The following is a 57,671-nucleotide window of genomic DNA, read 5'->3' on the forward strand; positions in this document are numbered from 1 at the left end:
GTCCGACCGGGCGCTACCCGAGCGACCGTCAAAAAGCGAAGCGCTTCGATCTCCCTGAGGCGAATTCACGCAAAGGCGCAAATTCCCCGGCCGGCTCCTGTGCCACCACTAGCGGTACGTGGGAGCGAGATTGAGACGTAGCTTACAGCACCGCCTGAAGCTGCGTTGGAACTGCAACGACCTCTTCCCGATGGTTCGCTCATGATTGTCGCACGGGGTGAGAAGGAAGACGGCGCGGGAAGGTGAGCCCGAACATCCGCCTACTGACGCGGCGGCGGGGCCGTCCCAACGGGTGGGCTGGCGGTGGATTGAATCGGCGACGCCGCCTTGGTCGGCGATGCTGGCTGTGCAAGCAAAAGAAAAACAAAGACGGACGCAAGTATAGCGCCGCCAAGGACGTAAAACGCCGTTAGCCGGCGATTTGAATTCATTTTCATGCCAAGAACGGTGACAGTGCCGCTTGCCTCGGAGATAGTCTTACCAAGTCCAATCTCTGGAATGATATCAGCGTATCGCTTCTCGATTTTTGCGGAATGGTCCACTGCGCCCTTCAGCAGCATGTGGTACCAATAGCGGTCCATGAGGAAGAATCCGCCCCATGCAAAGATCGCAGCGCCAACAAGCCCAAGCCCGGCTGGTATCGTGTGACCGAAAATCGTTGTTTGCAGACCCTGCTGGTATGTGAAGCTCATCGCGGCGAGCAAAGCGCCGACGACCGTGATTGCAAAATTTCGGATACGCATCTCAAGGTCATTGAAGTGCTGGTGCACATCAACACACTTCTTCCAAAGCTCAATCGCGTTCTTGCTCTCTTGCTCTGCGCTAATCTGCATGGGCGTTGGCGGGAAAGCAACGAAATCACAATACATGAAAATTTCAGCGAATGAATCCTTGAGCACGGCTGTTGGTGAGAAGTCGTGCCCCTTCGCCGTGATCTCCCGTTCGCGCTGTACGTCGGCTTCCGTCCAATGCGAAACACGCTGCAAAAGCTTGTACTCCGGCCTCCGCTGGCTCTCTCCGTACTGCGCATGAACGTCGAGCACGCCGACATCGCGCGCCATTGCCACGTCTTTGAACAGACTGTCGCCGATATAAGCGCATCGCTCTGTTTTCGCGCCGATGGCTTTGATGATGTCGATGAGCACGCCGGGATTAGGCTTCAACTCGCCCTTCGGCGTGTGACGGATTTCGGTAACCTGTAGCTGATAGAAGTCGTCGGGATGGCGGCGAAGCTTCTCCAGCGCCACGCCAGCGGGCACATCGTGATCCTCGGGCGAAAAGAGCACGTCGATTACGCCATCGAGGCCGAAGCGCTTGAGGCGATAAGCGCTGTAAAACGCCATGGACTCAGTGTAGGCAACAATCTTGGTGCCCTTCTTCTTCAAGTCCCAGAGGCTGGGAAAAACGCTCGGATAAAGCTTCAGGTTCTGATCGCGACCTAATCGTGACCTGTCGAGCGCTTCTTTGAACGTGTCGCGGATGTCGCCGCTCGCTCGCACATCCTTGAGGCAATCGATCTCTTCGATGAGGAAGGTGTATTCGGACGTGCGGTGCTGTTGGTGCACCTTGCGGATATCAGCCTCGACTTCGTCGACAGGCTTTCCACTCGCCTTGATGATCTCGTCATAGACCGGGCGGAACGAAGCGTACCAAACCGCAAACCAGTCAAAAATGGTGTTGTCCAGGTCGAGAATGACCGTGTCGATAACCTTCCTCGCCATTTCCACCTCAAAATCCCCTGGAAGGGTGGTGTCTTACCATCCTGCCGCGCCTGCTCAAGAAACCCCACTAAAATCGCGCTCTAAGGCTTCCCCTTGACTCTCCGGCACATATAGAACAAATGTAGAACATTCGAGTTCTTTTGTCTAGGAGTACCCAAGGATCGGCCCGGCCAGCCCGCCCACTGCTGACTACGTCGCTGGCTGGGACAGCCGCGAACCCAAACAGCCAATCGCCAAGCCGCGCGACATGTATGTGCCCGACCTTCACATCGATACGCTGTAGGTGAAGGTGCGCAACTTTAAATAATGATCGCCTTGCGCGACTCCCCCGCGTGGTGACGGACGGATTGTCTCGACGACGGTAATGACGATCGTTCAAGCAGCAAGTCGTGTCGGCGTGTATTCAAGGGTCGCAGCTCGAACATCCGTCGCGGTCGGCGCATTAAGGCCTCTCTGCTTGATCCAGTCACTGACCCACCGAAGGCGGTTTGTGGACCACGGATCGAGGACCGATAAGGATCGGGCTTTCATCCGTACCCCGACCATCGCCTCCACGGCGGCCCCCAGCATCTGTGGCACGTGCTCGTCATTCAATCGTTCCCGGACGATCTTCTTGTCTCCCGCAACGTTGGCAAGAATCGCCGACACAAACCCGTTACCTTCAAACGCATCCTCGCGCGGCTCGAACGGCCCGATGAGCAGCTCAAGATTATCCATCATTCCTTTGGTCACGTAGGGAAACGGAATGACAGGCCCGGCCTGGTCGAACGCGCGCGTGTGATAGGTCAAGAGCAAACCGTTCAACGTGCGGAAGATATCGAGGAAATTCGGCAAGCCATTGATGTTGCCGCGCCGCACGTGCTTGTGCAGCTTCTCCCATTGATGACGCTCGACGAAATTCCATATCGCGTCACGAAGATCCGCGGCGGACGTCCCAGACGGCACGTTCAACCAGTTTGCGGGCGTGTCGGGCTGGAACGGATCGCGCGGCTTCCACCGCGGTTGGCCTTGCCTATGGGAAGACGTCTCTCCGTCCTGGAAACGGATGCTGCAATGGTCGAAGAACTCAATAGCCTCCCTGACGCTGCCAAGGCTGTCCACATACGGCACAAGGTTTTCACCTGTCTCAGCTATGGTCTGGAGCGGGTTCCGCCCGCCACCATGGGCCGATCTTTCCCGTAGCAGTTGATGAAGCTGGACGAGGGCCATGGGGTTGCACAAGACCTCCGTTCCGTCCTGCTTTGTGGCTTTGACTTCACAAATAGCCGCCGCCCGGATTTGCGCAAGCTGGCTTTCACTTAGCGCGATGCTGGCCTTTCCGTCGGAACGCAGGATGGGGAATGAAAGTGCGGGATGCGTTTCGTTAAAGTTTCGAATTCGTACGGCGGTGTCGCGAAAGGCTTTGGCTCCATCAAACGTACATTCCAGTACGCCCTGCTCGGAAAGGATCGCGGAGTTTAGCCGAACTTCGTAAGCAAGGTGCTCGTTGTCATGGTCCTGCTCGGTTCCGGCTTCGAAGTTTGTGGGCGCCACCTCTTCGAACATGATTTGATCGTCATCGAACAACGCATCAACATTCTCTTTGGACCGAAACCAGATCGCCGCCTCGCTATTCAATCCATCGAACGCGGCTAAGGTGGCATTTGGGCTGCCCGTGAGCCAGAACGTGGCTTGCCGTGTCTCGAAGGCAAAGGCTTTTGCATGCAGGCGCCTGCCTGGCTTGGGCGTTGCCGCCAGCAAGCGGCTTTTCTTGCCAGATGCAAAAAGCTTGGCCAGCTTCTTTCCCGCTAGCGTCGCATAGTTTTGCTGCGCAACGACCGTCAACGCGGCGTCCGGCCAGTTTCGGCGCAATCGCTTGAGCAGATCGATGTCTTGATCATAGAAAGGAGAAACGACCGCGATCTTCTTCACCGCCTGCGCCCCAAGCCGGATCGCCATTTGATTCCAGAGCGGACCATCATGCGAGTGCAAGAGCTCGACATCACCTTTCGGGAGCTGGGCATCGCCGCGGAGCCAAGGGAAATGATCCTCCGCCGGCTGGAAGAATTGCTCATCAAGCACTGCACGAAGATGTGGAGCAGCGTGCGCGTACGATTTCATCGCATCGTAGATTTGCCGAAGGACGCTTTGGGCGTCGCGATCATCTTGCTCGGCGTGATCAGCCCGCGCCGTGAATGTAGAGCAAAGCTCCATGTTGTAGGCAATTCCACCCGTCGTGCAGTTATTGCTTCCAACGAGTCCATCGGCACGTTTGTCGCCGAGCGCGAGATAAAGCTTGGGATGGAAGACACCGCCTTTACGGTCTACGGGAATGACGAGATAGCGCCGATTGAATCCTGCGACCAGAAGGCCGCCCTGAAGCAATTCCTGATACCGCCCACGATCCATGAAGATGATGAGGCGCTCGGCGGATGCGAACGCCTTTCTCCCCAGCATCCGCCTTTCAAAAAACTGCGGATCAAATTCGTACGTGGCGATGAACGCAAAGGTGCTCGTGCACTTATCGAAGAATTCAAGCAGGTCGAGCGGTTTCATGGACCCTGCTCGCTCAAGAGTTCCGCAGCAAGCCACGCGTCGCCGTCATCCGTACGGGAGTAACCGCTTTCGTCGTCCCAAGAGACGAGGCCAAGATCGGTGAGGATTTGCAGGGCGCTTCGAAGGCGTACATTGAGCGCCCGGGGGTCGGTATAATCGGTATTGGTTCCAATGACGGTAACACCGTCGACATGGAAAAGCGGGGCGTTGCCGCCGAAGCCACGTTCGTAGCTCATGGTTTGATGCTGGCGGACGACGAAGCGCCAGATCACCCGATCCAGGACTTCGCGGTTGGAGCGGTCGATCCACGAACCACCAAATTCGCCATGCAGCATATCAAGGACGCCGGGCAAAGCGATGTCGGCATAGGGGTCCTTGACGTGCCGGGTATACCAGTTGTGAAAAGGCCCTGCGACCGCGGCCGGATAGCGAAGCAGGGTCTGATAGAAGAGCATCGCCGCAATGGCTATGCCCGCACTGTCGTTGGCCTCACCGCCGATCAGATGCTCTTCGAGGTTACGTTCGGAAAACGGGGATATGATCGGCAATGCCAACTTGATGTCCCCGGCCCCTTGCCCGGATTTCAGCAAGGCAACGCCTGCAAACGCTAGCATGTCGCGCGGGGTCAGGTCGAAAAACTCACCCGGCAGATTATGCCCGAACAGTTCTGTGAAGCGAGCCGAGATGGCAGGCGATGAAAACTGATTAAGCAGGTCGATGCGTGCGATCCCACCTGGTCGGTCTCGCAGGATTCGTCCGAGCGCCACTAGAAACGATTGGAGTGCCACGGCAAGATAGCTGTGGGAATGATAGGCCCGCCACCGCTCGGCAATATCGTTCAGTTCTTTAGGAAAAGTGACCGCGATGGGTTCTGGCGTCTCCTCCCCAACGAGGATTTCGCCGAAATAACAAATGTCGCTGAAGATCGCATTGTCGAAGGATACATCCAAAGCCTGCGCGCGGCCAATGCATTCGAGCACCAGAAGCAACGACATTCGGCGTCGCCGGTGACTGCCCGTCGCCCGGAATCCATCGAGGGCAAAAAACATACACCGCAAAACGTCACGGTCGAATACCGCCTTCCCTTCGATTTCGCAGAGGCCGGCCCGCGAGCCGAATTGCTTCAAGACGTCGGAATCAACGAACTTTTTCTGCGCCCAGCCCTCGGTCACGTATTTGGTGCGGCGAACCGATTGCGAGAATGCGTGAGCTAGGCGCTTCCCCAAGGACGAGAGCTCGGCGACTTCAATAGCCTGCACCGATTCATCCAGTTCGTCTGTATCGACCGTTGCGTCCTCTTCGACCTCGTCGCTCTCTGTCTTGAAGATACCGAGATTGATCAAGGAGCCCTTGTACGCCGCGCCGAACTGGCCTTCGGCGGCTTTCAGGTGCCGCCACGCGAGTAGGTCATAGGATTTCCTTTTGCTTTTTGCCAAGGTCGATGCCGGGTCCGAGCCGCCAAGCGCCCCGCCCTCGCATGCTCTTCCGTCGTGGTGCAACACGGCTCCCAGCACCATGGCGCGTTCTCTGGCAAGGACGCCCGGGACACGCCCGCGGTCCTTCGATGTTCCCTGCTCGCTTTCCCGGTAATCTTCGAAAGCCCACGGGAAGAACGAATAATACCGGGCGCGCGGCGTGATCGACGTGATGCAGTGCAACAGTTCATTCGCGAGCCTGGCCGATACGCGCAGATTCAGGCCCAGCGGGTCGGCAGCGCTGGCGGAAGGCAACTCCTTATTCCAGCGGATGAGCTGGATAACATCAGACGGCTTGGTGATCTGGTACACGTACCACCCCATATCGGCAAAATAGATTTATCAAATCAGCCCCCAAGTGTAGCTGGGCTATCGTCTAACCTAAACTGCGGCTTTCCCATCATCCGGGATGCAAGCGTGATAGCAAACCACGCATCCTTGCTGAGTATGTCGCTTGTGAATCGGCCCGTGGCAATTGAGCGTCGGTCCAAATTGCGATCGTCATCGACATTTCGGAAATGGGTCAACGGATTGCGTAAGGCGGCGAGCTCCTTGAGTTCGTCGATATCATCATTGCTGAGCATCCCGGCGGCCTGGCAGCGACGAAGCGTCTCGGAAAACTCGATCTTGCTGGGAAGGTTCTTCAAGAGCCCCCCATGCAAAAATGCAGCGAAGAGATTCTCAATGAGGCTTTGGCACAAAAGGACCGTCGCCACATAATTTCCGTGCACAAACGAGGACCGCGCCTCGACCCACGCATTGTATGTGACTTGCCCTCCGAAAAGCATCGTTCGGTGCCCGTGCACGTCTCCCAAATCGTTGAGAAAGCGAAAGCGTTGCACTTTGCCGAGAAGATCGTTGTGCAGATCTTCGAGCAAGAACCGCATCAGCGAGATATCGCTCACACTGGAGAGAAGGTCACCCTGAGCGTGATCTTCATCCATGGTATCTCCTATCCCGATTGGAGGTCGCCGCTAAGAGGCTGTAAAAATGTCTAGGAGCGCCTCAACAAGCACGGTAACTGGCGCGACCGCGTCTCCTTCGATCAGAAACCCACATTCAAGATTTTTCTCGCGCGAGCGATAAAGGAAGTTTGCTGATCCGACATAGGCCGCCGCACCGTCGGCAAGCACGACTTTGGCGTGAAATGTTTCAACATAGGCTTGGCCGTTTGGAAGGACGCCGGTAAGTGCATAGTCATAAACGTGGGTCGCCAAACGCTGGAGCCGCTCTCCCCCGAGCCCGCATGAGGTAAGCTGATCGATTCCACGAAGGACCAAGACTTTGCTGGGCGCGTCCGTGGCATCGAACAGATCGGCAGCCCAAGCTGCGCCCGACGCATCAATATAGGGCGTGATAATGACAAGCCGTTCCCGCGCGCGGCGCGCGAGATGGAGAAACGCGTCTTTGGTGTCTGTGAGCGTCGTGAACGATGCACCGGCCATTCGCTGGAGCTGATCGCCTATCCGGCTCGGCTCTGGCGGCAACGTCACCACAAAGCGCGCACGGGCCGACGGTGCAATAAGAGAGTCAGTCATGTAAGAGCACCGGGTCAAAAAAGCCGATGAGTGGTGGACTCCCTTGAGGTTCCCAGTTTGGGGCGGGCCCGCCTTTTAAGGCCGACCGCGACAGAAGTTGGTTGCCACCGAGGCACGTGACCTCGGATACCATGATGCAGGCCGGGCATGCCCCGCCCCGCGTGTCACAGAGCGAGCCCGACCCACATCGCAAGAGCCGTTGATCGAGTAGCCGGTAGAGAAAGTCGTGGGCATGGTTGCGCCACATCGCCGAGATATTCCCGAGGTCTGGCGTCATGCCTTTGCGATACACCACAAAGGCGAGATCGGCTGGGAAGAGATGTTCGCCGAGCCCGTCGCGGTCTAATCCGGAAATGTCAGCAAGCGCGTGCATGACCTGGTGCGCCAAGCTGTGAAGGAGAAGATAGACAAAAGCCGTGAGAGAGCGAGGCGCTTGCCCCCGCCCCTCCCGTTCCTTGAATTCGTCGAGGAACGGACCAAAGTCGGAATAATGTTCGAGATAGATCGCACCAAGTGTCTTGTCCGCCTCGGCATCTGCCTCCTGCATTCCATTGGCCGCAAGCCAGCGCTTTACCCGACGTTCATCGACTTTGAAGTACAGGGCTTCGTTGCGCTGCTGCGTCACATAGATTGGCCGGCGACCGTTTGGCAGCTCGGGAAAGGCATTTAGCCTCACCGGCATCGGGACGCTTCGTCCGTTGAACTCGCGATAGTAGATGGGAGTCGAAGAAACGCGCGTAAAGCCAAAACTGAACTCGCAAATCGGCAAGCCCCGGATCAGCACGATTTGGTCGAGGCCAGTCCGCCGCAGGAGGTTTCCCGTTGTGTTTTGATACTGAGCCAGACGGACCGGATCACCGACGGCATCGCAAATCAGGCGATCAGGCTCCATAACATCGATGGATTCATGCTGCGTCCGGCGTTCATGGATGTGCTCCGCGACGAAACGGTCGTGCTCAATGGTCAGCCGGATGGGGTCAAACCGACGAGCCCAATTGCCCCGCTGAACCACAGCCGCCGCAAGAGCCGCGCTTTGCACGTGCCCGCGTTCGACAACGTGCGAAGCGAACCACGCCTCGCGAATTACGTCGGCTTCACGCCGTAGGCCATCAGCACGATCCGTTTGTCCGCGCGCTACCGCCCGCTCGGCCATTTCACAATGATCGTTGTAGTCATCCCACTCGGCGGCACGGCCAGCGTCAGCCAGCGCCGCCCGAATGTCATCGTCTGAGGGCGAGGCGAAGGGGATACGATGGATTTCTGCCAAGCGCTGCAACAGATCGGGTTGGCGTTGGGGAAGCAAAAGTTCGACGACGCGGCGATCCCGGAACTCGATGAAGGTGCCCTTTTGGGGATAGAACGCCGAGTTCGCCCGGTAGGAAACCGGCAGCATATTGACTTCAATGCGTTCGAAATTCCTCCCGGTATTCGCCCGCTCACGTTCCAGGATTTCAAGCGTCAACGGGTCCGGCTGCTTCAAATCGCGCGGCGATTTGCAGCTGTCGCAGATGAAGCGCCAGTCCGAAAAGACGGGAGCCTGGTTGCTTAGCGTGAATTCTTGCCCGCCGCACGTACATGTCGTGAGCCGCGTCACGTAGCGGCGATTAGCATCATAATTGTTGCGGTATGGGCTTAAGGGTTCAAGGTGCCCGGACCAATGCACATAGACGACATCGACTTGAGTCCATCGCGCTTCATGATCACCGCAGCGGGCAGGCAACGGATGGCGCGCTTGGTCGGCGATCGTGTCGTACTGGCGGATACGCCCGCAGACCCCGCACCGGTAGACGAGCGGATACGGGATGTAGCCCATCGTGCCCGGGTCACAGAGCTGGAAGATGCGTCCCCAATCCCGGTCGACGATCTGAGAATTACGGTCGTAGAAAACATCGTCGAGGATGAGTTCAATCGGAACGGTCGCCGGCGCTCTCAAGCCATCACCACGCGCAAACCATGTCGAGGCGATCTCCTTCATCCCGTCGAAGATCAGGAGACGTGTGGCGTCGGAAACCTGCGCGTCGCCGCGGTCGATGGGCACCGATCGGCAAATTCCCTTTGCTCCTTCCCACGTGAACAGCACGCCCGGGGCGTAGGTCGTCGCAAGTTGCGTACGTGAACGGAACATCACCGGTGGGCGTTGCCGGCGTTCGGCCTCGGTATCGTCCTGATGCGGGCGGGCTCCCGCCGCCCGGCGCCGGTTGCGCCAGTTTCCCCGACGATTTCCCTGATTTGTGTCGTCGTTTGTCATCAGGGTGCCCTCGCCTGCGCGTCAACGTCGGTCTCGGCAACGCTTCCCCGCTGTTGACGGATGGCACGCATAACCCGGACTAAGTCATCTTGATCGATCGTACGGCGCCCTTGCGTTACGCGGGCATCGAACCCCGCAGCGGCAATCATGCCGGCCTCATCGACATCGCGCAACGAAGTCATTGGCGGTTTGAACGGAGCGGCAGAGTCTTCCCAATATTCGTAAAGACGGAGTGTGGTGTCGAAATTCCGGACACTGGCAGTGAAGCGGGAGACTTCTTGCTCCACGAGTGAGCGGTACAGCTCGGCGTAGATCGGCCTACCAAGTCCCTCTGACCCACGGCCTTGGAAACCGATAGCGCGCAAAACGAAGTCGCCAAGCTCTGCCGCGAACCCAGCCGGGTCTCGGCGAATGAGGGCTCGGATGGGGCTGATTGTCTCGAAGCAATCGGTCCCTGCTTTGGCCGAATCCGCTGCCCGGACGAAGGATTCGTTCTCCCGCATAACGGCCCATGTCTGGACCAGCGACGCCAACACGCGCCGAATTGCGTTTTCAGCCCATCGCTCGACGGCGGGAGGCGCAATCATACGCTCAAGGAAGCGATGGAAGATGTCGTGGGTTTCGACGACATAGCGGTCGCGCCTGCTTTGCGGAGTGGGAACAAGCATGACGAAGCCGACATGCGTTCGGCCAACGCGGCTCGATGCCTGGATGTATTCAGCGATGTCGGACGGAAGGCCCGCAAAGAACATGCTGTTGAAGCGATCGACGTCAACGCCATGGCTTATCGCAGAGGTCGCCACGATGCTCCGAAGCTGACCTGCAAGGGGCGGATAGGGCGCGCCGGAATGGCCAGCTTCAGCCTCCACCATGATTTCCTGAATTTCCTTCATATCGATGCCGCCCGAGATCAGGCGGCTCACGAACCCATCGAGCGTTTGATGACGTGTGCGATGACGCAGGCGTACAGCAGAGTCGAGGGCGTCCATGACCTGGTCGCCACCCTTCTTGTTGGTGACGTAAGCCAACGCTATGCGGTGAAGATCGATCAGCGCGAAAATTTCGTTCGCGCGCCCGTCCTGCATCGCGCGTTGGATTGCATCGCGCCGCCAACCGCTTCCTTCGTCGGCCCCTTGCTGGTCAGCCAGCGCGTTCGCTGTGGCGGCCCGGGTTGCAGGCTCAAGCAAGCCTTGCCAAACGTCCGTGATGATCGAATGAAACGCGCTCAGGACCGCGACCGCGGTTATGGTGTGCGTGGCATCGTTGGTCATGAGCGAAACGAATAGTCGCATCCATGGCGACGTGCGTTCCGGGGCCTCGTAGAGAGGCAAGCGGCGCTCCAGATCGACGCGCGCCGGATTTTCGCGAGGCGCCGGAGCGGGTTCAGCAAAAAACGATCGATAGATATCTGGACCCGGACAGGGAAATCGCAGCGGAGCCCGTTGATAAAGCACCTCAAGTTGCCGCTCCGGATTAGAAATCGTGGCCGTGGCGGCAATGATTTTGGGAGTGCGCGGACCTCCTGCCCTGCCCCCGGCCCAGATGCGGGAAACATGCAACCTGTCCCCAGCGAGTTGCGCGATCTCAGCAAAGACCCCGTCGAGCAAGCTGTCAAAAAGACCGCTAAACGTTCCAAGGCTCTCCTCAAGAAGGTGTGCTTCGTCCTGAATAATCAGCGAGGGAAATGGATCGAAAAACACTGCTCGCCCGTGATCGAATGCGGGAACCACCGGTTCATATCCGTCACCCGAGAGCCATGCAGCAATATCGCCTTCGTTCGGAGGCGACGCGAGGTGACCTGTTGTGCCAATACCGCGTGCCAAGCCGAACATGCCGATGAGCTGACGGATGGTCGTTGTGCGCTGCCCAAGCATCGCGAGCTTATCGATCGTTCCCAGTACGATCGAAGGCGCCCGTGCATAGATTGTGTCGTCCGTTAGCAGGAAGGGCAGCGGCGTTCGACTCGCATGGGCACGGTTGAAGGAGCACCGATCATTGAAACAGACAATACCGAGCCGACGTGCCGTTGGTCCCTCGGCTTCGAAGCGCCGCAGGCCGGTCGCAGCACCGCAGCATGGACATTGAGGCACCTTGTTATAGGCGGCGCGGAATTCGCGGTAGCGTTCGGCCGCACGACGCGCATCGGCGTCGGTCCCGTCAGCGCCCTCCTCTAGGTTTCGGTCGTCTGGATGGTCGGCATCGTCCGCCCGGGGCACGATAGCCGGAACGTAGGAATAGCGATTTGGCGTATTGTTACCGCCGACCCAAAATCCGATTTCAAACGGCCAGCCACCGACGCGTCGATCGATACGAACGAGTTCGGCAGCCGTTACAAGGCGCAACAGCCGTTGTCCTTGTTGAAGGGTTAGCAAGCGCAGCGGATAGCGGATCATCGCGGTGACGCCGCGCGTCTTACCCCGCAGGCGATCGAGGAACATGGAGAAGATCAAGGTTCCGTAGAATGCCTCTGATTTTCCACCGCCGGTCGGGAAGTAAAGCAGACTTGCTGCCGCTTCGTCCAAGAGAGGATCAAACCAGTCGCGATATTCTTCCATGCGTGACGCGAAGGTCGGCACATGGGCAAGGATGAAGGCGAGTTGGAAAAGTCTCCACCCCCGTTGGGGATCGCCGCGATCACGATTGAGGAAGCTTTGATTGGTCAGAAGCCAAGCACGGTAGGGCGCAGCGCGGAGCTCCAAAGACGCCCGTTGCTGCTCACTCGCTTGCGCCAACGCTCGGTAAGCCTCTTGCGATTGGCTCAGCAATCGAATGCCGCGCTCGATGTAGCCTGCTTCGCGCCGTTGATCACCCAAATCGCGCTGTAAGCGTTGGCTTTCCATGTCGGCTTCTGCTGGATTTAAACCCTCGCGGACGGCTCCCCTTAGCCTTGCCTCTTCGTTACCGATCCAGTCGAGGTAAGCCTGCGGAATAGAGAGGAGATCAAGGACGGCACGCGCTTCCGAGGCTAACTCGGCGAAAGCCACGGGAGCATCGGGCGCCCGCGGCACAATCCGTGGCTGGACGAACCGGGGCGACCATGTCGTCCGCAGCGTGAGAAGGTCTTCGGCCTGCCGACTTGACACGCCGCAATTCAAACCGATTGCGGCATAGTGCATAAAATGCCTGAACCGATAGGATGGCTCGACGCGATCAAGGCGCAAGGCCCGATGCACATCCGCGGGAAGCGTTACGGCCAGCTCCGTCCTGAAAATGACCTCGCAGTGCGTAAACGCGTCTCGCCGTGAAAGCTCTGGCGACCCATTGTCGAGCATGATGCGCACGGCTACCCGCGTGGCATCAACAAAGTCCGGCGTCCGGTCGAGCTGAAGAGCCACGCCGGCAATCGCCGGTAGTAAATCAGGCAGCGACGGAGGCGTTTGCGCAACGCGCTGCCTGTATCCAGTCCAGGCAGCTTCCGAAATCACGTCTTGGGGCTGAACGCGTACGTCGCGCCAAACCTGCTGTAATCCTTCTGCCGAATTGAGCCACACGGCGACTTGCTGGAGCGCACTGTCGCGCATCGCTGCGGAGTATTCGGCAATACGGGTGGCAAGCTCTGATCCCTCGGCATCGATCTGCCAGATGAACGGCGCAAAGGTGAGGTCTATTCTTCGCCATTTGGCAGGAGCGTGGACAGGTTCTAAAAGGCCGAACGGCACCGAACGCCCGCGCTGCAGCAACCGCCCGATACGAAGCTGTGCAGCATGGTCGTCTTGACCATCCGCAGCGGCTTGCTCGTCGGCCTGCGGCTGAGGCTGAGGCTGAGGATTCGCTCCTTCGTCTCCGTCCTGTGCATTTGGATTCAGGAGCTGGTCATCGCCTCGTTGAAACTCGATGCCCTGCTCATGATACGCCTGACGGCGGACCTCTTCGAGGATGGCTTGCCGCTGCTGGCGAACGCGCTGGCGCTGCTCCGGATTGAGGTTGGGCCAGTCGGGCGTTGCCACGCGGGCGGCGGCAAACCGCTCGCCGCGAAGCTGACGGAACCTCGCATCGACGGCCGCCTGAACAGCGGCTCGCAGCTTAAAATCAACGTCAAGGCTCAAGGCTTCGTCGGCGAGCTCAGCCCAGTCGGGTAGGACGCGGACGTACACCGAGAACGAGGGAGTGATCGTCGATTGGCCCGCTGCATTCGCCGCAACATGGAAATCCATACCAGAAGCGGCGATCCGAATGTCGGTGGTCTCGTCGTCCTGGCCAGTCGGGTCGAAACGCGGCAGCAATTGCCCGGACACAATCGAACGGCGCGGTGTCCTGCCAAAAAGAACACGCCCTTCGGCATCGCTGCCTGAGACCCGCGCGATTGTCATGTTGACGAGCGCGTTGCAAACGCCTTCCTTGAGCTCTTGCGAAACCGCCGATAGTTGCGCTGCACTAAGCCCGTTCACCTTGACCTCGCTCTTCGGTTTTCTCCTGAACCACGCCCACAAAATCTTCAGCCGCCGCTTTTAGCCTGCGGATATCCCGCACGCGTTCCGGATTGCTGGACTGGGCCGCATAGTTGTCGATCAAGATTGTTCTGTACGCGTCGTGGAAACTGATCGCTGCACGCAAGCGGCTTGTGCGCTGGGCGATGACGGCCCACGTCCAAAACCGCGCCGCGATGGACTCGGTTACGCCCAATGCCTGCATGAAAGCCATAAAGGTCGGTCGTTCTCGCGGCGCATGCGGCACCACGTCGTGCAACGGAACTTCAAGTTGACCGCGCAAATTGATCCAATAGCTCGCGCGCTGCACGGTCACGGCAGGGATATTCATAGCCGCGACGAGCACCGCAAGCTTGGCGGCATCAGACACTCCGCTCAGCCGCGAAAAGCGCTCCAAAACGAGCTGATGATAGTCTCGTATCTCTTCGGCTGCCCGCACCGTGATGTTGAGTAACGGCCGGGCCATTTCAAGGAACGCGTCGCCGATGACGCAGATGCGGTCTCCTGCCTCAACGTCTTTAGCCTCGCTCTCCGTGAAAATGGGTACCGCTCGGGATCGATCAAGGAGAATCAGCTTTGTGCCAGGGCGCGCAATGACGATTTGGTCGCCCGAAAGCCTGAACCGGATAGTCGGCTGATTAGGACGTACAGCGCCAGCAAGGTTGACGACACTGCTCGCGGGAAATTCGACATCCTCTCCTTCGTAAACGGCAGAGGTTTCCATGGCACCGGAGGCCCGATGCACAGCGGCACCAGCCTTCTCTGCAAATCCCGAGACCCGCTTGTGGATTGCGGACAGTTGCGGGTATGCCAATAGCCGACCGGCATCGCGTGCAGCGCTGGCGAGCGTGTCGCTGTCAGCGAGGATAATTAGGCTTTCCGGCAGCCATGGGCGCGCTAAGAGGGATAGTATTTGGCCCCGCGTGGGTGCGACGCAGATGAGTGTCTTGATTTGATTGCGCTCGGGGGACGATAACTTCGCTAGGTCATTCAAGGTTTCCTTGTCGAGAAGGAGAAGCATGTTCTTCTCGATGCGGGCTCCGATCTGTTCACCGATTTCTGCATCCTTGCGAAGAACGTAGGAGGCAAAATCGCTCAGCATGTCATTGCGAAAGAGAAGTGCCGTTCGTGAACTTGCGCGCACGAACTTCTTGACAACGTCTTGCAGCAGCGGCGCCATCGGCGTTAAGAGCGCGGTATTGCCCCAGACGCGTTCAACATTCCTGCAAAGTTCCGAGCGCGTCGCATTGTTATGCTGTGCCCATGTCGCGACGCTGGCTTTAAGTTCTGCAATAGCGCTACCAACCCGGTATGAAGCCAAGAGGTCAGCCGCGGCCAGGCTTCCTGCCTCTCGTTCAATATACGCGGAGAAATCACTCCGCGAGCCCGGCAAGGACGCGCAACGTCGGAGGATGCCGCCAAGACGGTACAACAGCTCGCTGGCAAGTCCATCACCAAGATCCTTCGCTGCGCGGGCCTCGGCGCGAATGCTCTTCAACAGGCTCTCAACATCTCCAGAAAAACCAATCGCATCCTGTCGTAAAACCCCGGAATACGTGGCCGGAGGCGGGGACGCTGCGACAATCAGGTCCGAGGCTTGCCCGAAAATTATGTCGGACGACACAGGCTTTGATCGGCCCTTGCCTGCGGCCTCGCCGCGCAAGGTTTGAAACCGCAGTCTATCAAAAGTCCAAAGGTCATCCGTGAGCGCCAGCACGGCAACGCCGCCAACGTGGCGTTCAAGTTCGGCAAGGAAGGATTGGACCCGGCTCTCCCAGTCGCGCCCTAACCGATTACGCCCTGTCTGAGAGAGATCGAGCAATACAATATCAAGCTTTCTCCGTAGCGCCTTTAGCGAGGCAGGAACGTTGTCGGCGCCTCTCATGCCAAAGAGATAAAATCGTGCGGTTGCCGGATCGTCGGCCTGGCCTGATCGGCTGATATCGCGCAAGTCAGTCTTAGATTTCACTCGCCAGAGAAGAGGTTTTCTACCATCGCTTCCCGAGCAAGGACCGGAAGGAAGCAATTCGTCCAGGCAGGGGTGTTGAAATTCGTCGTAGGTGTTTCCGTCCAGTGCTTTGCCGGTCAGTGTTTTTGTGCGCGCAACCGCCTTGTGGTAATCGGCCAGCGCTGGGTCTTCCCCTTGGCGTGTTGTCCTAACTTGATGCTGGGTGTGCAAGCGGCCTACCGCTTCCTTGTCCACGTATATCCTTCGAAGGGAACGGTGGACGCTAGTGGCATAGGGGTAGATGAGGGCCCGCATTCCTAACGGTGGACCTCGCGCATCGAGCGCATCGTGCTTGATCAATGGCGTCGCCGCGTTGTCCGCAAGCGTCATGAAAGCGACGATGGCCGCCGGGCTGGCTTCGAACTCGGGCCAACACAAGATTGGCTCGCGCGCCTTCTCCTCTATGCAGCGCAGCGCGATTTCGACTAGGCGTTGGTATGGCTCGCTAATTGAAAGCCGTACTGTCTCACCGGCGCGGGAGAACGGGATACCTACAAGAGCCGTGCGATATGCGGCTGACGACCGTACGGGCCGCGCGGCAATAGCTGCGCGCTCAGCCTCGGATTTGGCCGCTTGTTCTGCCAACTGGCGCGAGCGAGCCTCAAGCTGTTGTTTGCGTGCCGAAGCAGCCTGCTCCGCGCGCTCACGATGTGACGGATGCGGCACATGCGGATCGCGTTTCGGATCAAAGCGGCCGTTCTTCATGCGGTGAGCTTCTTTTTTGCAAGAAATCCTCGTGCATAGGCTCGCTCGACGGCCGCCTCGCTCAAGCCAAGTGCCTCAACCGCCTCTGCAAGAGCTTCCGGCGCGGGCAAATCCAAACTGCGAAGCAAATTCGCGGAAACGCTCGCGGTACCAGAAAGCTGACGATAGCGTGTGTCGACCGCAGCCGAATTCAGAAGAAAGCATAGTGCGTTGAGCGCCGCGACGTTCGGGCCCGTTATAACAAGCGTGTGGTTCTCGGTGACGAAGCCACCCCACTTCTGGATAACGCTCGGCGAAACGCGGGCTGCGACGAGGCGACGCGATTGGGCGCTATTAGTTGTTCTTTGAAGGACGATGGCATTCGTCCTCACGATTCCCGAGGACTCCTCGTCGAAACGTACGAAGTCGATGCCGTTGCCCCGTTTCGCCTTGGGAAAACAGAATGCGCCCGACCGAATGTTGCGCGCCCACACCAATGGCATGTCGAGCTTGGCACTTCGCCTCTTCGACATGCGTTCAAGTTCGCGATTCCAAACGAAGTAGCCGACGCGCAAAAATGCGCCATAGTCGGCGAGCGTTGCGCCGCCAATTGCCAATCCGGGCTGCTTGCCTGTCGACATCCAGGCCTCTTCGGAATTGGCAGGCAACGTTGTCGCAAATGTCGATTTGAACGGTCCGAAGCCGGTTACGTTGCCAAAGGAGACGGCGCGGGCTGAGCGGTGTTTGGTGCCAGCACGAGCGACCACGATTGACACGTCCTGTGTAACGTCAACGAACACATCGTTGCGCGTCGTAACAGAACCGAGGGTCAGTATTTCTCCCTTGTCACGCATGTAGCCGCGCAATTTTCCATAGAGCGGTCCGGCCATGAAACTGGATGGAAGAACGAGAGCGACCAAACCACCGGGCTTAGCCAGACGAAAGCAGCGCTCAGCGAACAGAGCATACTTATTGATATGCCCAGGATGACACACGTCCCTCCACGCGTCGCCGCGCAACGCGTCCGCCGAGATCCGTCCGTAAGGCGGATTTGCAATGACCAGATTGTAGGTTGTCGCGTGCCGAGCTCTTAGCGCGTCGCGAACCTCCACCACCGACCCAGTAGCAATGACGCCGTCGGCGCGGTCGGCAATGAGTGCCTCCGAGAGCCGCGCGAGCCCCCGGTCAATCTCAATCCCATGTAACCGGCGTAAAATATCTTTTGGTGACGCTCCAAGCTCACGCATTTCGCCGGCCAGCGTAGACAGAAACGCGGCGCCCCCGGCCGCTGGATCAATCGCCGTGTGCCGGAGCGGATCGAACCCTTGCTCGCGGACGAGCCGGATGAGCGCTTTCGAAAGATTGGGCGGCGTAAAATATGCTGCCTGCGCACGCCGCACGGCAGGCGAGAGCAGCAATGTATAAAAAGTACCGACCCAATAGTGTTTCTGGTCGATGCCGAGTCTTGCCAGACGCGAAGCAAACTCGGACAGCAATTCCTCATCTGGCTCACCTTCCAGCAAGCCGAGGCAAATCCGAACGCGCCTGAGCGGTGTTAGATCGTTCGTACGAATAATTTCCAGCGCGCCCTTTCGAGCCAATACGAGCAGCTCTCGGGCGTGAATGATTCTTCTTTCGACCCCCACGCCTCCCCCTGACGTGCCTAACAGCAGCGCTTAGACCAACGGCCCCATATTAGAGGTGGTAGGCATGCTACCGTGCAATTTGGCCCAACGGAAGAAGAGTCAACTGCCGCGGGCCAAAAACTTTAGGATTACCCGGTATTTAGGTCCCCGTGTCTGCGTTTTGTCGCAGGACAACAGCCAGAACGCCGCGCCGAGCGGGCAATATCCCGAGACGAACGGCGAGACCCGTAGAAACTAGAAAACGAGTCCTAGAGAGCAGGCTCGGGACTGCGGCAACCAGTATCTTGGCAACCCAGCCCAAAACACTTCGTTTCGAAACCGACGGCATCGCTAGTGCCGGATGGCAGCAACCTTGCTTCGAACAAATTTGGTTCATCCCGCAAAGTGTCGACAATGGCAAAGTGAGAACCCGCCGTGAATTTTCGGCAATGAAACGTAACCGCGCCTCGCGTTGTTCGCGAAAGAGGCAACTATAGCTACTGACACCGCCAGTGGACGATCAATATGCAGAAACAGGCAAATCTCACACTGCTTGAGCGCACCGAGCGCGCGTTAGTCATACTAGCCTATTTCATCGAACTCGACGGTGATGTGCATCTCCCCATGTTCGAAAAGTTCGAGGCTGAATTTGCTGAATTGAAACAAGCTGAGACGGCGCGCAGTCGTGCGCGGCGCCTGCTGAACCACTACAGCCGTGACGGTGGAGTGAACGCGATCGACTGCAGAAACTTGAGTTTCAACTCTAGTGGCGGACCATAACCGTATCTCGGCTTACCGGATTCCTGTCCGATCAGAGTTAACGCGGACCCTAGTCGAGTGCCGGACAATGTCCCGCTTGTCCAATGTGGCGAACTCCAGTGGGACGCGGCGAACAAAATGCCAAACGCCGTTCCGCCGAGTGAGGGAGTCAGGCATGACCCACCTCACTGTGGACGAAATGTTGGACGTTTTGTTGGACGCTTTTTGAGTCAGTTGGCGGCTCCAGTCTGGAAATCTCCAGACGAGCCTACCGTCCACTTTGCCCGGATAGCCGGAAATATTTGGTAACTTCAAGTTTTTGCCTCCGTATGGAGGCTCGCAGGGATCGCCGGATGCTCTTAAAGATTGGCGGAGGGGATGAGCATGTGTGGCGCTCCCTAGGGGAATCGAACCCCTGTTTCAGCCATGAGAGGACGACGGCAAACCCACGCTGTAGGTTTTGGAACGTTGCATCCAAGTGGAAAGCGGCTCTCAGTGTTTGAAGTTTGATGCGGGAAGCTCATCCGGCGTGGTGTTAGCCCTCGTGCAGGAGCCGGTGGTGAAAGGCTAAGCTCCGCTGCGATGTGTTCTCAAGGGCTTAAAACTGGCTTGCTGGGATAGGATTTGAACCTATGACCTTCAGGTTATGACCCTGACGATTGCCGAAAGGGTTATTCAACATGCTGGCCCGCGCGCCAGGCCATCTCCCAGAAGTCTGCCTCGAGCCGGGTGGCTTCCTTGAAGATCGCAATCAGCTCTGCCTCGCGGGCCGGCGTGGTGTAGAGATCGGCGAGATGCTCTAGGTGCAACCGCGCTTTAGCCGCGACCTCCTGGTACGGCACACCGGCGTACTCGGCGATCCAAACGCGATAGGAGTTCGTCGCGGCGTGCGCATTGGGGCGCGAGGCGAGCCGCGTTGCGATCTCCGCGTACCCGATCACGCAGGGGGCAAGCGCCACCTTGAGTGCCAGCAAATCGCCGCGCATTCCGGCGTCGAGCACGTAGCGTGTATAGGCCAGCATCTCGGCCGCCGGAGGGGCTTGTTCAAGGTCGCTCGGAGACAGCCCCCATCCGGCACAGAGCTTCACATGCAGGTTCATCTCGACATCAAGGATGGCCGAGAGGCCGGCCGCTGCTTCACGCATGTCGGCAAGTTTGGGCGACTTGTAGACCGAGAGCGCGTAGGCGCGAGCAAACTCGATGAGGAACAGGTAATCCTGAGCGAGGTAGTGACGAAACGCCGCTTCGGGGAGCGAATTGTCTGCCAATCCGTTCGTGAAGGGATGCTCGGTGTAGGCCCGCCACTCAGCGGATGCTTCTGTCTTTAGACGCTCGAAGAAACTCACGATCTTTTTCGCCTGGCTTGCTTTTTTTGACCGTCGGCTCGCTACCGGTATCGCGTTGCAAACCGGGTGAGCACTGACCTGCTGCGATCAGCTGGTAATTCGCTTGCCGTCGGTCGACGGGACTGACGTGCGCTCTCACCCTATCACCGGCGCGAATAGCGCAAGGACTCGAGCGCAATTCATCAAGTTAAGTGAAGTCGCAGACCGTACTCGAACCTGTGGTTCCGTCATTACGAATGATTGGTTGTCGACGCAGACCGCGTTTCCGTCGCCGTGGTAGCTACGCGGTAGCTAATGGCTTTTGGCATCGAGCGAAGGTTAAGATAAGTTATTGATTTTGCTGGTACAGTTGGGTGGGCTCGAACCACCGACCTCCTGTTCCACAGACAGGCGCTCTAACCAACTGAGCTACAACTGCATCGCGACGCGCGGCCCCGCGCGATGCGGGGGCGGCGATTTCGGGCGGAAACTAGGTGCAACGCCGGTTTTTGGCAAGGCCGTAACGCACCCTATTTGCACCTCGGATGGACGCGTTTCGTCGCCAATCTAAAAGAAAAGCCCGGGCCGCGCGGCCCGGGCCTCGATGGGTGTTCTCGCAGGCGGCCGATCAGGCGGCCGGCTTGTAATACTTCGAGGCGTTGGCCTTGATCGGCTCGGCGGCCTCGGAGGCGACCTTCTGGCCGAGCTCGGCGAGCTCCTTGGCCTGGGCGGTGTAGGTCTCGAACTGCTTGCGGGTGTGCTGGGTCCACAGCTCCATCACCTCGGCCGGCGACTTCACGCCGAACAGCTCCTGGGCGAAGTCGAGCGAGGAGGTGGTGTTGGCCTTGAAGAACTCGATCAGCTTGGCAGAGTACTCGCTGGCGCCGCGGTTGAACGAGGAGAACACGGCCTCGACGGTCGAGTTGTGGGTCTCGGCGGCGTCCTTGAACTTGGCGTAGCTGTCGCGAGCCTGCGACACGCCCTTCTCGGCGAACGCGCGCATCTGCTCGGGAACCTCGAACGGGACGATCGAGGCGGAAAATGGATCGGACGGGTTGGTCATGACGTGCATCCTTCGCAACGGGTAAATCGATGTGACCGCTCGCGACGCCCGGGACCTGGAAAGACCGGGACGTTAGAGGTTGGTCACGCTGCCTTGGTTCACGGGGGTGCCCTTCGTCGGGCCTGCCTAATAGATACCCATATCATGTCAATTTTGTGCAACGCAACGTGAAATCGCTGCAATGCCGCAACCTTTGACCGTACTCATGGGCCGCCGGCGCCGCGCCGCCGGTTGTGTCGGACTTCCTTGAGGTTGTGCCCGAGGCCGCCCGCGGACGGCCTCGGTTCTCGGTCGGTTCCCGATCGGTTCTTCGGAATCAGTTTTTGGGCTTCACCGCGTCCATCGCCGCGCGGCTGATGATCTGGCCCATCTCGCTCGCCTGCTCGGTCAGCGCCCGCATCTGGCCCTGCACATAGTCGCCGTGCAGCTTCATGATCTCGGTTAGATCCCTGGCCTTGAGCAGCGATTGTGCATAGTCGAGCGAGACCTGCACGTTCTTCTCGGCATAAGTGAGCGCCCTGGCGGAGATGTCCTTGGCGCTGGCGCGCACATCGGCGTTGCGCTCCTCGATCCGCCCCGCGGCGGCCTGGGTCGAGGCGACGAATTGTTCAAACGCCTTGCGCGCCTGGTCGAAGCTCGATTGCGCCATCGACCGCATGTGCTCTGGGATCTCCTTGGGAATCTCGAAATGATCACGCCCGTTGTCGCTCATGGTCGCGCTCCTTGATGGGTTTCCTTTGGCTGGTGCCCGCGGCTGGGTTGTCGGCAGCCGCGATGTGCCGCAGCGCAGTAAAAGCGGCGCCTTCGGTTCCGCACGCCTGTTGCAGCGGCTCATCGACACAACGCAAAGACGCTGTGGATCGTTCAGCCAAGTTAACGTTATCCCACCATAGACGTGGGCAGATCGCCCTCGGCCGTGGACCTGCCGTGGCGCGCTTGCGATACTAACGATCTGTTAAGGCTGCCATCCCCGGCCGTCAGCAGGGATGAAAGCCCAACCCATGCGGTCAAGTCTTGCGTAATGAATGACGCGGAATTCCAGATCCAGGCGCTCGGCGATTTAAGGCTCGCCGATCATGCGGCGAGCGCCCTGCCCGCATGGCTGTGGTCGGCCGACGGCGCGCGGATCCTGTGGGCCAATCCGGCCGGCGCGCAGGTATTCGGCGCCGCTGACAGCGCCGAACTCGCCAGGCGCAGCTTCGGTCCGGCCGACCCGCACCGCCGCCAGGTTGCCCGGCTCGGCCACGGCCTCCCTGCCAATGGCGCCGTGCGGCTGGAGCGGCTGCGCGGCTTTGGCGCGGCCCCCGGCGGGCTTGCGACCTGCGGCTGCGTGCGGATCGATCTGCCCGACGGCAGCCATGGCACGCTGGTCGGCGCCGTCAGCGCGATCGGCCGCATCATGCCGTTCGCCGAGCGGCTGCAACGGCTGGTCGCCGGGCTCGACCGGCCGGCCGCCGCGTTTGGCGCCGACGGTCTTCTGATCGCGAGCAACGAGGCGGCGCGGCCGCTGCCCGGCCTGCATGATCTCACCGAAGCCGGCCTCGCGGCAATGCGCACCGAGGCGCTGAAGGACGGCCGCTCCGCGGCCAGCGTCCCGCTCGGCCGCGTCGTGCTGCACCGGATCGGCCGCGGAGCCGATCGCGCGCTGATCGCGCTGATCAAGCCGGCGGTCAACGCCGCGCAGCCAAAGCCGGACGCAATCGCGCAACCGGCCGCAGCAGAGGAAGCGGTCGCGGCGGCGCCAGCCGCCTCCGAAAGTGTCACGGCACCAGTCGAGCCGCCGCCACCACCTGCGATCGAACCGGTCGTGCATGAAGCAGCATCGCAGCCGGCGGCCGATGCCCCCTCCTTCACGCTGTTCGATGCGCTCGACCCGGAGACCCCCGCAGCCGAGCCGATCGCGAATGCGCCGCAATCAGAACCGGTGGAGCCGGCGCCTGAGCCCGCGACAGCAGAACAGGCGCACGCCGAGCCCACACCCGCACATCTCGAGGCCGCTTCCGACGAAGCACCGATGGGCGAGGAGTTGCTCGCAGACGCACTGGTCGAGATGGCGGCGGACGAGGATGCCGAGCCGCTCGCCGCGCCCGATCTCGCAGACACCGCGAGCGAGCCGGTCGAGACACTGCCGATGCCGCCGGCCGATCCCGTCCCGTCGCCCTATGCGATCGCGGATCTGCCCGCGGCGACACAAGCCGATGAACCACCGATTGCGGCGCTCGCGCCCGCGAAGCTGCCGTCCTGGCAGGACGAGCCGCTACCGCCGCGGCGGCATCCGCTGCGCTTCATGTGGCAGATGGACCATGAGGCCCGCTTCTCGCTCGGCTCCGACGAATTCACCCGCCTGATCGGCATGCACACGGCCGCAGGCTTCGGCCGGCTCTGGAGCGACATCGCCGAGAGTTTTGGGCTCGATCCCGAAGGCCGCGTCATGCAGGCGTTCAAAAGCCACACCACCTGGAGCGGCATCACGCTGAACTGGCCGGTCGATGGCGGCGGGCGGCTGCCGGTCGAGCTGTCCGGCCTGCCGGTGCTCGATCGCAACCGGAATTTTGCCGGCTATCGCGGCTTTGGTGTGTGCCGCGACCTCGACGGGCTTGCGCGACTCGCCGCGTTGCGCCGCTATGAGTTCTTTGGTGGACCGACCGTGCCGCAGCCGCTGTCGGCGGATGTGGCGCCGGCGCAGCCCATGGCCGATGAGCTGCCGCCGCATGACCATGCTCCGCCCGTCGCGGAGCCGCCGCCCGACACCGATGCCGCACCAAACCTTGAGGAACTGACCGAGCCGATCACACCAGAAGCGCCAGCCCCAGCCGATCCGGAACACGCCGTGGAAACGCCCCAAGATACGCACGAAGTGCAAAAGGACAAGCACGAAGTGCCAGGCGAACCGTCGCACCAGGTGCACGATGATCCGCCGCCCGCGTTGCGCGACGACACGTCGCCGAACGTGGTGCCGTTCCGCCTCGCCGGCGACACGCGGCCGCCGTCGCTGACGCCGGTCGAGAACAACGCCTTCAACGAGCTCGCGCGCCAATTGTCGGAGCGGCTCGAGCGCGACGCCATTCTCACCGCGACGCCGGACGAGAGCGCCGCCACCGCGGAGCCGGTGGCGGAGCCGCCGCCTGCTCCGAGCGAGCCGACGCAGGAAGAGCCGCATCAGGACGTGCTGGCGCCCGCGCAGCAGGCCGCATGGCTGGCGCAGCCCGAGCCTGCGCCGCACGGCACCTCGCGGCGCGACCGCGCGCTGCTCGACCTGCTGCCGGTCGGCATCCTGATCTACCGGCTCGACCGCCTGCTCTATGCCAACCACGCCTTCCTCGCCCGCATGGGCTACGACAGCCTGCATGCGCTGGAAGCGGCCGGCGGGCTCGATGCACTCTATGTCGAGCCGGGCGTCTCGCAGGCGAGCAGCACATCGGGCACCGGCACGCCGGTCACGATCTCGACGACCCCAAGCGCGGACGATCAGGCGCAGCCGATCTCCGCCGAGGCGCGGCTGCACACCGTCAACTGGGACGACGACTCGGCGCTGGCGTTGATCTTCTCGCGCACCCATGACGAGGACGCCGCGGTCGCCGCCGCTTTGTCCGAGCCCGAGCCTGTGGTTGCGCCACCGCCGCAGGCCGGCCAGGCCGATGCCGAAGAGTTAGGGGCGATCCTCGACACCGCGGCCGAGGGCATCATCATGTTCGATGCCGAAGGCACCATCCATTCCTGCAACCGCAGCGCGGAGGCGTTGTTCGGCTATGATGGCGACGAGCTGATCAAGCACAATCTCGCCGATCTGTTCGCGCCGGAGAGCCAGCACGGCATCTTCGACTATCTCGCCGGCGTGAAATCGCCTGGAGTCGCCAGCCTGCTCGACCACGGCCGCGAAACGCTCGGCCGCGTGCGCCAGGGCGGCCTCATCCCGCTATCGGTGACGATGGGCCGCACCCGCGCCGACGGCCCGAACTTCTTCGCCGTGTTCCGGGATCTCTCGCAGTCGAAAAGGAGCGAAGGCGAGTTGCACGAGGCGCGCCGGCTCGCCGAACGCGCCGCCAATGCCAAGTCCGATATGCTGGCGCGGATCAGCCACGAGCTGCGCACGCCGCTCAACGCCATCATCGGCTTTGCCGAGGTGATGATCTCGGAGCGCTTCGGCACGCTCGGCAACGAGCGTTATGCCGAATACATGAAGGACATTCGCGCCTCGGGCGAGCGCGTGATCGCCATCGTCAACGATCTGCTCGATCTCTCGCGGATCGAGACCGGCAAGCTCGACCTCGCCTTCGCCAGCCAGAACCTCAACGAGATGGTGGAGAGCTGCGTCGCGGTGATGCAGCCGCAAGCCAACCGCGAGCGCATCATCATCCGCACCTCGCTCGCGCATACGCTGCCGCCCGTCGTCGCCGACGCCCGCGCGCTGCGCCAGATCACGCTGAACCTGATCGGCAACTCGATCCATCTCGCCAACGCCGGCGGCCAGGTCATCGTCTCGACCGCGCTGTCCGATTTCGGAGAGGTGATGCTGCGCGTCCGCGACACCGGCCAGAGCCTCAACGACAACGAGGTCGCCGCCGCCCTCGAGCCGTTCCGTGCGCCGGCACCGTCAGACCAGGCCGGCTCCGGCGGCGTCAGCCTGTCGCTGACCAAGGCGCTGGTCGAAGCCAACCGCGCCAAATTCCAGATCAAGACCGCCGGCCGCGCCGGCACGCTGATCGAAGTGGTCTTCTCGCACGCGACCGCGCGGGCGTGAGGGAGCCTGACGAGCGTGCTCACCTTACGTGAGCGCGGAGCGACATCGCGTACAGCTCACCTCGTCGCTCACACCGCCGCGGTCTGCCTGATCGCCAAAAACTCCCCGATCGTATCGAGGAACAGTTTTGGCGCTTGCAGTTGCGGGACGTGGGCGCAGCCCGGGATGATCCGCAGGCCGGCACGCGGCAGCCCGGCGGCGAGCTCGTAGGACATCGGCAGCGGCGTCGCCTCGTCGTATTCGCCGACCACCACCAGAACCGGCACGCTCACCCCAGCCAGCTCGGCGCGCAGATCGAGGCTTGCCAGCGCGTCGCAGGCCGCACGAAACACGGCGAGGTCGGTGCGCAGGAACGCTTCGCGGCGATCCTGCATCAGCGCGGGATGCTGCGCCTGGAAATCCGGCGCAAACAGCCGGCGCATCGCGATGTCGGTGATCCCAGCGAGCCCCTTCTCGCGCGAGACCCTCGCCATGGCGCGAAACGCCTCGCGGCCCGGCTCGTCGAACGCGGCGCCGCAATCGGCAAGAACGAGCTTGCCGGCGATCGCCGGCTGGCGGATCGCCATCTGCAGCGCGACGAACCCGCCATACCCATTGCCGAGCACGATGGCCGGCATGCCGCCGGCCGCATCGTGCACGGCATCCGCCATCCGGTCGGCGACGGCGGCCAGCCCGCCTTCGACCGCGCGCGATCCGCCGAACCCCGGCAGATCCGGCACGATCAACCGGAACGATCTGACAAGCTCAGGCACGATCGCATCGAAGCTCGCGCGATCCGACAGCAGCGAGTGGAACAGCACCAGCGGCGGCCCCTCACCCGAAACTGCTGCGCTGACGGTACCGCTGGCGAAAAGCCTGTCCATTCCGAGCCTCTTTCAAAGAATTCACGGCGTCACAAATACGCGAGCCGCCGCTTCGACCGCGATTGATACCCGAAATGCCCAACATTTCAAGGATTGAGGGCTTGACGTGATATTTCACGGCTGCAAGATTATAGACAGGAGGCCCAGCCAGCCGATGCTTTTGCGCGAGAATGTCTACGAAAGCCTGCGGTCTGATATTTTATCATGCCGGTTTGCGCCTGGCGATGAAATGCGCGAGCAGGAGTTGGCCGAGCGCTATGCCGTGAGCCGGCAGCCGGTCCGCGACGCGTTGCTGCGGCTCGAGCGCGAGCATCTCGTCACGGTGCAGCCGCGGCAGGGCTACCGGGTCAATCCGATCTCGCTGTCCGACGCGCGCGACCTGCTGCGCTTCCGCCTTGCGCTGGAGCCGGCCTGCGTCGCTGAAGCGATCGAGAGCGCGCCCGACAGCGTGCTCAAATCGCTCGATGAGTTCCGCCGCTTCGCCGGCGACCATGAGGACTTCATCGCCTATAACCGCGGCTTCCACACTGCGCTGGCGCACGCCTCCGGCAACCGCCGCATGGCCAGTGCGCTCTGCGACCTGATCGGCCAGGCCGACCGGTTGGTGCGGGTCAGCATCTCCAACCTCAGGGGCCACGATCCGGCGAAGCTCGTGGCCGAACACGCCGCCTTGATCGACGCCATGCAGCAGCGCGAGGCGCGCACCGCGGGGCGCATCATCAAGGCCCACATCGCCGACACCGAGAAGCGCGTGCTGCCGGCGCTGAAGCGCAACGCCGTCATCGTCGAAGAGAAGTCATCATGAATGTTTCGTCCAGGCCGGCGTCGATCGACGTCGAGATCCACGGCAATTTCATCGACGGCCGCGAGGTCGAGGCGGGCGACGGCGCGATGCTCGACGTCCGCAATCCCGCGACCGGCGAAATCATCGCGCGGATCCCGAATTCGACCGCTGAAGACATCGATCGCGCCATGAAGAGCGCGCGTGCCGCCTTCGAGGGCAAGGCCTGGGGTGGCATGGATATCCGTGCGCGCGCAAGACTCGTCAACAAGCTCGCGGATGCGTTCGAGGTCAATCTCGACAGCCTGTACCGGCTGGAGACGCTGAATAACGGCCGCCCGATCAACGAGACCCGTGCGCAGCTGTCGCGCCTGCCGGATTTCTTCCGCTACTTCGCCGGTGTCGCGCTGTCGCGCCGCGACTCCGTGATCCCCGTCGAAGGCGCCTATCTGAACTACACGCTGCGCACGCCGATCGGCGTGGTCGCCAACTGCACGCCGTTCAATCACCCGCTGATGATCCTGTGCAAGTCGCTGGCCGTGGTGCTGGCGACCGGCTGCGTCACCGTGGTCAAGCCGTCGGAATACACCCCGCTGACGACGCTGAAGCTCGCCCAGATCTTCTCCGAGGCGGGCCTGCCGCCCGGCGTCTTCAACATCGTGCTCGGACTCGGCCAGAGCGCCGGCAGGATGCTGGCCGAGCACGGCGACATCAACAAGCTGGTGCTGACCGGCGGCACCGAGGCCGGCCGCATCGCCGGTAGCGCGGCGGCAAAAGTGTTCGCGCACCAGACCATGGAGCTCGGCGGCAAGACGCCGGTGATGGTGTTCGACGATTTCGACGTCGACCGCGCCGTCAACTACGCCGCGTTCGGCGCCTTCATCGGCGCCGGCCAGACCTGCGTCTGCGCCTCGCGCCACATCGTGCAGGCCTCGATCTACGACGAGTTCGTCGAAAAGCTGCAGGCCAAGACCCGCACCATCCGGATCGGCGATCCCTTCGATCCGAACACCCAGCTCGGGCCGGTGATCTCGGCGCGCCAGCGCGACCGCGTGCTGACCTATTCGGCGTACGGCCGTGAAGACGGCGCCCGGCTCGTCACCGGCGGCGTTGCGGCGAAGGTCGCAGGTCATGACAACGGCTATTTCGTCGAGCCGACCGTGTTCGCCGACGTCCGCTCCGACATGCGCATCTTCCAGGAAGAGGTGTTCGGCCCGTTCACATCGGTCACGCCGTTCAAGGACGAGGCCGACGCGCTGCGGCTCGCCAACGACTCGCCGTTCGGCCTGGCGGCCGCGATCCGCACCCGCGACGTCGCCCGCGCCCATCGCGTCGCCGCGGCGGTGAAGGCCGGCATCGTCTGGATCAACGACCATCACCGGCTCGACCCGGCCTCGCCATGGGGCGGCGTCGACGATTCCGGGATCGGCCGCGAATGCGGCACCGAAAGTTTTGACGACCATTTCAACACCAAGAGCGTGATGGTCGCGACCCACGAGCAGCCATTCGACTGGTACCGCGACACGGCCAGTCAGAAACGATTGAACTAAAGCGCATTGCAGGCGGCACAGCGCTCACAGAAGGCGGCCGCATCATGAGGAAACAGTCAGGGGAGTAAGCGGACATGTCGACATCGGTCAACGCGGGCGGCCGTCTCGATCGGCTGCCGGTCGGGCCATTCCACCGCCGGATCATGCTCCTGATCGGCATCGGAATGTTCTTCGACGGTTTTGACATCTACATCGCCGGCACCGTGCTCGGCGTCACCTTGAAGACCGGCTTCTCCACGCTCGCCCAGAACGCCGCCTTCATCTCCGCGACCTTCGTCGGCATGATGCTCGGATCGTTCGGCACCGGCTTCCTCGGCGACCGCTACGGGCGCCGCTTCACCTATCAGTTCAATCTGCTGATGTTCGGCATCGCCTCGCTCGCGGCCGCCTTCGCGCCGAACATGGCCTTCCTGATCGCGTGCCGCTTCGTGATGGGCGTCGGCCTCGGCGCCGAGAACGTGGTCGGCTACTCGACGATGACCGAATTCGTGCCGGCCCGCAGCCGCGGCAAATGGCTCGGCTTCACCGCGGTCTGCGTCGTGACCGGCCTGCCGGTGGCGCTGCTGGTCGCCTCCGTCGTGGTTCCCACGTTCGGCTGGCGCGCGATGTTCGTGCTTGGCGGCATCGGCGCCCTGATCGTCTGGTACCTGCGCAAGTCGCTGCCGGAATCGCCGCGCTGGCTCGAGGCCGTCGGACGCAACGCCGAGGCCGAAGCCTTGCTGCAGGCGATCGAAAAGGAAGCAGCCCAGGGCCAGCCCCTGCCGCCGCCTGCGGCGGCGTCTCCGGTGCCGGTGTCGCCCGATCTCGCCACGCTGTTCACCGCGCCGCTGCTGTCGCGGATGATCGTCGGCTCGGTCTGCCTGATCACCATCAACACGCTCTTGTACGGCTTCGTCACCTGGCTGCCGGTGTTCTTCATCAAGCAGGGGCTCTCGATCGCAACGTCTTTCGGCTATTCGCTGCTGATGGCGCTCGGCGCCCCGATCGGCTCCGCCATCGGCGCGCTGACCGCCGACCGCTGGGGCCGCAAGCCGACCATCATCGGCGCCTCCTTGATCACGGTCGCGATCGGGATCGTCTATCCGATGATCTCCGATCCGATCCTGCTGCCGGCGGTCGGCTTTGCACTGACGGTGCCGATCTACGTGCTGGTCGCGCTGCTGTTCGGCGTCTACATCCCCGAACTGTTCCCGACCGAGGTGCGGCTGCGCGCCTCCGGCATCGTCAACACGCTCGGCCGCGGCGCCACCATCGTCACCCCGTTCCTGGTGGTGATGCTGTTCGAGGCCCGCGGCGTCGCCGGCGTGATGGCGCTGATGATCGGCCTGCTCGTGCTGCAGGTGGTCACGGTGTGGGCCTTCGGCATCGAACCACGGCATCGCAGCCTGGAAGAGTTGAAGGGCGACGATGCGGCGCCGGAGCTGGTCAAGCAGGTGACGTGACCGCCCGCTTCGCGTGACTCCCTTCGTCATTCCGGGGCTCGCGAAGCGAGAGCCCGGAATCCACGTCACCAGACTACGTGCGCTTCAACAGAAATCCATCAACAACGTCGTCCTGGCGAAAGCCAGGACCCATTGCTCCAACGATCAATTGTCGCGCGACGCCGGGGCCACGATTCCGTTCACAACCAGGTTCGGTGGTTATGGGTCCTGGCTTTCGCCAGGACGACCACGGTGTTGAGGATCGCGCGGGACGGATCGTCGATCGTTCCGCCGCGACAATCTCACGTGTTCTTCAGCGCGACGCGGAATTCGGCTTCGGTCTTGGCCTTGACCTCGTCGAGCGTGACGCCGTCGGCGAGCTCGATCAGCGCCATGCCGTCCTTGCCGTGCTTGTCGATGGTGAACACCGCCAGATCGGTGACGACCATGTCGACCACGCGCTCGCCGGTCAGCGGCAGGTTGCACTGCTTCAAGAGCTTCGCGCCGTCCTTGGCGGAATGCTCCATCACCACGACGACGCGCTTGACGCCGGCGACGAGGTCCATGGCGCCGCCCATGCCCTTCACCATCTTGCCGGGGATCATCCAGTTGGCGAGGTCACCGTTCTGCGCCACCTGCATGGCGCCGAGGATCGACAGATCGATATGGCCGCCGCGCACCATGCCGAAGGAATCGGCCGAGGAGAAATAGCTGGTCGAGGGCAGCTCGCTGACGGTCTGCTTGCCGGCATTGATGAGATCGGCGTCGACCTCGTCCTCATAGGGGAACGGGCCCATGCCGAGCATGCCGTTCTCGCTCTGCAAATTGACGTCGACGCCGTCGGGGATGAAGTTCGAGACCAGCGTCGGGATGCCGATGCCGAGATTGACGTAGTAGCCGTCGCGCAATTCCTTGGCGGCGCGGGCGGCCATCTGTTCACGGGTCCAGGCCATGAGGCTCTCCTGAAGAATTGGGTTTTTAGTTGCGCATGATCTTATCGGAAAACCGGTCCCCACTTTTCCGGATCATGCGCTATGCGGCGGGCCGCGGGCGGGTGTTGCGGAACTCGATCCGCTTGTTGCCCGTACCGACCTCGATGATGCGCTTGACGAAAATGCCGGGGGTGTGGATGTGGTCCGGATCAATCTCGCCGGCCGGCACCAGATGCTCGACCTCGGCGACGGTGACCTTCGCCGCGGTCGCCATCATCGGGTTAAAGTTGCGCGCGGTCTTGCGGTAGACCAGGTTGCCGGCGGTGTCGCCCTTCCAGGCATGGACGATGGCGACGTCGGCGAACAGGCCGCGCTCCATGATGTATTTCTGGCCGTCGAATTCCTTCACTTCCTTGCCCTCGGCGATCAGCGTGCCGACCCCCGTTTTCGTGTAGAAGGCGGGAATGCCCGCACCGCCGGCGCGGATGCGCTCGGCCAGCGTGCCCTGCGGATTGAATTCGAGCTCGAGCTCGCCGGCGAGATATTGCTGGGCGAACAGCTTGTTCTCGCCGACATAGGACGAGATCATCTTCTTGATCTGGCGCGTCTCCAGCAGCCGGCTCAAGCCGATGCCGTCGACGCCGGCATTGTTGGAGACGACCGTCAGGCCCTTGACGCCGGACTCGCGGATCGCGTCGGACAGCGTCTCGGCGATGCCGCAGAGGCCGAAGCCGCCCGACATGATCATGATGTTGTCCTTGAGGAGACCATCGAGTGCCGATTTGGCGTCGGGATAAACCTTGTTCATGCAGCAAATACCTGATGGAGGGCGCGGAACGGCCGTGATCAAGAGGATTATTAGGCGAAATCTTCGCAATGCGTCAATCACGGCCCCGGTGCGGCGACGGGAGGCAGGGGCCGGCATCAACATGGCCTTGAAAGCGTCAAGAAAAGCCTTCAAGTTGCGGGGGTTGGCACGGGCGCCGGGACAAGAGTCCACCGTGTTCGACAACGACCCCACAACCTCTAAACCGACCCGGACATGTCATTGACGATGGCCCAAGGAATTAAGCGCCTCGGGATGCCGATCGCGGCGCTTTTCGGCCTCGTGGTCATCAGCCTGGTCGGAACATCCTGGTTCCTCAACCGGGACGCCTTGCAGCGCGCGGTGGAAGCGCAGATCCGCGCGGTGACCGGCCTCGAGCTCGTCGTCAACGGCACGATCGATGTCTCGGTGTTTCCGGGCAGCTATGTCTCCTTCCACGATGTCGGCCTCAAAGGCGCCGACACCAGCGATCCCGCCCTGCAGGTCGATGTGCTGACCGCCAATCTGCGGCTGCTGCCGCTGTTGCTGCGGCGCTTCGAGATCGCCGACGTCATGATGCTGCGTCCGCATATCCATGTGGTCCGCGACACCGCCGGCGACAGCAACTGGACACCGTTCGTCGAGACCATCGCGAAGACGATGACGCCGGGCGCCGAGAACCAAGTGTCGTTCTCCGAGATCCGGATCCAGGACGGCGAGCTGAACTACGAGGATACGGCCAACCACATTTCCGAGCAGCTCGGCGACATCGATCTGTCGCTCGCCTGGCCGTCGATCTCGCGCTCTTTTGCCGCAACCGGCCAGTTCGACTGGCGCGGCGAGCGCGTCGACGGCTCGATCAGCGCCAGCGACTTCCTCGCGCTGCTGTCGGGCGAGCGTTCCGGCCTCAAGGCACGGCTCGCCAGCGCGCCGCTCAAGGTCGCGTTCGACGGCACCGTTGCCAACCGCACCAGCGTGATGATGGAAGGCACCGCGACCATGGATAGCCCATCGCTGCGCAACGCGCTGCGCTGGATGGGCCAGGCGCCGCCCGGCGGCGGTGGCGGCTTCGGCCGCTTCGCGTTGAAGGCGCGCGCCAATGTGGTCGGCGCCTCGGTCGCGCTCACCAATGTCAATGTCGAGCTCGACGGCAATGTCGCCGAGGGCGTCATGACCTACGCCAATAACGGCCGGCAGACGCTGCAGGCGACGCTGGCCGCCGGCAATCTCGACTTCACGCCCTATATCTCGACCTTCCGCCTGCTGGCGAGCGGCCAGCGCGACTGGAACAGGCAGCTGTTCGATCTGTCCTCGCTGTCCTCCACCGACCTCGACATGCGGCTGTCGGCGGCCCGCGTGACGGTCGGCCCCTCCAAGCTCGGCCGCACCGCGTTCGGTGCCAATTTGCGCGGCGGTGCGCTCGCGCTCAGCGTCGGCGAGGCCCAGATGTTCGGCGGCATCGCCAAGGGCTCGTTCGCCATCGCGCGCTCGGACGCGGTCGCCGACGTCAGGGCGCAGATGCAGTTCACCGACGTCGATCTGCAGGCCTGCGCCAGCGAATTGTTCGGCATCAACAAGCTGTCCGGCCGCGGCAATCTCAACGTCTCGCTGATGGCGTCCGGCTCCAGCCCGTTCGGGCTGGCCTCCTCGCTCGACGGCAACGCAACGCTGAGCGGGCATGACGGCGCGATCGCGGGCTTCAATGTCGAGCAGCTGTTGAAGCGGCTGCAGAAGCGGCCGCTGTCCGGCGGCGGCAATTTCCGCTCCGGCTCGACACCCTATGACAATCTCAACATCTCGGTGAAATTCGCCGACGGCATTGCCACCGCCGAGGACATCCGCGTCGAGGGACCGGCGGCGAAGATCACGCTGACCGGCACGGCCTCGGTGCCGGCGCGCGAATACGACCTCAAGGGCACCGCCAGCCTGAGCGCGGCGGCGGCCGGCGGCAAGGCCTTCGACCTGCCCTTCGTGGTGCAAGGCCCGTGGGACGATCCGCTGATCTTCCCCGATCCGGACAGCCTGATCCGGCGCTCGCCGGGCGCCAGCGAACTGATGGACTCGATCAAGGACAGCAAGGCGCGCGACGCCGTGCGCTCGGTGCTCGAGCGCTTCACCGGCGGCGGCGCGCGGCAGGCGGCACCGGATGCCGCAGCGAAGGCGCCCGCCAACGGCCCGGCCGCGGCCGCCGAGAATGCGAAATCGAACTGATCAATTCAATTTTCGCATGGATGTGCGGAGACTGATCCACACTGTCGCCGCGAGCCCCTACCGAAGTCGCTAGCCGCGACACCTTTATCCGCTCGCGGGCATGCGCTAGTGTTTTACCCAACCGGTTAAAAAAGCCGGCGTGAAAAGAGGGGAGTCCAACGTGAAATCCAAGGTTATTGGCGCACTTTCGCTCGCGGTCGCGGCAGTCGGTCTGCTGGCGTCCACGGCGCCCGTTTTCGCCCAGGGCAAGACCATCACGGTCTGGTGGGGCAAAGGTTTTTACAAGTCCGAAGACGACGCGCTGCTCGACACCATCAAGAAGTTCGAGGCCAAGACCGGCATCAAGGTCGAACTGTCGCAGTATGCGATCCAGGACATGATTCCGAAGACGGTCGCAGCGCTGGATTCCGGCACCGTGCCGGACGTCGCCTATTCCGACACCTATGACGTGCAGGCGCAGGGCAAATGGGCCTATGAGGGCAAGCTCGAGGACCTTTCGGACGTCATGAAGCCGATCGAGGATCGGTTCGTGCCGAACACCCTGGAAGCGTCCAAGCTCTATGACAACGTCGCCAAGAAGAAGTCCTATTACGGCTTCCCGCTGAAGCAGCAGAGCATGCACGTCCAGATCTGGAACGACATGCTGGAGAAGGCCGGCTTCAAGCAGAGCGACATCCCCAACGACTGGACCGGCTATTGGTCGTTCTGGTGCGACAAGGTGCAGCCGGCGATCCGCAAGGCCACCGGCCAGCGCATCTACGCCGTCGGCCAGCCGATGGGCGTGGAATCCACCGACGCCTTCCAGTCGTTCTACACCTTCATGGATGCCTATCACGTCAAGCTGGTCGACGACGAAGGCAAGCTCCTGGTCGACGACCCCAAGGTACGCGACGGCCTGATCCATGCGCTGAAGGACTATACCGACACCTACATCAAGGGCTGCACGCCGCCCTCCTCCACCACCTGGAAGGATCCCGACAACAACGTCGCCTTCCACAACAAGACGATCGTGATGACGCACAATTTCACGATCTCGATCGCCGCGAAGTGGTTCGAGGATTCGACCAACCCGGCGCTGACCGACGCGCAGCGCGCCGCCGGCAAGCAGGCCTATGAGCACGACATCATCACCGCCTCATTCCCGAAGGCCCCTGATGGTTCGACCATCAAGTACCGCTCCGACGTCAAGACCGGCCTGATCTTTGCCAACGCCAAGAACAAGGCAGAGGCCAAGCAGTTCATCAGCTTCCTGCTCGAGGAAGACAACGTCCGGCCCTATGTCGAAGGCGCGCTCGGCCGCTGGTTCCCGGTGACCAAGGCCAGCCAGGCCAGCCCGTTCTGGCAGGCCGACCGGCATCGCAAGGCGGTGTGGAATCAGTTCACCGGCGGCACCGCGCCGTTCGACTTCACCAAGAACTGGAAGTTCACCATCCTCAACAACGAGAACGTCTGGGCCAAGGCCATGAACCGCGTGGTCAGCGAGAAGGTGCCGGTCGACAAGGCCGTCGACGAACTGATCGCGCGGATCAAGGAGGTCGCGGGGTAAGGTGATAACGTCCAGCGCTCTCAGAACCCGCTCCGTGTCGTCCCGGCGAAGGCCGGGACCCATACGCTGCGGCAGCCGTTTTGGGCTAAGCTGGTCGACGACTTTCGCTCAACAACCGGGGCCTGTGGTTATGGGTCCCGGCCTTCGCCGGGACGACGGCTTGGTTGTGGCCCGCACCTCGTTCCAAGAGTAACCGAATGGCGATCACGCTCACTGGCACCGACGCAATCCCCGCCCCGCCGCTGTCGGCGCGGCTGTCGCCGCCGCAGGTCTGGGGCATCGTGCTGCTCACGCCCTATCTGCTCGTGTTCCTCGCCTTCGTGCTCTATCCGGTCTGCTACGGCCTGTGGCTGGCGCGGCACCCTGCGAGCTATGTCGCGCTCTACAACGACCCGATCTTCGCCCGCGCCGCGATCAACACGCTGATCTTCCTGGTCATCGGCATCAACATCAAGATGTTGATCGCGCTGTTCCTGTCCGGCTTCTTCGTGCAGCAGCGCGGCTGGATCAAATGGCTGTCGGTGCTGTTCATCCTGCCCTGGGCGGTGCCGTCGATCCCGACCATCCTGTCGGTGCGCTTCATGCTCAATCCGGAATGGGGCGTGATCAACCAGCTGATCTTCAAGTTCACCGGCGATGACGGCCCGAACTGGCTGAACGATCCGACCGTGGCGCTGACCATGGCGATCGGCGTGCACATCTGGAAGTCGCTGCCGTTCTGGACCCTGATCCTGATGACCGGGCGGCTTGCGATCTCCAACGACCTGTTCGAGGCCGCCGACGTCGACGGCGCGAGCTGGTGGCAGAAATTCCGCTTCATCACCTGGCCGTCGATGCAGACGCTCTACATCACCTGCACGCTGCTCTCGATGATCTGGACGCTCGGCGACTTCAACAGCGTCTATCTGCTCACCGGCGGCGGCCCCGCCGACCTCACCCATGTGCTGTCGACGCTCGGCATCCGCTATCTCAGGCTCGACCAGCTCTCGCTGGCGATGGCCTCGATCGTCTGCGCGATGCCGTTCGTGCTGCCGCTGGTCTATTTCATGATGAAACGGTTGTCGCGATGAAGCTGCCCACCCTGCGCGAAGTCGGCACCGAAGCGAAACTGCTGCTGATCGGCATCCCGGTCTTCATCTGGACCATGGTGCCGATCTACCACATGTTCGTGTTCGCGATCTCGCCGAAGGAGGACGCGTTCTCGGGCAAGCTGTGGCCGGACCATCCGACGCTGCATAATTTCACGATCGTGTTCTACCAGCAGCACTACTTCCTGCGCGACTTCTGGATCCAGTTCTGGAATTCGACCGCGATCGCGCTCGCCGTCGGCGCGCTGACCTTGTTCGTCGCCACCGCCGCGGCATTCTCGATCTCGCGGCTGCGGGTGCCGGGCGGACGCGCCGTGATGAATCTCGCGCTGTTCACCTATTTCATTCCGGCCGCGTTCCTTGCCGTGCCGATGTACCGCACCATGGGCAATTACGGCCTGCTCAACACGCACTGGTCGCTGATCCTGGCGATGGTGACGATCGCTTCGCCCTACGCGATCTGGGTGCTCAAGCAGGCTTCCGACAAGCTGCCGGTCGAGCTCGACGAGGCCGCGACGATGGACGGCGCCACCACGATGCAGCTGTTCCGCCTGGTCTATCTGCCGCTGATGATGCCCTCGCTGGTCGCGGTCGGCACCTACGCGATCCTGCTCGCCTGGAACGAATATCTCTACGCCTTCCTGCTGCTGTCGAAGGACACCGACATCACGCTGCCGGTCGCGCTCGGCAATTTCCTCGCCGCCGACGATTCGCCGTGGGAGCTCTTGATGACGACCGGCTTCATCTACGCGCTGCCGCCGGCCGCGATCTACTACGTCTTCAAGCGCTACATGGTCGGCGGGTTGACGGCAGGCGCGGTCAAATCGTGACGCTCACAGCGGCGCGGCGCTCTCGCCCCGCGCGCTCGACAGTTTCGAGGCGAACGAGGCGACCACGATGATGACCGCGATCAGCGCGATCACCAGCGTGCAGATCGCGTTGATCTCGGGCTTCACGCCGAGCCGCACCTCGGAGTAGATCCGGATCGGCAGCGTCGCCGAGCCGGGACCGGTGGTGAAGCTCGCGATCACGACGTCGTCGAGCGACAGCGTGAAGGCCAGCATCCAGCCCGCGATGATCGCAGGCAGGATCAGCGGCAGCGTCACCAGCAGGAACGCCCGCACCGGATCGCAGCCGAGGTCCATCGCCGCCTCCTCCAAGCTGCGGTCGAGTGCCATCAGCCGCGACTGCACCACGACCGCGACGAAGCACATCGTCAGCGTGGTATGGGCGATCGTCACCGTCCAGAAGCCGCGCTCGGCGTTCAGCGCCACGAACAGCAGCAGCAGCGACAGGCCGGAGATCACCTCCGGCATCACCAGCGGCGAATACAGCATGCCCGAGAACAGCGCCCGCCCCCGGAACCGGTCGCCGCGCGCAAGCCCGACCGCGGCCAGCGTGCCGAGCAGCGTCGCCAGCGTTGCCGAGACCGCGCCGACCGACAGGCTCATCCAGGCCGCGTCCAGCATGGCGCGATCGCCGAAGAACGCGTGGTACCAGCGCAGCGACCAGCCGCCCCACACGTTGACCAGCCGCGAGGCATTGAACGAATAGATCATGAGGATGACGATCGGCAGATAGAGGAAGCCGAGGCCAAGCGCCAGCGACGCCATGTTGAAGCGCGTGATCCTGCCGACGGGGCGCGCCATCACCTGTTGCCTTCGAGCTGGCGCCGCTGCAGGCGGTCGTAGAGCACGAGCGGCGGCACCAGCAGGAGCAGCAGCGCGACCGCGGCGGCGGAGGCCACCGGCCAGTCCTTGTTGGTGAAGAACTCGAGCCACAGCGTCTGCCCGATCATCAGCGAGTTGGAGCCGGCGAGCAGATCGGGAATCACGAACTCGCCGACAACAGGGATAAAACAAAGCAGTGCGCCGGCAGCGACGCCCGGCAGCGACAGCGGGAACGTCACCAGCCAGAATGCCTTGAGCGGCGAGGCGCCGAGATCGTTCGCTGCCTCCAGCAGCGAGGCATCCATCCTGGAGAGCGTCGCATAGAGCGGCAGGATCATGAACGGCAGATAGGAATAGACGATGCCGAGATACATCGCGCTGTCGGTCGACAGCCAGACCACCGGCGTGGATACGATATGCAGCGCCAGCAGCACCCGGTTGAGCAGGCCGTCATGCTGCAGGATGTTGATCCAGGCATAGATGCGGATCAGGAACGAGGTCCAGAACGGCACGATCACCAGCATCATCGCGACGCCCTGCCAGCGCTGCGGCAGCCGCGCCATGCCGTAGGCGATCGGGTAGCCGATCAATAGCAGGATCAGCGTCGAGCTCGCCGCGACGGTCAGGCTGCGCAAATAGGACAGGATGTACAGATCGTCCGAGATCAGCAGCCTGAAATTGTCCAACGACAATTGCGAGAATGCCGCGGCGAGCGCGGCGCTGCCCTCGGCGAAATCGAACACCGGCGTGTAGGGCGGCTGCGCGATCGCGGTCTGCGACAGGCTGATCTTCAGGACGAAGCCGAACGGCACCAGGAAGAACAGCACCATCCAGAGATAGGGCGCGATCGCGGCGAACCGCGCCGGCCGGGCAAAGACGCGGCGCGCGCTCATTGTTCCAGCACCAGGCAGTCGTCGGCGGTGAACCACGCCACGATGCGCTGGCCGGCGAGATAGGCGTCGACGTCGAGCCGGGCGGTGTTGGCCATCGCGGCGCGTACCACCGCGCCGGACTCCAGCTTCACCTTGTAGGTCGTGATGCCGCCGAGATAGTTGACGTCGACGACGACGCCATCCAGGCGGTTGATCACGCGCGAGGTGCCCTCCTCCGAAGCCGGCGCGCGGCGCGACAGCTTGACCTTCTCGGGACGGATCGCGACGCTGACCGCCTCCCTGGTCACCGGCGGCCAGAGCTCGCTGACCGCGAGCGGGCCGGCCTCTGCGGTCGTGACGGTCAGGCGGCTGTGCGCGCGGGCCGTGACCTGGCCGCTGAACACATTGATGTCGCCGACGAACTCGGCGATCCAGCGCGTCGCCGGCGCCTCGTAGAGGTTGCGCGGGGTGGCGACCTGGACCAGACGGCCGGCATCCATCACGCCGATCCGGCCGGCCATCGTCATCGCCTCCTCCTGGTCGTGGGTGACGATGATGAAGGTCATGCCGAGCCTGCGCTGCAGCTCCATCAGCTCGGCTTGCGTGCTCTCGCGCAGCTTCTTGTCGAGTGCGGCGAGCGGCTCGTCGAGCAGCAAGACCTGCGGGCGACGCGCCAGTGAGCGCGCCAGCGCGACGCGTTGCCGTTGGCCGCCGGAGAGCTGGTCCGGCTTGCGCTTCTCGAGCCCCTCGAGCTTGACGAGCGCCACCATCTCGGCGACGCGGGCCGCGATGTCGGCGCGGGCCATGCCGGCGCGACGCAGGCCGAACGCGATGTTGTCGCGCACCGACAAATGCGGAAACAGCGCATAGTTCTGGAACATCATGTTGACGGGACGCTGGTGCGGCAGCACCTGGGCGATGTCGTTGCCGCCGAGCAGGATGCGGCCCTCATCCGGCGTCTCGAAGCCGGCGAGCATGCGCAGCAGCGTGGTCTTGCCGCAGCCGCTCGGACCGAGCAGCGCGAAGAATTCGCCGGCGCGGACGTCGAGCGAAAGCTTGTCGACGGCGCGGAAATTGCCGAACGATTTCGCGACGCCCTCGATCCGCAGCAACGGCATGTCGAGCGCAGCCACGTCTGGCAACGGCCTTGCCGTCTCCGCGCCCGCTTCGCTCGATGTCACGTCCGTCAGCCCCGCCGGTCCAATCACCACCGCAAGCTAGCGGCGGATCGCAACGCGCTCAACCGCTTCGCATGGAACTCCCGCAATATTGTCGGCCTCCGTGCCTCTGCTACACTCCATGTCCAATTCGGGAGGACAACCGATGAAGCTCGACCGCTACGGCCTGACGCTGACCACCGCCTCGGACCGCGCCGCCGCACATTATGCCGATGGCGTCGACCGCATGCTGGCGGCATTGCACGGTGCGGATACCGCGTTCGATGCGGCGATCGCCGAAGATGGTGACTTCGCGATGGCCCATATCGGGCGGGCCCGCGTGCATCAGCTCAGCATGCAGGGCGCGGAGGCCCGCGCCAGGGCGGCCACGGCACGCCAGCTCGCCGCGGTCGCGAGCCCGCGCGAGCGTCAGCACGTCGGGATCATGGCCTCCGTGATCGAAAGCCAGCCGAAGCAGGCGATGGCCGCCGCCGAGCAACATCTCACCGAATATCCGCGCGACGCGCAGGTGCTGTCGCTTCTGCTCGGCGCTTTCGGCCTCTATGCCTTCTCGGGCCGCGCCGATCACGACGCGGCGCGGCTAGCGGTCTGCGAACGCTACGCCGCCGATTATGGCGACGACTGGTGGTTCCTGACCTACCTCGGCTGGTCGAAGACCGAGGCCGGCGATGTCGTCTCCGGACGCGCCGTCACCGAACGCGGCTATGCCCTGAAGCCGGAGAATGCCGGTGCCGCCCACTCGGTGGCGCATGCACTGTTCGAGCAAGGCAGTGGCGCGGAGGGCCGCGCCTTCCTGTCGAACTGGCTGCCGGCGAATGAGGGCACGAGCTTCCTGCAGGGCCATCTCGCCTGGCATCTCGCCCTGATTGCGATCGAGGATGGCGACGCCGATGGCGCGCTCGAGATCTATGAACATCACATCAAGCCGACAGGCCGGCCCTATCCGCCGCTCAACATCTACACCGACACGGCCTCGCTGCTCTGGCGGCTGTCGCTCGCCGGCAAGACCGGTCTCGACACACACTGGAAAGACGTCGCCGCCTATGGCGACGGATACTTCCCGAAGGCCGGCGCGCATTTCGCCGACGTCCATCAAGCACTGGTCGCGGCCACCGCGAAGGGCGATGCGTTGCAGACACGGCTCGCGGAGATGGAAGCGCGTCACGCCGACGGCAGGCTGGCGCCCGGCCCCGCCGCGATCGGCCTCAACCGGGGCATCGCCGCCTTCGCCGCCGGCGATCACGCCGAAGCGGTCCGCGTCCTCGCGCCGCTGATGCCCGAGTTGGTGCGGATCGGCGGCAGTCACGCCCAGCGCGAATTGTGGGAGGACACGTTCATCGTGGCGTGCCTGCGCGCCGGACAGGGCCGGCAGGCCACCGGCCTGATCTCGGAGCGCCTGCATCGCCGCCCGTCTCGACGCGACCTTGCGTGGTCGCAGGAGGCGGCGCGGCAGTAGCTGCGCTCAGTCGGCCTTCGCCATGAACGCCGTGAGCGCCTCGCGATCTGCTTGCGGCATCGTCAGCCCGAGCTTCGAGCGCCGCCACAGGATGTCGTCGGGAAATCGCGCCCACTCCCGCTGCATGAGATAGCGCACTTCCGCCGCGGTCAGCTCGGGGCCGAAGGCCGGGCCGAGATCCGCCCTCTCCCTGGCGTCTCCCAGGACATCGGCGACATTCAGCCCATAGGCGGCGACTAGAGCCTTTCCGATTTAGACAGAAGCATATCCTGCGTTGCGCAGGTAGTTTGCGCATTCTTGCGGTGTGAAGTGTTGGAGAAGACTGCCAATGCGACGCCAGACGCCGTCGACGGTGCGTTCTTCAGCCTTGCGGAGCAGGATTTTGAGCTTTGCGAAGACCTGCTCGATCGGATTGAGGTCGGGGCTATAGGGCGGCAGGAAGACGAGCCGGGCGCCCGCGGCGCGGATGGCCGTGCGGATAGCTTGGCCCTTGTGGGAGCCGAGATTGTCCATGACGACAATGTCGCCGGGTTGGAGCGTTGGCACCAGCAACTGCTCGACATAGGCACGGAAGCTCTCGCCGTTGATCGGCCCGTCGATGACGCAGGGGGCCGCGATACGGTCGTGCCGGAGTGCTGCGAGGAAGGTCATCGTCCGCCAATGGCCGTGCGGGACCTGAGCCCTGAGAGGGGCGCCCCGTCGCCACCAGCCATGGGTCCGGGCCATGTTGGTCTTTGCCCAGGTCTCATCGATGAAGACGAGACGAGCAGGATCGATTTTCGACTGGTGTCGTCTCCACCAGGCCCGGCGGCGCGCGATGTCAGGACGATCCTGCTCTGTCGCGAACACGGTTTTTTTTGAAGCTGATGCCTTGGCGCTTGAGGAATCGCCAGAGCGTGTCGCAGGACACTACGACGCCGCGCTCCCCAAGCTCCGCCAACAGCGCGTGCAGGGTCAGATCAGGCTTCGCGGTCAGCCGAGCCAGCAGCCAGTCGCGCTCACCTTCCAGCAGGTAAGGCCGCCTGCCGCCCATCGGCCTGGCCGCCGCGCTGCCTGTCGCTCGCGCCCGCTGCGACCATTTCACGACGCTCGCAACGCTGACGTCATACAGTTCCGCCACCGCCCGGCACGTTTCGCCACTTGCAACCAACCCAACAACACGCTCACGCAGATCCAGTGAGTATGCTCGCGCCATCCTTGCTGGCCTCCGTCCCAGCAGGAAGCTTGAATCAGAGCTCACCTGATTTGGGAATCCCCGATTCAGACAAAGTCGGAAAGACTCTAGCCGCCGTGCCTGCTCCTCGCTCAAGAAACGCCAGCGGTCGCGGGCGATATCGACCTCGGTCTCGAAACGCTGCCACGCAAAACCGCCGCCGGGCAGCGGGGCGGTTGCGGTCCAGCGCGGTGTCATCGGATAGAACCGCGTGAATTCGGCGACGGCGCGCTCGGCGCGACGCCGCGAGGTGGTGACGTCGCCACCGAACATCGTGAGCAACGGCGCCTTGCCGCGCTTGAAGTCCCGGATCGTTGCGCCGCCGCGCCGGCGGGCGGATGCGAGCACCGAGTTGGCACCCGTGACCGTTCGCACCACGTCCGCCGGGGCGATCTGCTCGCGAAAATAGCGATTGGCCGCGTCGCAGAGGTAGCCCACCTCGCGCACGCCAGTCGCGACCACGGCCGGATCGCCCTTGAAGGCATGATCGACGCTGCCAATCAGAGTGAAGTCGCGCGCATAGGGGCTCGCGAAGATCAGCCGGCCGTCGCGGTTCTGGAACACATAGACGCCGTCGCCCTCGAACAAGCGGCGCACCACGATCTGGCTGATCTGCGTGGTCGCGAGCTGCGGCGCCGGCACGCGCAGGATCGTATCGGCGACGGAGGCGGCCCACGCGCCGGTCGCGTTGATCAGCGACCGCGCCGTGATCACCCGGCGATAGCCGCGATCGATCACGACCAGACGCCAGGTCTCGCCGCGGTCCGCCCTCGTCACCCGCGCGCCGGTGCGGATATCGGCACCGCGCGCCGCGGCATCGACGGCGTTGAGCACGACGAGCCGGGCGTCATCCACGACGCAATCGGAATGTTCGAACGCGGTCCCGAACGGCCGCTGCAGCGCATTTCCGACCGGATGATGGGTGACGTCGAGCACCTCCGAGCGTGGCAGGCCGCTGCGCGGGGCCAGCCGATCGTAAAGCAGCAGCCACGCGCGTAGCTGCCAGGGCGGCCGCGCGTCGGCGTGCGCGGGGATCGCGAAGCGCGCCGGCCGCACCAGATGCGGCGCGATGCGCAGCCAGACGTCGCGCTCCCTGAGCGTGGCACGGACACGAAAGAACGCCCGCCGCTCCAGCCCGGCCAGATCGCCATGGATCAGCCGCGGCGAGGCGCTCGACGCGCCGGATCCGAGATCGCCCTGTTCCAGCAGGATCACGCGCAGGCCGCGGCCAGCCGCATCACGGGCCACGCTGGTGCCGTTCAGGCCGCCGCCGATGATCGCGAGGTCGTAATCCGCCATGCGCAACGCCTATCGCATTTTCGTGCGAACGAAATACGTGTTCGCACGGAAAAGCGTCAACGCGTGGCGCTAACCGGTGCCCGCCGAGGCGAAGAAATCCTCGGGGCTGTCGACTTCGACCAGCTTCCTTCCCTCGATCATCCAGAACCGGTTGGCCACCGTCCGCACGAACTGGCGATCGTGCGACACCACGAGGCAGCTCGCCTGATGCTCCATCAGTTCATCCTCCAGCGCCTCCTGCCCCTCGATGTCGAGGTGGTTGGTCGGCTCGTCGAGCAGATAGAAGTTCGGCTGGGTGAGCCGCAGCACCAGCATGCCGAGACGGGCCTTCTGCCCGCCCGACAGCCGCCCGATCGGGCGGCCTTGCATCTCGAGCGACAGACCGGCGCCGGCGAGCAGGCCGCGCGCGCGCTGATCGCCGACCGCGAAGCGCCGCGTGATGACGCGCATCGGCGTGTCCGCCTCGGCAAGATCGGCCAGCGCCTGGTCGCAATAGCCAAGCACCAGCGATTCAGTGGCCCTGATGTCGGCTGCCGCCTCGCTATGTTCGATCGCCTGGCGCAGCGTCGCGACCAGCCGGGTCTTGCCCGCGCCGTTGGCGCCCAACAGCGCGATCCGGTCGCCCCTGCAGACGAAGTGCCGACCGGTCCGGAACAGCGGCCTGCCATCGGGTGTGGCGATGGCGGCATCGTTCAGCCTGATCAGCACCTTGGCATGGGTATCGCGATTGGCGAGCCTGATCGTTCCCGCGGAGCGTTCGACATGCGCGGGCTTGGCGGTCTCCTCCAGTCTCTCGGCGCGTTGCTTCAGTTGCCTGGTCTTCGACAGCAGGAGGTCGCTGCCGGAATTGATGCCAAGGTTGTTGAGCTTTGCGGCCTGCTGGCGAAGCTGCTTCGCGGTCTTCATGTCCCTGGCATGGCGCCGCTCCTCCGACGCATCGATCTCGTCGACCGCCGCGCGCGCCGGCGTGTAGGGCAACGCGAACAGCTGCGAGCGCTCCGGCCGCAGGAACAGCGTCCGGGTCGTCGTCGCATCGAGAAAGGCGCGGTCGTGGCTTGCGATCACGACCGGCATCTCGCGCGGCAGCGCGTTCAGCCAGGCTTCGAGCCGAGCGATCTTGGCGAGATCGAGATGGTTGGTCGGCTCGTCGAGCAGCAACATGTCGGGCTCGGTCACCAGCACGCGGCCGAGCAGCGCAAGCCGCAGCCAGCCGCCGCTCAATTGCTGCAGCGGTCGCGTCCACAGCTCCTCGGGGACCTCGAGCGATTGCAGGGCGACATCGACCCGCCAGCCTTCGCTGCCGCGTTGCCCACGCGGCAGCGCCTCGAGCACGGCGGCATGGAACGGCATATCCAGCAGCCCCAGTGGCGCGTCCTGCTCGACATGGCCGATGGTCAGCCCGCGCGACCTGACGATGTCGCCCTCATTGGGCTCGATTTGGCCCGCGATACAGCGCAGCAGCGTGGACTTGCCGCGGCCGTTGGCGGCCACGAGGCCGATCCGGTCACCGGCATTGACGACGAGGTTCAGTTGCGAAAACAGCGGCGCGTTCAGCGTCACGCCGAGATTGCGGACATTGATCAGGGTCACGATCGTTCTCTGGTCTTGCCGGCGATCGCGCCATCCGGGGCCTACAGCCAACAACGGACAGACGCGTCGAAGCGCGGCGGGGACGGGAGTGCAGCGACCAACGCTTCACGCGTTCGATGCCGCACGGCCACGAAGGGCAGACCAGGAAGAGAATCTAGGCGAGTTTCCGGTCAGCCCTGCAAACGCATTTGCAGGGCGTCGACGGGGCCGCGCTTGAGGTGGGGATCGAAAAATCTCGCCACGACGCAGCCCTCCTTTCTCGGCTAGGTGATGTGGTGGTGCAACGTTAGCCAGACCGGCCGTGGATGGCAAGCGCGGCCGCCCGTCGCATCCCGAACCGTCAGCCGACCTTGCGCACGGATTCCACGGCCTGGTCGCCGCCGACCAGCGCGGCATATTGGCCGATCGGCGCCGGCCTGCCGAGCAGATAGCCCTGCACCGCATCGCAGCCTTCTTCCGCGAGGAAAGCGAGCTGCGCCTCGGTCTCGACGCCCTCGGCGACGATCGACATTTCGAGGCCGTGGCCGAGATCGATGACGGCGCGCACGATCGCGGCCGATTGCGGGTTGCGGCCGAGATTGATGACGAAGGCGCGATCGATCTTGATCTTGTCGAACGGAAACGCCTGCAGGTAGCTCAGCGAGGAATAACCGCTGCCGAAATCGTCCATCGAGATGCGCACGCCGAGCGCCTTGAGCCGCCGCAGCAGCGACAGGCCGCGGTCGAAATCCTCGATCAGCACGCCTTCGGTGATCTCGAGCTCGAGCCGGTCGGGCGCAAGCCCGGTCTCGAGCAGGATCGAATGCACGAGGCCGACGAGATCGCCATGGATGAATTGCGCCGGCGACAGGTTGACGGCGACCTGCAGCGGCACGGTCCAGGAGGCGGCCTCCCGGCAGGCCTCGCGCAGGATCCATTCGCCCATCTCGACGATTAGGCCGCTTTCTTCCGCGAGCGGAATGAAATCGCTCGGCGGCACGAAACCGCGCACCGGATGATGCCAGCGCGCCAGCGCCTCGAAGCCGATCACGCCGCTCGCCGCGGGCGTGGCGCCGGCAGCCGCCTGCGGCTGATAGTAGAGCGACAATTCGCCGTTGCGGATCGCGACCGAGAGCTCCTGGTGCAGTGCGCGGCGATCGCGGATGTGCTGGTCCATCTCCGGCTCGTAGATCGAGATGGTGCCGCGCGACTTCGCCTTGGCGCGAAACAGCGCCGCGCCGGCATTGGCGAGCAGCGCGGCCGCGTCCGATCCGTTGTGCGGGAACACCGCGATGCCAGTGGTGAGCCCGGTGCGGACCGACTTGCCGTCGATGGCAAAATCCTGGCCCAGCGCCTCGCCGGCCTGTTCGGCGAGCGCGATGCCGGCGGCCGGCTGCCTGCCGTCGATGATCAGGCCGAACTCGTCGCCGGACAGCCGGGCGACCACGCCGCCACGTGCCACCGCCTGCAGGCGATGCGCGACCTCGATCAGGACCTTGTCGCCCAGCGCGTGGCCGAACACGTCGTTGATCTCCTTCAGCCCGTCGAGATCGACGCAGAGCACGGCGAACTCCTCGTCGGTGCCGGCACAGGCCTCGATCATCTGGGTCAGCGCCTGCAGGAAGGCGGCGCGGTTCGGCAGGTCGGTCAGGCCGTCGTGATAGGCCATGTGCGCCATCCGCGACTCGGTCTGGCGGCGGTCGGTGACGTCCTCATGGGTCTTGATCAGATATTGCGCCTCGCCGGCATCATCGAGCACGGTCATGCGGCGGGTCAGGAACAGCCGCAGGCCGTCCTTGGTCGAGATCGGGTGCTCCTCGGCGATCATGACGCGCTTCTTGATCGCGGCCTCGTCGCGGGCGACGATCAGCTTGGCTTCGCGCGGATTGAAGATGTCGGTGGCGGTGAGCCCGGTGGCGTCCTCGCGGCGGCGGTTGAGGATGGTCTCGGCGCTGCGGTTGGCGAGCAGATAGCGGCCGTCGCTGACGCGCTGCACGATCAGCGAGACCGGGATGTTGTCGACCACGAGCTCGAGGAACTTCTTGTTGTTCTCGAGCTCGCGCGACAGCGAACGGCGGTCGGTGACGTCCTCGAAGAGCGCAATCAGGAATTCCGGTTCGCCGGCCTCGTTGCGGGCGATGACGCGGTTGGAGGCGAGAATACGCTTCTCCGCGCCGCGCTCGACCAGGAATTCGCTGCGGTGATAGCCTTCCGGCGCCTGCAGTGCCGCGCGGTCCGCCGCCTCGATGCTGGCGGCGGTCTCGGGACGGAAGATCTCGTCGGCGTGTCGGCCGACGATGTGATCGCGCGAGAAGCGGGAGAAGCGCTCGAAGGCGCGGTTGGCGAATATGTAGCGGCCGTCCTCGATGTTCTTGGCGGCGACGCAGACCGGGACGTTGTCGAGCACCGATTCCAGGAATTGCGTGGTCGAGGCGAGCTTGCGCGACAGCTTGCGCTGGTCGGTGCAATCGAGATGGGTGGCGATCGAGCCGCCGTTCGGCAACGGAAAGTATTTCACCAGCACCGACTTGCCGTCCGGCAGCTCGGTGACGAGCCCTTCCGGGGTCGCGGCCTTGGTATAGAAATCGTCGGTGCTCAGATCGAGCACGCCGTAGTTGCGGCGCAGCTCCAGCAGGTCGGGCCCGGTCATGTTGCGCCTGATATCGGCGCGCGACAGGCTGTAGATCTCGAGATAGCGGTCGTTGCAAAGCACGATGCGTCCGCGCGCATCCGTCATCACGACGCCCTGGTTCAGATGGTTGAGGGCCGACGCGACGAAGGCGCTGCGGCGCAGCTGCGATCGCTTGGCCTTGCGCAGGGCCGCGAGAATCCACAGTCCGACCGCGCCGAGAAAGGACGCGACGACCACGCTGCCGATCAACAGCTCCCAGACCAGATTGGGATCGAAATCACCGAGATAGCTCGACGGCGCGAACGCGCTGGAAGCCGCACGGGCCGCGCCGCATGGCATGGCGACGGCGCTCAGGCAAAGCGCAAGCCTTGCCGGAATCGAAGCCTTCCCGCCTGCCTGCCACGTCTTGCCAGCCATCAGTCACCCGCGGATTTCCGGGACGCGAGTGTCCGGCTGCGGCGGTTTGGATCGGGTAAACGCGGTCAGATGCAACTGGAAAATGTGACTTAAAACACGGCAATTGCCCTGTCATGATTAATGGTCCACTAACAGGGTATCGCTCTGCAACTATTCCAGACCGTCCAAGCACTTAGAGCACAAGCAATTGGGCTGCGGAATCTGCTAGGCAGGCAATCCCGATCGGGCGGGCGGCGAGCCGTTCGTCGCTGCGGAATTTTCGGATCTGAAGGACGAGATGGACAGGGTTGATTGCGTGATCGTTGGCGCCGGGGTGATCGGCCTTGCCGTGGCGCGCCGGCTGGCGCAGGCCGGCCGCGAAGTGATTGTGATCGAGGAGGCGGACGCGATCGGCACCGTGACCTCGTCGCGCAACAGCGAGGTGATCCACGCCGGCATCTACTACCGAGCCGGCAGCCTGATGGCGCGGATGTGCGTCGCCGGCAAACGCGCGCTGTACCGCTATTGCGCCGAGCACGGCATCCCGCACAGGAATTGCGGCAAGCTGATCGTCGCCACCAAATCTGCGGAAACCGAAAAGCTGGACGCGATCCGCGCGCATGCCGCGGCCAATGGCGTCGACGACATGCAGCTGCTGTCGGGCGAGGCGGCGCGTGCGCTGGAGCCGGCGCTGAATTGCGACGCGGCGCTGCTGTCGCCGTCGACCGGGATCATCGACAGCCATGCCTATATGCTGGCGCTGCGCGGCGACGCCGAGGCGGCCGGTGCGGCGCTTGCCTTCATGACGCCGCTGCTGCACGCCCACGCCACGGACAGCGGGATCGAGATCGAGACCGGCGGAGCTTCGCCGATGACGCTCGCCTGCGATCTCCTGGTCAATGCCGCGGGCCTCGGCGCAACGGCGGTCGCGCGCTCGATCGAGGGCATGCCGATCGAGATGATTCCGACCGCCTATCTCGCCAAGGGCAATTACTTCAGCTGCAACGCCAGGGCGCCGTTCTCGCGGTTGATCTATCCGGTGCCGGAGCCCGGCGGGCTCGGCGTGCACCTCACCCTCGACCTGGCGGGACAGGCGCGGTTTGGGCCCGACGTCGAGTGGATCGATCACGTCGACTATGCCGTCGACCCTGCTCGGGCCGAACGCTTCTATCCGGCGATCCGGAAATACTGGCCGACCCTGCCGGATGGCGCGCTGATGCCGAGCTATTCGGGAATCCGGCCCAAGATCGTGCCGCCGGCGGTCGCGACCCAGGATTTCCTGATCCAGGGGCCGTGCGACCATGGCGTCTCCGGGCTGATCAACCTGTTCGGGATCGAATCACCCGGCCTGACATCGTCGCTCGCGATCGCCGACCATGTCGGCGATCTGGCCGGGTCCTGAACGATTTCAGCATACGCTGCCGAGGGATGGTCGCGCTCAAGCGTCCATCCGGCGGCAGATCAGCTTTGGTTAATGTCGGTGGGGGGCTAGTGGACCGTGTCGTCCGCGGAACACTTCAACCGCTCGATCTGGTCCTTGACCATCAGCTTGCGGCGCTTCAGCTCGCAAATGTGCAGGTCGTCTACGGAGGGATGCACGAGCGCTTCGTGCAGTTCGTTCTCGAGTATTTTGTGCTTACGCTCCAGCTCAACGAGATGGGCCTGTATTGCCATTGCGAACACTCCTCGGTGGGTAAAACCTCAGGTTCGATCCGGACCAACAAGTGTACACAAGTGGACGGTGCTGTCGATGGGGAACGCAAAATGCCGCACGCAGCTTTTCGCATCCTTCTGTAACCAATCGTGAGTATGGAACTGGTCCAGCTTGCGCGGCGCGCGCCCAGGGACGATATTTCGCCAAGCGGCGGCTGCTTCGGCTGCCGCAACCTCACCGTGCCTGTCAGTCAACGTACACCATGAACGATCAGGATGAGCGCGAACTCCACGCCGAGCTTGCGCGTCTGCAACAAGAGCACCGCGACCTCGATGCCGCGATCGATGCGCTGCATCAGTCGCCTGCGCCGGATCTCCTGATGCTGCAACGCTTGAAAAAGCGGAAGCTGCAATTGCGCGATCGCATCGCCTTCATCGAAGATCAGATCACGCCCGACATCATCGCGTGACGCGCGCGCGGCGGCGCCGTTAACGATTGGACCGACCGGATTGATCGCGCGCCCTGCGTTTTCCCCGTCATCCACAGCGGCGGCCGGCTTCACGTTCGCGGCAACGCCGGCGCGAACGCGAGTTTCGGCCCTTGACTCTTCTGGAACAAATAGAGAACATGCCCGTGCAGCCGCCAGCCTAGAGAAGGGAGTTTCGCCATGTCCGCCCCGTCTTCCCTGCCCGACAACAGCCGCTACGAGAAGGCGTGCGATCAGGCGATCGCGATGTGCGACGGCAACATGCGCAGCACCATCAAGGCGCTGATCATGGCCAACGAATATCTCGAAGCCGAACTCGAAGAATTGCAGGCGGCGATCACCGCGGGCTGCGTGCCTGCACCGACGCAGGCGGCGAGCGATGCAGCCTGACTTTCAGATTGTTGTTTTGACGCGTTTTCTTCACGCGAACCGGTATCCGTCCCGCATCAAGTGCGGCACGGGCTTTCGCTCGAAAACGCTCTGAGAGGAGCAAATCGATGGCCGATGTCACCTATTACGTGGCGCTGCCGTTCATGCAGGACGATGACGGCACGCCGGTCGCGGGCAATGCCGAGGAATGCCAGAGCTCGGCGACCGCGCTGCGGCGCGCCGAGATGATGTCACGGATGCCCGGCAGTATCGGCGCGCTTGCCTTCAGCCGCACCGGCGATCCCGCGATCGGCGAGTTCGGCGACGCCAAGCTGCTGCGGGCCTTCGGCAACGTGCCGCAGGATTTGAGCGCGCTCTAGTTCCGCGCCTCGTGCCGCCGCTGCGCCTTGCGCACATACATCGCGCGATCGGCCTCATCGAGCACGTGCTCGAGATCCGAATGCGCCGTCAGGATCGCAATCCCTGCGGAGGCGCCCGCCGCGACGCGGCTGCCGTCGAATACGAAGCTCAGCGCGTCGATCGCCTCCTCCAATGCGGCGGCCTTGGCGCTGGCATCGGTGGCGCTGAGATTCCACAGCAGCACGGCGAACTCGTCGCCGCCGAGACGGCCGATCACGTCGGAGGCGCGCACCTGGTCGGACACCGCAGCGACGATCGCCTTCAGCACCTCGTCACCGGCAGCATGCCCGAACGCGTCGTTGATCGGCTTCAGACGGTCGACGTCGAGCACGATCAGCGCGCCCGACGCCTCGTAGCGCTTGATGAAGGCGATGGCACGGGCGAGCTCACGCTCGAAGCCGCGCCGGTTCAGGATGTCGAGCAGGAAGTCGGTTTCGGCGGAGGCCTGCAGCTCCTCGATCCGGGCCTCGGCCCGCGCCAGCTGCGCCTTCAGCCGGCGAATCGCGGATTTGTCCGACGCGGCCGCCGTCCGCAGGGGAATCGCGGTTCCGGCCCGGCCTGCCGCCGATTTCCCCGCCGCCGGTGTTTTCTCGCGGTTCGCAGCCTTATTTGAGGCCTTGGTGCCGGCCGCCCTCGTCGTCTTCTTCATGCGCGTCCTTACTCGAGGCCTGCTGAATGAAGGCTTGCCGGGATTCACCAAGACAGGATAGTGCATTCTAACTCCCTTGCCACGCCTTGGATGCCGCCCGGGTCGCCCCTATAATCGGCCTATGCTTTTGGATTCCTGCACAGAATTGAAGATATGACCGCCCCGATCGCCATCATCATGGGAAGCCAGTCCGATTGGGAGACCATGCGCCATGCCGCCGAAACGCTGGCTGCGCTCAATGTCGCCTGCGAAACTCGGATCGTGTCCGCCCACCGCACCCCCGACCGGCTCTATGCCTTTGCCAAGGGCGCCCAGGCCGCAGGCCACAAGGTGATCATCGCCGGCGCCGGCGGCGCGGCGCATCTGCCCGGCATGACGGCCGCGCTGACCGAGCTGCCGGTGTTCGGCGTCCCCGTCGAATCCAAGGCGCTGTCCGGCGTCGATTCGCTCTATTCGATCGTGCAGATGCCGGCCGGCGTCCCGGTCGGCACGCTCGCGATCGGCAAGGCCGGCGCGATCAATGCCGCGCTGCTCGCCGCGAGCGTGCTCGCGCTCAACGATCCCGCTTTGGCGGTCCGGCTGGCCGCCTGGCGCAAGCAGCAGACCGACGCGATCAAGGATCGTCCGGAGGGCTCGGCGTGACGGCTTCGAGCGCAGTGAAGCTGAAGCCGGGCGACACCATCGGAATCCTCGGCGGCGGCCAATTGGGTCGGATGCTGGCGCTGGCCGCGGCACGCCTCGGGCTCCGCTGCCAGGTGTTCTCGCCCGATCCGGATTCGCCGGCCTTCGACGTGGTGCAGCACGCGACCTGCGCGGAATATGCCGACGTCGAGGCGCTCGAACTGTTCGCCAACGACGTCGATGTCGTTACCTACGAGTTCGAGAACGTGCCGGCGGCCACCGCCATGGTGCTCGCCGCGCGCCGCCCCGTGCTGCCGGCGCAGAAGATCCTCGAGACCACGCAGGACCGGCTGGTCGAAAAGGATTTCGTCAGCAAGCTCGGCATCGGCACGGCCGGCTATGCCGACGTGTCCTCGGCGGCAAGCCTGCGCGCCGCGATCGCGCGCATCGGCCTGCCCGCCGTCATCAAGACCCGCCGCTTCGGCTATGACGGCAAGGGCCAGGCGATCATCCGCGACGGCGATGATCTCGACGAGGTCTGGGACGGCCTCGGCACCAAGTCGGCGATCCTCGAGGCCTTCGTGCCGTTCGAGCGCGAGATCTCGGTGATTGCGGCGCGCTCGGCAGCGGGCGCCGTCGAATGCTTCGACGTCACCGAGAACGAGCATCGCGATCACATCCTGAAGATCTCCCGCGCGCCGGCAGCGATCCCCGACGAGCTCGCAGCCCAGGCGCGGGCGATCGCCGGGAAGATCGCAGCGGCGCTCGACTATGTCGGCGTGCTCGCGGTCGAGATGTTCGTGGTATCCGGCCAAGGCGGCCATGCGCCGGCGGTGCTGGTCAACGAGATCGCGCCGCGCGTGCACAATTCCGGCCACTGGACGCTGGACGGCGCCTCGATCTCGCAGTTCGAACAGCACATCCGCGCCATCGCCGGCTGGCCGCTCGGCAAGCCGGTGCGCCATGGCGATGTCACCATGACCAATCTGATCGGCGACGACATCCTGAGCTACGAGCAGTGGCTCACCGTCCCCGGCGCCACCGTGCATCTCTACGGCAAGGGCGCGCCGCGCCCCGGCCGCAAGATGGGCCACGTCACCGAAGTGACGCCGGCCCGCAAGCCGTAGTCTCCACCCTCAGCGGACAAGTGGGATCGTGAAGCTCACGATCCCACGCGCCGATCACGCCGTCTTGACGCCGGCGACCACGCCTGTCGGCTCGTCGCTGAGCCAGCGATAGATCACCCCGCCGAGCGCGCCGCCGATCAGGGGCGCGACCCAGAACAGCCAGAGCTGCGCGGTCGCCCAGCCGCCGACGAACAGCGCCGGTCCGGTGCTGCGCGCCGGGTTGACCGAGGTGTTGGTCACGGGGATGCTGACGAGGTGGATCATCACCAGCGCGAGCCCGATGGCGAGCGGCGCGAAACCCGCCGGCGCTTTGCCGTGGGTCGATCCCATGATGATGAACAGGAACATCATGGTCATCACCAACTCGGTGATGAAGCACACCATCATGCTGTACCCGCCCGGCGAGTGGGCATCGTAGCCGTTCGAGGCAAAGCCCTTGCCGACGTCGAAGCCCGGCGCGCCGCTGGCGATGACATAGAGCAGCCACGCCGCGATGATCGCACCCGCGACCTGGGCGATGATGTAAGGCAGGATCTGGCCGCCCGGAAAGCGGCCGCCCGCTGCGAGCCCGACCGTCACGGCCGGGTTCAGATGGCAACCCGAGATGTGGCCGATGGCGTAGGCCATCGTGACCACGCTCAGCCCGAACGCCAGTGACACGCCGACCAGGCCGATCCCGACCTGCGGAAACCCGGCCGCAATCACCGCGCTGCCGCAGCCGGCGAAGGTCAACCAGAAGGTGCCGATGAGTTCGGCAGCATATTTCTTCATCTCCATGTGGCTTCTCCCCTATTTCCAATGTCCGGAGTTATCAAAAACTCCGGGAACGGCCCGGATGCTGACGCCAAACGTCCCAAATCAGGGCCAGACAAGGGCAGTTTCGCCGTATTTCGTGGCTTTACTAGGCCCGAAAGTCACTGCGGCGGTGGACATCTGCGCATTTGTCTGATACATGCGCGCGCCTAGGGTTAAGAGGCTGGCCTTTGTCGCCCCTTATACCTCGCCAGAATTCCGAACCGATCAATGCAAAAGAGGATGCCGCGTGCAGGTTCTCGTCCGCGATAACAATGTCGACCAAGCCCTCAAGGCGCTGAAGAAGAAGATGCAGCGCGAGGGTATTTTCCGCGAGATGAAGCTCCGCGGCCATTACGAAAAGCCCTCCGAGAAGAAGGCCCGCGAAAAGGCCGAAGCCGTGCGCCGCGCACGCAAGCTGGCGCGCAAGAAGCTGCAGCGCGAAGGCCTGCTGCCGATGAAGCCGAAGCCGGTGTTCGGCGCCGGTCCGGGCGGCGATCGTGGCGCCGGTGGCCGTGGCGGTCCGGGCGCTGGTCGCCCGCCGCGCTGAACCATTTGCCAATCTGGAAGTCTAACAGCGCGGGCCTCGGGCCCGCGTTGTCGTTTTGAAGCAGACGGTGGTCCGGGTTACCAATGCAAAATTACCTCCAAGAGCATTTTGCATAATGGCTGTTCCGGTGCTCCGCTCCCGCCTCGGTCCTGCATATCGCCAGCGTGCGTCGCACATCGTCGTCATTGCCGTGCTCGTCGGGCTGCCGCTGGGCGGGTGCTCCTTCGACCTGGGCTCGTGGGGCTCCAACGACAAATCGAAGACGCCGGCCCCTGCCGCCGAGAAACCGGCCGACACCATCACCGCGCAGGACATCGGCAGCGCCAAGGACCATGCGACACGCGGCCAGGTGCTGGCGCGCTCGGGCAATACCGACGAGGCGCTGGCGGAATTCGATTCTGCACTGGCAGCTGATCCCTACAACATCCAGGCGCTATACGGCCGCGGCCTGATCTACCAGGGCCGGGGCCAGCATCAGCAGGCGGTCGAGGACTTCACCGCGGCCAGCGGACTGTCGCCGCAAAAGGCCGAGCCGCTGATCGGCCGCGCCACCAGCTATCTCGCGCTCGACAAGGCCAAGGAGGCGGCAGCCGACCTGGACGAGGCCGTGCAGGCCGATCCCGGCAGCGTGGCGGCGTGGAGCGCCCGCGGGCAGGCCTACGAGAAACTCGGCGACCGGGCCAAGGCCGCGGCGTCCTACAACCGCGCGCTCGCACTGCGGCCGAAGGACGAGAGCGCGCGCAGCGGACTGGCGCGCACCGGCGGCTGACGCGGCTTAGTTGGACAGCTTATTTCGGCAGGACGGCGTGGAACACCGACTTGACGCTGGACAGCATGTCGTCGGCGACACTCGTGTGATCCTTCGGCTGCGGGACCGTTGCCTCGGCGCGCAGATCGAGCGGCGGCTGCAGGATCGGGACCGGGATATCGGCCGGCGGCGTCAGCCGGTTTGAATTCTGGCTACCTGAACCCTGGCCATCCGCGTAGGGCGGACGCTGCTGCGAAGACTGGTCGGCGACGCTCTGGTCGGTCGGGCTCGACACCATGATCGGCGGCGGCAGCGGCCGTACCGACGGCGCAGTGACGCCGCGCGGCCCCTCGGGCAGGCGGGCAGCATCGGTCGGATGCTGCTCCTGCGCACGCGCCGGGTTCTCCTTGCGCAGCCGCTCGATCGCGGCACGGGCGAGATCGTTGGCGTCACGCCCGTCCTCGGGGGTCACCGCGGCTTCGACCGAGGCCGGCGGGGTCAGTTTCGCGATCGCCTTCGGCGTGACGGGGTGATGGCGCGAATCGGCGGGGATGCTTGCGGTGTCGGCCGGAGCATCGGGGGCCTTCACGTCAGCGGATTTCTCGGCCGGCTTCTCGGTGCCA

The 57,671-nt window shown here is 63.4% G+C and carries 43 protein-coding genes, 2 tRNA genes and 2 pseudogenes (1 of these 47 only partly in view); 18 read left to right on the forward strand and 29 right to left on the reverse strand.

Features of this window, described 5'->3' with window-relative positions; all coding sequences use genetic code 11:
- Positions 1–260 precede the first annotated feature (260 nt).
- The 9 genes from IC762_RS30820 to IC762_RS30860 all read right to left on the reverse strand — a co-directional run bounded on the left by IC762_RS30820 (position 261) and on the right by IC762_RS30860 (position 18,282).
- Entirely contained in the window at positions 261–1,721 is a 1,461-nt protein-coding gene (locus IC762_RS30820; RefSeq protein ID WP_195785866.1) for an HAD family hydrolase, read from the reverse strand.
- A 375-nt stretch (positions 1,722–2,096) separates the two neighbouring features.
- Positions 2,097–4,256, reverse strand: coding sequence for a hypothetical protein (locus IC762_RS30825; RefSeq protein ID WP_195785867.1), 2,160 nt, complete (start codon positions 4,254–4,256; stop codon positions 2,097–2,099).
- A complete protein-coding gene (locus tag IC762_RS30830; RefSeq protein ID WP_195785868.1) occupies positions 4,253–6,043 on the reverse strand; it encodes a hypothetical protein in 1,791 nt (596 codons plus the stop codon). Before IC762_RS30830 ends, IC762_RS30825 begins: the two co-directional genes overlap by 4 nt.
- A gap of 35 nt (positions 6,044–6,078) precedes the next feature.
- Entirely contained in the window at positions 6,079–6,675 is a 597-nt protein-coding gene (locus IC762_RS30835) for a hypothetical protein (RefSeq protein ID WP_195785869.1), read from the reverse strand.
- Positions 6,676–6,705: 30 nt separating this feature from the next.
- Positions 6,706–7,269, reverse strand: a complete 564-nt coding sequence (locus IC762_RS30840) for a phospholipase D-like domain-containing protein (protein ID WP_195785870.1) — start codon at positions 7,267–7,269, stop codon at positions 6,706–6,708.
- Positions 7,262–9,517 carry a hypothetical protein gene (locus IC762_RS30845; protein ID WP_195785871.1) on the reverse strand — a complete coding sequence of 752 codons (2,256 nt, stop codon included), beginning with the start codon at positions 9,515–9,517 and terminating at the stop codon, positions 7,262–7,264. Before IC762_RS30845 ends, IC762_RS30840 begins: the two co-directional genes overlap by 8 nt.
- A complete protein-coding gene (locus tag IC762_RS30850; RefSeq protein ID WP_246801335.1) occupies positions 9,517–13,905 on the reverse strand; it encodes a helicase-related protein in 4,389 nt (1,462 codons plus the stop codon). The genes IC762_RS30845 and IC762_RS30850 overlap by 1 nt, the downstream gene beginning before the upstream one ends.
- Positions 13,892–16,657 (reverse strand): hypothetical protein, encoded by a 2,766-nt coding sequence (locus IC762_RS30855; RefSeq protein WP_195785872.1) that lies wholly within the window; start codon positions 16,655–16,657, stop codon positions 13,892–13,894. Before IC762_RS30855 ends, IC762_RS30850 begins: the two co-directional genes overlap by 14 nt.
- Entirely contained in the window at positions 16,654–18,282 is a 1,629-nt protein-coding gene (locus IC762_RS30860) for an HsdM family class I SAM-dependent methyltransferase (protein WP_246801336.1), read from the reverse strand. Before IC762_RS30860 ends, IC762_RS30855 begins: the two co-directional genes overlap by 4 nt.
- A 504-nt stretch (positions 18,283–18,786) precedes the next feature.
- Here IC762_RS30860 and IC762_RS30865 point away from each other — a divergent pair.
- Positions 18,787–19,041: a hypothetical protein gene (locus tag IC762_RS30865; RefSeq protein WP_195785873.1), complete on the forward strand. Its 255-nt coding sequence runs from the start codon at positions 18,787–18,789 to the stop codon at positions 19,039–19,041.
- 588 nt (positions 19,042–19,629) lie between these two features.
- Here IC762_RS30865 and IC762_RS30870 read toward each other — a convergent pair.
- The 5 genes from IC762_RS30870 to IC762_RS30890 all read right to left on the reverse strand — a co-directional run bounded on the left by IC762_RS30870 (position 19,630) and on the right by IC762_RS30890 (position 22,120).
- Positions 19,630–19,733, reverse strand: a tRNA-Met gene (locus IC762_RS30870).
- Entirely contained in the window at positions 19,692–20,366 is a 675-nt protein-coding gene (gene tenA, locus IC762_RS30875; RefSeq protein WP_195785874.1) for a thiaminase II, read from the reverse strand. The genes IC762_RS30870 and tenA overlap by 42 nt, the downstream gene beginning before the upstream one ends.
- Before the next feature lie 341 nt (positions 20,367–20,707).
- Positions 20,708–20,784 (reverse strand) — tRNA-His (locus IC762_RS30880).
- Positions 20,785–20,973: 189 nt separating this feature from the next.
- On the reverse strand, positions 20,974–21,408 hold the full coding sequence (locus IC762_RS30885) for a phasin (RefSeq protein ID WP_195785875.1): 435 nt from the start codon (positions 21,406–21,408) through the stop codon (positions 20,974–20,976).
- Between the two features lie 316 nt (positions 21,409–21,724).
- Positions 21,725–22,120, reverse strand: coding sequence for a phasin family protein (locus IC762_RS30890; protein WP_195785876.1), 396 nt, complete (start codon positions 22,118–22,120; stop codon positions 21,725–21,727).
- A 309-nt stretch (positions 22,121–22,429) separates the two neighbouring features.
- Between IC762_RS30890 and IC762_RS30895 the strand changes: the two genes are divergently transcribed.
- Positions 22,430–26,149, forward strand: coding sequence for a PAS domain-containing protein (locus IC762_RS30895; protein ID WP_195785877.1), 3,720 nt, complete (start codon positions 22,430–22,432; stop codon positions 26,147–26,149).
- Between the two features lie 68 nt (positions 26,150–26,217).
- Here the strand turns inward: IC762_RS30895 and IC762_RS30900 are convergent, their stop codons facing one another.
- Positions 26,218–27,012 (reverse strand): alpha/beta fold hydrolase, encoded by a 795-nt coding sequence (locus tag IC762_RS30900; RefSeq protein WP_195785878.1) that lies wholly within the window; start codon positions 27,010–27,012, stop codon positions 26,218–26,220.
- A gap of 154 nt (positions 27,013–27,166) precedes the next feature.
- On the opposite strand from IC762_RS30900, the gene IC762_RS30905 reads away from it, so the two are divergent.
- The 3 genes from IC762_RS30905 to IC762_RS30915 all read left to right on the forward strand — a co-directional run bounded on the left by IC762_RS30905 (position 27,167) and on the right by IC762_RS30915 (position 30,785).
- A complete protein-coding gene (locus tag IC762_RS30905; RefSeq protein WP_195790368.1) occupies positions 27,167–27,817 on the forward strand; it encodes a GntR family transcriptional regulator in 651 nt (216 codons plus the stop codon).
- Positions 27,814–29,343 carry an aldehyde dehydrogenase gene (locus IC762_RS30910; RefSeq protein WP_195785879.1) on the forward strand — a complete coding sequence of 510 codons (1,530 nt, stop codon included), beginning with the start codon at positions 27,814–27,816 and terminating at the stop codon, positions 29,341–29,343. Before IC762_RS30905 ends, IC762_RS30910 begins: the two co-directional genes overlap by 4 nt.
- Positions 29,344–29,417: 74 nt before the next feature.
- Entirely contained in the window at positions 29,418–30,785 is a 1,368-nt protein-coding gene (locus IC762_RS30915; RefSeq protein WP_195785880.1) for an MFS transporter, read from the forward strand.
- 281 nt (positions 30,786–31,066) lie between these two features.
- Here IC762_RS30915 and IC762_RS30920 read toward each other — a convergent pair whose 3' ends face one another.
- Entirely contained in the window at positions 31,067–31,717 is a 651-nt protein-coding gene (locus IC762_RS30920; RefSeq protein WP_195785881.1) for a 3-oxoacid CoA-transferase subunit B, read from the reverse strand.
- 79 nt (positions 31,718–31,796) lie between these two features.
- Positions 31,797–32,504, reverse strand: a complete 708-nt coding sequence (locus IC762_RS30925) for a CoA transferase subunit A (RefSeq protein WP_195785882.1) — start codon at positions 32,502–32,504, stop codon at positions 31,797–31,799.
- Between the two features lie 246 nt (positions 32,505–32,750).
- Between IC762_RS30925 and IC762_RS30930 the strand changes: the two genes are divergently transcribed.
- From IC762_RS30930 to IC762_RS30945, 4 genes are all read left to right on the forward strand, one after another.
- Positions 32,751–34,712 carry an AsmA family protein gene (locus IC762_RS30930; protein WP_195785883.1) on the forward strand — a complete coding sequence of 654 codons (1,962 nt, stop codon included), beginning with the start codon at positions 32,751–32,753 and terminating at the stop codon, positions 34,710–34,712.
- Between the two features lie 160 nt (positions 34,713–34,872).
- Positions 34,873–36,258, forward strand: a complete 1,386-nt coding sequence (locus tag IC762_RS30935; RefSeq protein ID WP_195785884.1) for an ABC transporter substrate-binding protein — start codon at positions 34,873–34,875, stop codon at positions 36,256–36,258.
- A 197-nt stretch (positions 36,259–36,455) separates the two neighbouring features.
- A complete protein-coding gene (locus IC762_RS30940) occupies positions 36,456–37,328 on the forward strand; it encodes a carbohydrate ABC transporter permease (protein ID WP_195785885.1) in 873 nt (290 codons plus the stop codon).
- On the forward strand, positions 37,325–38,176 hold the full coding sequence (locus IC762_RS30945; RefSeq protein ID WP_195785886.1) for a carbohydrate ABC transporter permease: 852 nt from the start codon (positions 37,325–37,327) through the stop codon (positions 38,174–38,176). The genes IC762_RS30940 and IC762_RS30945 overlap by 4 nt, the downstream gene beginning before the upstream one ends.
- 3 nt (positions 38,177–38,179) lie before the next feature.
- On the opposite strand, the gene IC762_RS30950 is transcribed toward IC762_RS30945, so the two are convergent.
- From IC762_RS30950 to IC762_RS30960, 3 genes are read right to left on the reverse strand one after another with little or no spacing between them, the layout of a single operon-like run.
- The gene (locus tag IC762_RS30950) at positions 38,180–38,995 is read right to left on the reverse strand and encodes an ABC transporter permease (RefSeq protein ID WP_195785887.1); all 816 of its coding nucleotides are present in this window, start codon (positions 38,993–38,995) and stop codon (positions 38,180–38,182) included.
- Complete coding sequence (locus tag IC762_RS30955; protein ID WP_195785888.1) at positions 38,995–39,909, reverse strand: ABC transporter permease; 915 nt, start codon at positions 39,907–39,909, stop codon at positions 38,995–38,997. Before IC762_RS30955 ends, IC762_RS30950 begins: the two co-directional genes overlap by 1 nt.
- The gene (locus tag IC762_RS30960; protein WP_195790369.1) at positions 39,906–41,006 is read right to left on the reverse strand and encodes an ABC transporter ATP-binding protein; all 1,101 of its coding nucleotides are present in this window, start codon (positions 41,004–41,006) and stop codon (positions 39,906–39,908) included. Before IC762_RS30960 ends, IC762_RS30955 begins: the two co-directional genes overlap by 4 nt.
- 286 nt (positions 41,007–41,292) lie before the next feature.
- On the opposite strand from IC762_RS30960, the gene IC762_RS30965 reads away from it, so the two are divergent.
- A complete protein-coding gene (locus IC762_RS30965) occupies positions 41,293–42,522 on the forward strand; it encodes a tetratricopeptide repeat protein (RefSeq protein ID WP_195790370.1) in 1,230 nt (409 codons plus the stop codon).
- Positions 42,523–42,528: 6 nt separating this feature from the next.
- Here the strand turns inward: IC762_RS30965 and IC762_RS30970 are convergent.
- The 5 genes and pseudogenes from IC762_RS30970 to IC762_RS30990 all read right to left on the reverse strand — a co-directional run.
- Positions 42,529–42,768: pseudogene (locus tag IC762_RS30970) on the reverse strand (glycerol-3-phosphate dehydrogenase C-terminal domain-containing protein); the annotation flags it as partial.
- A gap of 6 nt (positions 42,769–42,774) precedes the next feature.
- Positions 42,775–43,717, reverse strand: a protein-coding gene (locus tag IC762_RS30975; protein ID WP_195785264.1) for an IS630 family transposase whose coding sequence is annotated in 2 segments (ribosomal slippage) — positions 42,775–43,380 and positions 43,382–43,717 — 942 coding nt in all. Because the reading frame shifts where the segments join, the coding sequence is not laid out codon by codon here.
- Between the two features lie 144 nt (positions 43,718–43,861).
- A pseudogene (locus tag IC762_RS30980) lies at positions 43,862–45,034 on the reverse strand (glycerol-3-phosphate dehydrogenase); the annotation flags it as partial.
- 69 nt (positions 45,035–45,103) lie between these two features.
- The gene (locus tag IC762_RS30985; protein ID WP_195785889.1) at positions 45,104–46,624 is read right to left on the reverse strand and encodes an ABC-F family ATP-binding cassette domain-containing protein; all 1,521 of its coding nucleotides are present in this window, start codon (positions 46,622–46,624) and stop codon (positions 45,104–45,106) included.
- Positions 46,625–46,964: 340 nt separating this feature from the next.
- On the reverse strand, positions 46,965–49,652 hold the full coding sequence (locus tag IC762_RS30990; protein ID WP_195785890.1) for a sensor domain-containing protein: 2,688 nt from the start codon (positions 49,650–49,652) through the stop codon (positions 46,965–46,967).
- A 277-nt stretch (positions 49,653–49,929) separates the two neighbouring features.
- On the opposite strand from IC762_RS30990, the gene IC762_RS30995 reads away from it, so the two are divergent.
- Entirely contained in the window at positions 49,930–51,033 is a 1,104-nt protein-coding gene (locus IC762_RS30995; protein WP_195785891.1) for an NAD(P)/FAD-dependent oxidoreductase, read from the forward strand.
- An 86-nt stretch (positions 51,034–51,119) separates the two neighbouring features.
- Here the strand turns inward: IC762_RS30995 and IC762_RS31000 are convergent, their stop codons facing one another.
- Positions 51,120–51,305, reverse strand: coding sequence for a YdcH family protein (locus tag IC762_RS31000; protein WP_195785892.1), 186 nt, complete (start codon positions 51,303–51,305; stop codon positions 51,120–51,122).
- Between the two features lie 242 nt (positions 51,306–51,547).
- Here IC762_RS31000 and IC762_RS31005 point away from each other — a divergent pair, with 242 nt between their 5' ends.
- The 3 genes from IC762_RS31005 (at position 51,548) to IC762_RS31015 (ending at position 52,521) form a co-directional block, all read left to right on the forward strand.
- Complete coding sequence (locus tag IC762_RS31005; RefSeq protein ID WP_029085523.1) at positions 51,548–51,754, forward strand: YdcH family protein; 207 nt, start codon at positions 51,548–51,550, stop codon at positions 51,752–51,754.
- 198 nt (positions 51,755–51,952) lie between these two features.
- Positions 51,953–52,162 carry a hypothetical protein gene (locus IC762_RS31010; protein WP_195785893.1) on the forward strand — a complete coding sequence of 70 codons (210 nt, stop codon included), beginning with the start codon at positions 51,953–51,955 and terminating at the stop codon, positions 52,160–52,162.
- Between the two features lie 107 nt (positions 52,163–52,269).
- Positions 52,270–52,521, forward strand: a complete 252-nt coding sequence (locus IC762_RS31015) for a hypothetical protein (protein WP_195785894.1) — start codon at positions 52,270–52,272, stop codon at positions 52,519–52,521.
- On the opposite strand, the gene IC762_RS31020 is transcribed toward IC762_RS31015, so the two are convergent.
- Positions 52,518–53,210, reverse strand: a complete 693-nt coding sequence (locus tag IC762_RS31020) for a GGDEF domain-containing protein (protein ID WP_246801337.1) — start codon at positions 53,208–53,210, stop codon at positions 52,518–52,520. The two genes, IC762_RS31015 and IC762_RS31020, sit on opposite strands and share 4 nt — an antisense overlap.
- A 153-nt stretch (positions 53,211–53,363) precedes the next feature.
- On the opposite strand from IC762_RS31020, the gene purE reads away from it, so the two are divergent.
- On the forward strand, positions 53,364–53,852 hold the full coding sequence (purE, locus tag IC762_RS31025; protein WP_195785896.1) for a 5-(carboxyamino)imidazole ribonucleotide mutase: 489 nt from the start codon (positions 53,364–53,366) through the stop codon (positions 53,850–53,852).
- Positions 53,849–54,958: a 5-(carboxyamino)imidazole ribonucleotide synthase gene (locus tag IC762_RS31030; protein WP_195785897.1), complete on the forward strand. Its 1,110-nt coding sequence runs from the start codon at positions 53,849–53,851 to the stop codon at positions 54,956–54,958. The genes purE and IC762_RS31030 overlap by 4 nt, the downstream gene beginning before the upstream one ends.
- Positions 54,959–55,012: 54 nt before the next feature.
- On the opposite strand, the gene aqpZ is transcribed toward IC762_RS31030, so the two are convergent.
- Positions 55,013–55,735, reverse strand: a complete 723-nt coding sequence (gene aqpZ / locus IC762_RS31035; RefSeq protein ID WP_195785898.1) for an aquaporin Z — start codon at positions 55,733–55,735, stop codon at positions 55,013–55,015.
- A 265-nt stretch (positions 55,736–56,000) separates the two neighbouring features.
- Between aqpZ and rpsU the strand changes: the two genes are divergently transcribed.
- Both rpsU and IC762_RS31045 read left to right on the forward strand, forming a co-directional pair.
- Positions 56,001–56,300 carry a 30S ribosomal protein S21 gene (gene rpsU, locus IC762_RS31040; RefSeq protein ID WP_195785899.1) on the forward strand — a complete coding sequence of 100 codons (300 nt, stop codon included), beginning with the start codon at positions 56,001–56,003 and terminating at the stop codon, positions 56,298–56,300.
- Positions 56,301–56,415: 115 nt separating this feature from the next.
- Positions 56,416–57,069 carry a tetratricopeptide repeat protein gene (locus IC762_RS31045; protein WP_195785900.1) on the forward strand — a complete coding sequence of 218 codons (654 nt, stop codon included), beginning with the start codon at positions 56,416–56,418 and terminating at the stop codon, positions 57,067–57,069.
- 19 nt (positions 57,070–57,088) lie between these two features.
- Here the strand turns inward: IC762_RS31045 and IC762_RS31050 are convergent, their stop codons facing one another.
- On the reverse strand, positions 57,089–57,671 hold the 3' portion of the coding sequence (locus IC762_RS31050; protein ID WP_195785901.1) for a hypothetical protein. It continues 353 nt past the right edge of the window; only the last 583 of its 936 coding nucleotides appear in the window; its start codon lies beyond the right edge, outside the window — the gene reads right to left on this strand; it ends in the stop codon at positions 57,089–57,091.

The sequence above is a fragment of the Bradyrhizobium genosp. L genome (assembly GCF_015624485.1).
In the GTDB taxonomy this organism is placed as follows: domain Bacteria; phylum Pseudomonadota; class Alphaproteobacteria; order Rhizobiales; family Xanthobacteraceae; genus Bradyrhizobium.

Coding starts and splice junctions, on each gene's coding strand:
- IC762_RS30885 (WP_195785875.1), bottom strand. CDS start 21,408: ATGACCAACCCGTCCGATCCATTTTCCGCCTCGATCGTCCCGTTCGAG.
- IC762_RS30900 (WP_195785878.1), bottom strand. CDS start 27,012: ATGGACAGGCTTTTCGCCAGCGGTACCGTCAGCGCAGCAGTTTCGGGT.
- IC762_RS30890 (WP_195785876.1), bottom strand. CDS start 22,120: ATGAGCGACAACGGGCGTGATCATTTCGAGATTCCCAAGGAGATCCCA.
- IC762_RS30940 (WP_195785885.1), top strand. CDS start 36,456: ATGGCGATCACGCTCACTGGCACCGACGCAATCCCCGCCCCGCCGCTG.
- IC762_RS30835 (WP_195785869.1), bottom strand. CDS start 6,675: ATGGATGAAGATCACGCTCAGGGTGACCTTCTCTCCAGTGTGAGCGAT.
- IC762_RS30910 (WP_195785879.1), top strand. CDS start 27,814: ATGAATGTTTCGTCCAGGCCGGCGTCGATCGACGTCGAGATCCACGGC.
- IC762_RS30990 (WP_195785890.1), bottom strand. CDS start 49,652: ATGGCTGGCAAGACGTGGCAGGCAGGCGGGAAGGCTTCGATTCCGGCA.
- IC762_RS30895 (WP_195785877.1), top strand. CDS start 22,430: ATGAATGACGCGGAATTCCAGATCCAGGCGCTCGGCGATTTAAGGCTC.
- IC762_RS31045 (WP_195785900.1), top strand. CDS start 56,416: ATGGCTGTTCCGGTGCTCCGCTCCCGCCTCGGTCCTGCATATCGCCAG.
- IC762_RS31020 (WP_246801337.1), bottom strand. CDS start 53,210: ATGAAGAAGACGACGAGGGCGGCCGGCACCAAGGCCTCAAATAAGGCT.
- IC762_RS30820 (WP_195785866.1), bottom strand. CDS start 1,721: ATGGCGAGGAAGGTTATCGACACGGTCATTCTCGACCTGGACAACACC.
- IC762_RS30955 (WP_195785888.1), bottom strand. CDS start 39,909: ATGAGCGCGCGCCGCGTCTTTGCCCGGCCGGCGCGGTTCGCCGCGATC.
- IC762_RS30855 (WP_195785872.1), bottom strand. CDS start 16,657: ATGAAGAACGGCCGCTTTGATCCGAAACGCGATCCGCATGTGCCGCAT.
- IC762_RS30845 (WP_195785871.1), bottom strand. CDS start 9,517: ATGACAAACGACGACACAAATCAGGGAAATCGTCGGGGAAACTGGCGC.
- aqpZ (WP_195785898.1), bottom strand. CDS start 55,735: ATGGAGATGAAGAAATATGCTGCCGAACTCATCGGCACCTTCTGGTTG.
- IC762_RS30965 (WP_195790370.1), top strand. CDS start 41,293: ATGCTGGCGGCATTGCACGGTGCGGATACCGCGTTCGATGCGGCGATC.
- IC762_RS30930 (WP_195785883.1), top strand. CDS start 32,751: ATGGCCCAAGGAATTAAGCGCCTCGGGATGCCGATCGCGGCGCTTTTC.
- IC762_RS30915 (WP_195785880.1), top strand. CDS start 29,418: ATGTCGACATCGGTCAACGCGGGCGGCCGTCTCGATCGGCTGCCGGTC.
- IC762_RS30995 (WP_195785891.1), top strand. CDS start 49,930: ATGGACAGGGTTGATTGCGTGATCGTTGGCGCCGGGGTGATCGGCCTT.
- IC762_RS30925 (WP_195785882.1), bottom strand. CDS start 32,504: ATGAACAAGGTTTATCCCGACGCCAAATCGGCACTCGATGGTCTCCTC.
- IC762_RS30960 (WP_195790369.1), bottom strand. CDS start 41,006: ATGCCGTTGCTGCGGATCGAGGGCGTCGCGAAATCGTTCGGCAATTTC.
- IC762_RS30920 (WP_195785881.1), bottom strand. CDS start 31,717: ATGGCCTGGACCCGTGAACAGATGGCCGCCCGCGCCGCCAAGGAATTG.
- purE (WP_195785896.1), top strand. CDS start 53,364: ATGACCGCCCCGATCGCCATCATCATGGGAAGCCAGTCCGATTGGGAG.
- IC762_RS30825 (WP_195785867.1), bottom strand. CDS start 4,256: ATGAAACCGCTCGACCTGCTTGAATTCTTCGATAAGTGCACGAGCACC.
- IC762_RS30840 (WP_195785870.1), bottom strand. CDS start 7,269: ATGACTGACTCTCTTATTGCACCGTCGGCCCGTGCGCGCTTTGTGGTG.
- IC762_RS31000 (WP_195785892.1), bottom strand. CDS start 51,305: ATGGCAATACAGGCCCATCTCGTTGAGCTGGAGCGTAAGCACAAAATA.
- IC762_RS31010 (WP_195785893.1), top strand. CDS start 51,953: ATGTCCGCCCCGTCTTCCCTGCCCGACAACAGCCGCTACGAGAAGGCG.
- IC762_RS30945 (WP_195785886.1), top strand. CDS start 37,325: ATGAAGCTGCCCACCCTGCGCGAAGTCGGCACCGAAGCGAAACTGCTG.
- IC762_RS30865 (WP_195785873.1), top strand. CDS start 18,787: ATGCAGAAACAGGCAAATCTCACACTGCTTGAGCGCACCGAGCGCGCG.
- IC762_RS31015 (WP_195785894.1), top strand. CDS start 52,270: ATGGCCGATGTCACCTATTACGTGGCGCTGCCGTTCATGCAGGACGAT.
- IC762_RS31005 (WP_029085523.1), top strand. CDS start 51,548: ATGAACGATCAGGATGAGCGCGAACTCCACGCCGAGCTTGCGCGTCTG.
- IC762_RS30950 (WP_195785887.1), bottom strand. CDS start 38,995: ATGGCGCGCCCCGTCGGCAGGATCACGCGCTTCAACATGGCGTCGCTG.
- IC762_RS30905 (WP_195790368.1), top strand. CDS start 27,167: ATGCTTTTGCGCGAGAATGTCTACGAAAGCCTGCGGTCTGATATTTTA.